The sequence below is a fragment of the Sphingomicrobium astaxanthinifaciens genome (genome assembly GCF_022865105.1).
GTDB lineage: Bacteria > Pseudomonadota > Alphaproteobacteria > Sphingomonadales > Sphingomonadaceae > Sphingomicrobium > Sphingomicrobium astaxanthinifaciens.
Genome location: NZ_JAKNYM010000002.1, coordinates 977411 through 1030930 on the forward strand (window position 1 = coordinate 977411; position 53520 = coordinate 1030930).

General features: G+C 68.5%; 61 protein-coding genes and 1 tRNA gene (2 of these 62 only partly in view). 37 read left to right on the forward strand and 25 right to left on the reverse strand.

Features of this window, described 5'->3' with window-relative positions:
* The 4 genes from L8951_RS08790 to L8951_RS08805 all read left to right on the forward strand — a co-directional run.
* A protein-coding gene (locus L8951_RS08790; RefSeq protein WP_244382634.1) for a metallophosphoesterase family protein crosses the window boundary here: on the forward strand, positions 1 to 444 show its 3' portion. It extends 441 nt beyond the left edge of the window; only the last 444 of its 885 coding nucleotides appear in the window; the start codon falls outside the window, past its left edge; the stop codon is at positions 442 to 444.
* A 31-nt stretch (positions 445 to 475) separates the two neighbouring features.
* The gene (gene nadC, locus L8951_RS08795) at positions 476 to 1327 is read left to right on the forward strand and encodes a carboxylating nicotinate-nucleotide diphosphorylase (RefSeq protein ID WP_244382636.1); all 852 of its coding nucleotides are present in this window, start codon (positions 476 to 478) and stop codon (positions 1325 to 1327) included.
* Between the two features lie 100 nt (positions 1328 to 1427).
* Complete coding sequence (locus tag L8951_RS08800; protein ID WP_244382637.1) at positions 1428 to 2834, forward strand: NAD(P)H-dependent flavin oxidoreductase; 1407 nt, start codon at positions 1428 to 1430, stop codon at positions 2832 to 2834.
* Complete coding sequence (locus tag L8951_RS08805) at positions 2834 to 3328, forward strand: SH3 domain-containing protein (RefSeq protein ID WP_244382638.1); 495 nt, start codon at positions 2834 to 2836, stop codon at positions 3326 to 3328. Before L8951_RS08800 ends, L8951_RS08805 begins: the two co-directional genes overlap by 1 nt.
* Before the next feature lie 57 nt (positions 3329 to 3385).
* Here L8951_RS08805 and L8951_RS08810 read toward each other — a convergent pair whose 3' ends face one another.
* The gene (locus tag L8951_RS08810) at positions 3386 to 3820 is read right to left on the reverse strand and encodes a hypothetical protein (protein WP_244382639.1); all 435 of its coding nucleotides are present in this window, start codon (positions 3818 to 3820) and stop codon (positions 3386 to 3388) included.
* A 115-nt stretch (positions 3821 to 3935) separates the two neighbouring features.
* Between L8951_RS08810 and L8951_RS08815 the strand changes: the two genes are divergently transcribed.
* Positions 3936 to 4541, forward strand: coding sequence for a hypothetical protein (locus L8951_RS08815; protein ID WP_244382640.1), 606 nt, complete (start codon positions 3936 to 3938; stop codon positions 4539 to 4541).
* A 13-nt stretch (positions 4542 to 4554) separates the two neighbouring features.
* On the opposite strand, the gene L8951_RS08820 is transcribed toward L8951_RS08815, so the two are convergent.
* From L8951_RS08820 to L8951_RS08830, 3 genes are all read right to left on the reverse strand, one after another.
* Positions 4555 to 5016, reverse strand: a complete 462-nt coding sequence (locus tag L8951_RS08820; protein WP_244382641.1) for a hypothetical protein — start codon at positions 5014 to 5016, stop codon at positions 4555 to 4557.
* Between the two features lie 172 nt (positions 5017 to 5188).
* On the reverse strand, positions 5189 to 5941 hold the full coding sequence (locus L8951_RS08825) for a MauE/DoxX family redox-associated membrane protein (RefSeq protein ID WP_244382642.1): 753 nt from the start codon (positions 5939 to 5941) through the stop codon (positions 5189 to 5191).
* A 113-nt stretch (positions 5942 to 6054) separates the two neighbouring features.
* Positions 6055 to 7233 (reverse strand): thiolase family protein, encoded by a 1179-nt coding sequence (locus L8951_RS08830; RefSeq protein ID WP_244382643.1) that lies wholly within the window; start codon positions 7231 to 7233, stop codon positions 6055 to 6057.
* A gap of 151 nt (positions 7234 to 7384) precedes the next feature.
* Between L8951_RS08830 and L8951_RS08835 the strand changes: the two genes are divergently transcribed.
* From L8951_RS08835 to L8951_RS08845, 3 genes are all read left to right on the forward strand, one after another.
* Positions 7385 to 7648: a hypothetical protein gene (locus L8951_RS08835; protein ID WP_244382644.1), complete on the forward strand. Its 264-nt coding sequence runs from the start codon at positions 7385 to 7387 to the stop codon at positions 7646 to 7648.
* Positions 7649 to 7726: 78 nt separating this feature from the next.
* The gene (locus L8951_RS08840) at positions 7727 to 8887 is read left to right on the forward strand and encodes an isovaleryl-CoA dehydrogenase (RefSeq protein ID WP_244382646.1); all 1161 of its coding nucleotides are present in this window, start codon (positions 7727 to 7729) and stop codon (positions 8885 to 8887) included.
* Positions 8888 to 8963: 76 nt separating this feature from the next.
* Positions 8964 to 9785, forward strand: coding sequence for a cytochrome c (locus L8951_RS08845; protein ID WP_244382647.1), 822 nt, complete (start codon positions 8964 to 8966; stop codon positions 9783 to 9785).
* Here the strand turns inward: L8951_RS08845 and L8951_RS08850 are convergent, their stop codons facing one another.
* The 3 genes from L8951_RS08850 to L8951_RS08860 form a co-directional block, all read right to left on the reverse strand.
* Complete coding sequence (locus L8951_RS08850; RefSeq protein ID WP_244382648.1) at positions 9786 to 10559, reverse strand: DUF2182 domain-containing protein; 774 nt, start codon at positions 10557 to 10559, stop codon at positions 9786 to 9788.
* A complete protein-coding gene (locus tag L8951_RS08855; RefSeq protein WP_244382649.1) occupies positions 10560 to 11192 on the reverse strand; it encodes a DUF1326 domain-containing protein in 633 nt (210 codons plus the stop codon).
* A gap of 196 nt (positions 11193 to 11388) precedes the next feature.
* A complete protein-coding gene (locus L8951_RS08860) occupies positions 11389 to 12060 on the reverse strand; it encodes a hypothetical protein (RefSeq protein ID WP_244382650.1) in 672 nt (223 codons plus the stop codon).
* A 103-nt stretch (positions 12061 to 12163) separates the two neighbouring features.
* Here L8951_RS08860 and L8951_RS08865 point away from each other — a divergent pair, with 103 nt between their 5' ends.
* From L8951_RS08865 to L8951_RS08875, 3 genes are read left to right on the forward strand one after another with little or no spacing between them, the layout of a single operon-like run.
* Positions 12164 to 13768 carry a carboxyl transferase domain-containing protein gene (locus L8951_RS08865; protein WP_244382651.1) on the forward strand — a complete coding sequence of 535 codons (1605 nt, stop codon included), beginning with the start codon at positions 12164 to 12166 and terminating at the stop codon, positions 13766 to 13768.
* Between the two features lie 10 nt (positions 13769 to 13778).
* Positions 13779 to 14255, forward strand: coding sequence for a Cif family virulence factor (locus L8951_RS08870; RefSeq protein WP_244382652.1), 477 nt, complete (start codon positions 13779 to 13781; stop codon positions 14253 to 14255).
* A complete protein-coding gene (locus L8951_RS08875) occupies positions 14255 to 16138 on the forward strand; it encodes an acetyl/propionyl/methylcrotonyl-CoA carboxylase subunit alpha (RefSeq protein ID WP_244383222.1) in 1884 nt (627 codons plus the stop codon). The genes L8951_RS08870 and L8951_RS08875 overlap by 1 nt, the downstream gene beginning before the upstream one ends.
* Here L8951_RS08875 and L8951_RS08880 read toward each other — a convergent pair whose 3' ends face one another.
* The gene (locus tag L8951_RS08880; protein ID WP_244382653.1) at positions 16139 to 16792 is read right to left on the reverse strand and encodes a hypothetical protein; all 654 of its coding nucleotides are present in this window, start codon (positions 16790 to 16792) and stop codon (positions 16139 to 16141) included.
* Positions 16793 to 17004: 212 nt separating this feature from the next.
* On the opposite strand from L8951_RS08880, the gene L8951_RS08885 reads away from it, so the two are divergent.
* Positions 17005 to 17784, forward strand: coding sequence for an SDR family NAD(P)-dependent oxidoreductase (locus tag L8951_RS08885; protein WP_244382654.1), 780 nt, complete (start codon positions 17005 to 17007; stop codon positions 17782 to 17784).
* A gap of 4 nt (positions 17785 to 17788) precedes the next feature.
* On the forward strand, positions 17789 to 18601 hold the full coding sequence (gene cysQ / locus L8951_RS08890) for a 3'(2'),5'-bisphosphate nucleotidase CysQ (RefSeq protein WP_244382655.1): 813 nt from the start codon (positions 17789 to 17791) through the stop codon (positions 18599 to 18601).
* Here the strand turns inward: cysQ and L8951_RS08895 are convergent.
* A complete protein-coding gene (locus L8951_RS08895) occupies positions 18598 to 18921 on the reverse strand; it encodes a hypothetical protein (protein ID WP_244382656.1) in 324 nt (107 codons plus the stop codon). The genes cysQ and L8951_RS08895 overlap by 4 nt on opposite strands.
* A gap of 180 nt (positions 18922 to 19101) precedes the next feature.
* On the opposite strand from L8951_RS08895, the gene L8951_RS11650 reads away from it, so the two are divergent.
* The 4 genes from L8951_RS11650 to L8951_RS08915 all read left to right on the forward strand — a co-directional run bounded on the left by L8951_RS11650 (position 19102) and on the right by L8951_RS08915 (position 21367).
* The gene (locus L8951_RS11650; protein WP_244382658.1) at positions 19102 to 20019 is read left to right on the forward strand and encodes a helix-turn-helix domain-containing protein; all 918 of its coding nucleotides are present in this window, start codon (positions 19102 to 19104) and stop codon (positions 20017 to 20019) included.
* 142 nt (positions 20020 to 20161) lie between these two features.
* Complete coding sequence (locus L8951_RS08905) at positions 20162 to 20722, forward strand: DUF2165 family protein (protein WP_244382659.1); 561 nt, start codon at positions 20162 to 20164, stop codon at positions 20720 to 20722.
* Positions 20722 to 20797, forward strand: a tRNA-Val gene (locus tag L8951_RS08910). The genes L8951_RS08905 and L8951_RS08910 overlap by 1 nt, the downstream gene beginning before the upstream one ends.
* A gap of 57 nt (positions 20798 to 20854) precedes the next feature.
* Positions 20855 to 21367: a DUF421 domain-containing protein gene (locus L8951_RS08915; RefSeq protein WP_244382660.1), complete on the forward strand. Its 513-nt coding sequence runs from the start codon at positions 20855 to 20857 to the stop codon at positions 21365 to 21367.
* A gap of 21 nt (positions 21368 to 21388) precedes the next feature.
* Here L8951_RS08915 and L8951_RS08920 read toward each other — a convergent pair whose 3' ends face one another.
* Positions 21389 to 21958 (reverse strand): helix-turn-helix domain-containing protein, encoded by a 570-nt coding sequence (locus L8951_RS08920; protein ID WP_244382661.1) that lies wholly within the window; start codon positions 21956 to 21958, stop codon positions 21389 to 21391.
* A gap of 244 nt (positions 21959 to 22202) precedes the next feature.
* Here L8951_RS08920 and L8951_RS08925 point away from each other — a divergent pair, with 244 nt between their 5' ends.
* The 4 genes from L8951_RS08925 (at position 22203) to L8951_RS11655 (ending at position 24865) form a co-directional block, all read left to right on the forward strand.
* Complete coding sequence (locus tag L8951_RS08925; protein ID WP_244383223.1) at positions 22203 to 22643, forward strand: DUF6456 domain-containing protein; 441 nt, start codon at positions 22203 to 22205, stop codon at positions 22641 to 22643.
* A gap of 105 nt (positions 22644 to 22748) precedes the next feature.
* Positions 22749 to 23114, forward strand: a complete 366-nt coding sequence (locus L8951_RS08930) for a UrcA family protein (RefSeq protein WP_244382662.1) — start codon at positions 22749 to 22751, stop codon at positions 23112 to 23114.
* Positions 23115 to 23381: 267 nt separating this feature from the next.
* Positions 23382 to 23732, forward strand: coding sequence for a UrcA family protein (locus L8951_RS08935; RefSeq protein WP_244382663.1), 351 nt, complete (start codon positions 23382 to 23384; stop codon positions 23730 to 23732).
* A 353-nt stretch (positions 23733 to 24085) separates the two neighbouring features.
* Positions 24086 to 24865 carry an AfsR/SARP family transcriptional regulator gene (locus tag L8951_RS11655; protein WP_244382664.1) on the forward strand — a complete coding sequence of 260 codons (780 nt, stop codon included), beginning with the start codon at positions 24086 to 24088 and terminating at the stop codon, positions 24863 to 24865.
* A 1-nt stretch (position 24866) separates the two neighbouring features.
* On the opposite strand, the gene L8951_RS08945 is transcribed toward L8951_RS11655, so the two are convergent.
* The 5 genes from L8951_RS08945 to L8951_RS08965 form a co-directional block, all read right to left on the reverse strand.
* A complete protein-coding gene (locus tag L8951_RS08945; protein ID WP_244382665.1) occupies positions 24867 to 25034 on the reverse strand; it encodes a hypothetical protein in 168 nt (55 codons plus the stop codon).
* Between the two features lie 139 nt (positions 25035 to 25173).
* Positions 25174 to 25860 carry a 50S ribosomal protein L9 gene (gene rplI / locus L8951_RS08950; protein WP_244382667.1) on the reverse strand — a complete coding sequence of 229 codons (687 nt, stop codon included), beginning with the start codon at positions 25858 to 25860 and terminating at the stop codon, positions 25174 to 25176.
* Between the two features lie 11 nt (positions 25861 to 25871).
* Positions 25872 to 26096, reverse strand: a complete 225-nt coding sequence (rpsR, locus tag L8951_RS08955) for a 30S ribosomal protein S18 (RefSeq protein WP_244382668.1) — start codon at positions 26094 to 26096, stop codon at positions 25872 to 25874.
* On the reverse strand, positions 26096 to 26455 hold the full coding sequence (gene rpsF, locus L8951_RS08960) for a 30S ribosomal protein S6 (protein WP_244382669.1): 360 nt from the start codon (positions 26453 to 26455) through the stop codon (positions 26096 to 26098). The genes rpsR and rpsF overlap by 1 nt, the downstream gene beginning before the upstream one ends.
* A 225-nt stretch (positions 26456 to 26680) precedes the next feature.
* A complete protein-coding gene (locus tag L8951_RS08965; protein WP_244382670.1) occupies positions 26681 to 27247 on the reverse strand; it encodes an outer membrane beta-barrel protein in 567 nt (188 codons plus the stop codon).
* Between the two features lie 238 nt (positions 27248 to 27485).
* Between L8951_RS08965 and fabD the strand changes: the two genes are divergently transcribed.
* Together fabD and fabG are read left to right on the forward strand one after the other, a co-directional pair.
* Entirely contained in the window at positions 27486 to 28409 is a 924-nt protein-coding gene (fabD, locus tag L8951_RS08970; protein ID WP_244382671.1) for an ACP S-malonyltransferase, read from the forward strand.
* On the forward strand, positions 28409 to 29146 hold the full coding sequence (gene fabG / locus L8951_RS08975) for a 3-oxoacyl-[acyl-carrier-protein] reductase (protein WP_244382672.1): 738 nt from the start codon (positions 28409 to 28411) through the stop codon (positions 29144 to 29146). Before fabD ends, fabG begins: the two co-directional genes overlap by 1 nt.
* Positions 29147 to 29191: 45 nt before the next feature.
* Here fabG and L8951_RS08980 read toward each other — a convergent pair whose 3' ends face one another.
* The gene (locus L8951_RS08980) at positions 29192 to 29479 is read right to left on the reverse strand and encodes a cold shock domain-containing protein (RefSeq protein ID WP_244382673.1); all 288 of its coding nucleotides are present in this window, start codon (positions 29477 to 29479) and stop codon (positions 29192 to 29194) included.
* A gap of 261 nt (positions 29480 to 29740) precedes the next feature.
* On the opposite strand from L8951_RS08980, the gene dnaK reads away from it, so the two are divergent.
* From dnaK to L8951_RS08995, 3 genes are all read left to right on the forward strand, one after another.
* Positions 29741 to 31681 carry a molecular chaperone DnaK gene (gene dnaK, locus L8951_RS08985; protein WP_244382674.1) on the forward strand — a complete coding sequence of 647 codons (1941 nt, stop codon included), beginning with the start codon at positions 29741 to 29743 and terminating at the stop codon, positions 31679 to 31681.
* 62 nt (positions 31682 to 31743) lie between these two features.
* On the forward strand, positions 31744 to 32877 hold the full coding sequence (dnaJ, locus tag L8951_RS08990) for a molecular chaperone DnaJ (RefSeq protein ID WP_407696412.1): 1134 nt from the start codon (positions 31744 to 31746) through the stop codon (positions 32875 to 32877).
* A 90-nt stretch (positions 32878 to 32967) separates the two neighbouring features.
* On the forward strand, positions 32968 to 33867 hold the full coding sequence (locus L8951_RS08995) for an MBL fold metallo-hydrolase (RefSeq protein WP_244382677.1): 900 nt from the start codon (positions 32968 to 32970) through the stop codon (positions 33865 to 33867).
* 26 nt (positions 33868 to 33893) lie between these two features.
* On the opposite strand, the gene L8951_RS09000 is transcribed toward L8951_RS08995, so the two are convergent.
* From L8951_RS09000 to radC, 4 genes are all read right to left on the reverse strand, one after another.
* On the reverse strand, positions 33894 to 36494 hold the full coding sequence (locus L8951_RS09000; protein WP_244382678.1) for an HWE histidine kinase domain-containing protein: 2601 nt from the start codon (positions 36492 to 36494) through the stop codon (positions 33894 to 33896).
* Positions 36491 to 37027 carry a biliverdin-producing heme oxygenase gene (locus tag L8951_RS09005; protein ID WP_244382679.1) on the reverse strand — a complete coding sequence of 179 codons (537 nt, stop codon included), beginning with the start codon at positions 37025 to 37027 and terminating at the stop codon, positions 36491 to 36493. Before L8951_RS09005 ends, L8951_RS09000 begins: the two co-directional genes overlap by 4 nt.
* On the reverse strand, positions 37024 to 38343 hold the full coding sequence (purB, locus tag L8951_RS09010) for an adenylosuccinate lyase (RefSeq protein WP_244382680.1): 1320 nt from the start codon (positions 38341 to 38343) through the stop codon (positions 37024 to 37026). Before purB ends, L8951_RS09005 begins: the two co-directional genes overlap by 4 nt.
* Positions 38344 to 38408: 65 nt before the next feature.
* Positions 38409 to 39095, reverse strand: a complete 687-nt coding sequence (radC, locus tag L8951_RS09015) for a RadC family protein (RefSeq protein ID WP_244382681.1) — start codon at positions 39093 to 39095, stop codon at positions 38409 to 38411.
* 296 nt (positions 39096 to 39391) lie between these two features.
* Here radC and L8951_RS09020 point away from each other — a divergent pair, with 296 nt between their 5' ends.
* Genes L8951_RS09020 through L8951_RS09040 form a run of 5 tightly spaced genes read left to right on the forward strand, consistent with a single transcriptional unit; the run spans position 39392 to position 41836 of the window.
* Positions 39392 to 39733: an AtpZ/AtpI family protein gene (locus tag L8951_RS09020; RefSeq protein WP_244382682.1), complete on the forward strand. Its 342-nt coding sequence runs from the start codon at positions 39392 to 39394 to the stop codon at positions 39731 to 39733.
* Positions 39734 to 39764: 31 nt separating this feature from the next.
* Complete coding sequence (locus tag L8951_RS09025; RefSeq protein ID WP_244383224.1) at positions 39765 to 40520, forward strand: F0F1 ATP synthase subunit A; 756 nt, start codon at positions 39765 to 39767, stop codon at positions 40518 to 40520.
* A 29-nt stretch (positions 40521 to 40549) separates the two neighbouring features.
* Positions 40550 to 40777, forward strand: a complete 228-nt coding sequence (locus tag L8951_RS09030) for a F0F1 ATP synthase subunit C (protein WP_085217225.1) — start codon at positions 40550 to 40552, stop codon at positions 40775 to 40777.
* Between the two features lie 29 nt (positions 40778 to 40806).
* Positions 40807 to 41301 carry a F0F1 ATP synthase subunit B family protein gene (locus tag L8951_RS09035; protein ID WP_244382683.1) on the forward strand — a complete coding sequence of 165 codons (495 nt, stop codon included), beginning with the start codon at positions 40807 to 40809 and terminating at the stop codon, positions 41299 to 41301.
* On the forward strand, positions 41294 to 41836 hold the full coding sequence (locus L8951_RS09040) for a F0F1 ATP synthase subunit B family protein (RefSeq protein ID WP_244382684.1): 543 nt from the start codon (positions 41294 to 41296) through the stop codon (positions 41834 to 41836). The genes L8951_RS09035 and L8951_RS09040 overlap by 8 nt, the downstream gene beginning before the upstream one ends.
* Before the next feature lie 154 nt (positions 41837 to 41990).
* On the opposite strand, the gene L8951_RS09045 is transcribed toward L8951_RS09040, so the two are convergent.
* The 5 genes from L8951_RS09045 to L8951_RS09065 form a co-directional block, all read right to left on the reverse strand.
* On the reverse strand, positions 41991 to 42422 hold the full coding sequence (locus L8951_RS09045) for a CBS domain-containing protein (RefSeq protein ID WP_244382686.1): 432 nt from the start codon (positions 42420 to 42422) through the stop codon (positions 41991 to 41993).
* 68 nt (positions 42423 to 42490) lie between these two features.
* Positions 42491 to 44512 (reverse strand): phenylacetic acid degradation bifunctional protein PaaZ, encoded by a 2022-nt coding sequence (paaZ, locus tag L8951_RS09050; RefSeq protein ID WP_244382687.1) that lies wholly within the window; start codon positions 44510 to 44512, stop codon positions 42491 to 42493.
* A gap of 641 nt (positions 44513 to 45153) precedes the next feature.
* A complete protein-coding gene (gene paaG, locus L8951_RS09055) occupies positions 45154 to 45933 on the reverse strand; it encodes a 2-(1,2-epoxy-1,2-dihydrophenyl)acetyl-CoA isomerase PaaG (protein WP_244382688.1) in 780 nt (259 codons plus the stop codon).
* Positions 45934 to 46085: 152 nt separating this feature from the next.
* On the reverse strand, positions 46086 to 46298 hold the full coding sequence (locus L8951_RS09060) for a hypothetical protein (protein ID WP_244382689.1): 213 nt from the start codon (positions 46296 to 46298) through the stop codon (positions 46086 to 46088).
* Between the two features lie 23 nt (positions 46299 to 46321).
* Positions 46322 to 47419 carry a GAF domain-containing protein gene (locus L8951_RS09065; protein ID WP_244382690.1) on the reverse strand — a complete coding sequence of 366 codons (1098 nt, stop codon included), beginning with the start codon at positions 47417 to 47419 and terminating at the stop codon, positions 46322 to 46324.
* 98 nt (positions 47420 to 47517) lie between these two features.
* On the opposite strand from L8951_RS09065, the gene paaA reads away from it, so the two are divergent.
* The 6 genes from paaA to L8951_RS09095 all read left to right on the forward strand — a co-directional run.
* A complete protein-coding gene (paaA, locus tag L8951_RS09070) occupies positions 47518 to 48525 on the forward strand; it encodes a 1,2-phenylacetyl-CoA epoxidase subunit PaaA (protein ID WP_244382691.1) in 1008 nt (335 codons plus the stop codon).
* Between the two features lie 127 nt (positions 48526 to 48652).
* On the forward strand, positions 48653 to 48934 hold the full coding sequence (gene paaB / locus L8951_RS09075) for a 1,2-phenylacetyl-CoA epoxidase subunit PaaB (protein WP_244382692.1): 282 nt from the start codon (positions 48653 to 48655) through the stop codon (positions 48932 to 48934).
* Complete coding sequence (gene paaC, locus L8951_RS09080; protein ID WP_244382693.1) at positions 48934 to 49788, forward strand: 1,2-phenylacetyl-CoA epoxidase subunit PaaC; 855 nt, start codon at positions 48934 to 48936, stop codon at positions 49786 to 49788. The genes paaB and paaC overlap by 1 nt, the downstream gene beginning before the upstream one ends.
* A 4-nt stretch (positions 49789 to 49792) precedes the next feature.
* The gene (locus L8951_RS09085; RefSeq protein ID WP_244382695.1) at positions 49793 to 50872 is read left to right on the forward strand and encodes a ferredoxin--NADP reductase; all 1080 of its coding nucleotides are present in this window, start codon (positions 49793 to 49795) and stop codon (positions 50870 to 50872) included.
* Positions 50873 to 50914: 42 nt separating this feature from the next.
* Positions 50915 to 52093 carry an amino acid aminotransferase gene (locus tag L8951_RS09090; protein WP_265535980.1) on the forward strand — a complete coding sequence of 393 codons (1179 nt, stop codon included), beginning with the start codon at positions 50915 to 50917 and terminating at the stop codon, positions 52091 to 52093.
* A protein-coding gene (locus L8951_RS09095) for an alpha-ketoacid dehydrogenase subunit alpha/beta (protein ID WP_244382697.1) crosses the window boundary here: on the forward strand, positions 52086 to 53520 show its 5' portion. The gene runs 611 nt beyond the window's last position; only the first 1435 of its 2046 coding nucleotides appear in the window; the start codon lies at positions 52086 to 52088; the stop codon falls past the right edge of the window. The genes L8951_RS09090 and L8951_RS09095 overlap by 8 nt, the downstream gene beginning before the upstream one ends.

A 53520-nucleotide genomic window follows, 5' to 3' on the forward strand; every position in this document is an offset into this window, starting at 1 on the left:
GATGACCTGCGCATCCTCACGCTGCACCACCCGATGTGGAAGCTGCCGCGCGGCGAGAAGCTCTCGGACCCGATCCAGAACCAGGTGGCGGCGGTCAACGCGACCGACGATGTCGGCATCGACCTCATCCTCTCGGGGCACAACCACACCAGCTCGGTGCATCGCACGGTCGACCTGCCCAAGGGCGATGGCTCGGCGCTGGTGATCCAGGCAGGCACCGCTTTCTCGACGCGGATCAAGATCGAGCCCGCCAGCTTCAACTACATCACCGCCGACCGGCACAATTGCATCGTCAAGGTGATCGGCTGGGACGGCGACAATTACGTCGAGCGACGCCAGCATCGGTACAGCCGCGAGCACGACGAGGCGCATTGGCAGCCCTCCGACGCCAATGCGATGGGGCTGGTCGCCGAAGTCGCGCGCGCCGCCGAAGGCAGGACTTGAGGCGAAGCGCCAACCCGTGCAGGGCTGGGGCATGAGCCAGCTTCCCGACCATTTCGATCTCGACGACTATGTCACCGCCGTGCTGGCCGAGGATCTCGGCCACGGCGGCGATGTCACCTCGGCCAACACCATCGCCGAGGGCGCGCGCTTCGTCGCGGTGATGGACACGCGGCAGGACATCGCGGTCGCGGGGCTGGCGGTGGCCGAAGCCTTCTTCCGGCGGCTCGACCATAGGGTCGAGATCGAGCGGCTGGTCGAGGATGGCGACGTGGTGCCCGCGGGCACCGACCTGATGCGCATCGTCGGCGACGCGCGCGCCATGCTCGCCGCCGAACGCTCGGCGCTCAACTCGTTGCAGGTCCTGTGCGGCATCGCGACGCAGGCGCGCGCCTTCGCGCAGGCGATCGAAGGGACCGGGGCCAAGGTGCTCGATACGCGCAAGACCATCCCCGGAATGCGCGCGCTGAGCAAATATGCCAGCCGCATGGGCGGCGCGCACAACCATCGCATGCGGATGGACGACGGATTGCTCATCAAGGACAATCATATCGCGGTGAACGGCGGCGATATCGCGCTCACCGTGGCGCGCGCCAAGGCGGGCCGGCACGGGCTCGAGGTGCAGGTCGAGGTCGACCGGATCGACCAGATCGAACCCGCGCTGGAGGCGGGGGCCGACCGCCTGCTGCTCGACAACATGCCGCCCGCGACGCTGCGCGAGGCGGTGGCGCTGGTCGATGGAAGGGTGCCGCTGGAAGCCTCGGGCGGGATCGACCTCGACACCATCCGCGCGGTGGCCGAGACGGGGGTCGACTATATCTCGACCAGCAAGATCACGATGGGCGCGCCCGCGGTCGATATCGGGCTCGATTACGCGCTGTGCTGAGGGCTACGCGCGCGGCGACGCGACGAAGCGAAATGAAGGCGGGATTGTGGCGGGGGCTTTGCGCTCCTATAGCACGGCCCAAATCCCACAGGAGAGTGACGTGAGTTTCAAGGGTCTCAAGGAGATCGAGTATAACGGCAAGTCGGTCTGGCCGCTGATCGAGGGCGGCAAGGGCGTGTCGGCCACCAACCACGCTTCCTCGGGCGCCTGGGCGGCGGCGGGGGGCATCGGGACGGTGAGCGCGGTCAACGCCGACAGCTACGACCCCGAGGGCCGCATCGTGCCGCAGGTCTACGAATCGATGACCCGGCGCGGGCGCCACGAGGAGCTCATCCAATATGCCATCGACGGGGCGACCGCGCAGGTCACCAAGGCGCACGAGATGGCGGGCGGCAAGGGCGCGATCAACGTCAACGTGCTGTGGGAAATGGGCGGCGCCGAGCGCGTGCTCGAGGGGCTCCTCGACAATTGCGCCGACATCGTCGACGGGGTGACCTGCGGCGCGGGCATGCCCTATCGGTTGAGCGAGATCGCGCGCCATTATGGCGTGAAGTATCTTCCCATCATTTCCTCGGGGCGCGCTTTCCGCGCGCTGTGGAAGCGCGCCTATTCGAAGCATCCCGAGGGGCTGGGCGCGGTGGTCTACGAGGATCCGTGGCTGGCGGGCGGGCACAACGGCCTGTCCAATGCCGAGGACCCGCAGAAGCCGCAGGACCCCTATCCGCGCGTCGCCGAGCTGCGCAAGATGATGCGCGACAATGGCGCGCCCGAGGTCCCGATCGTGATGGCGGGCGGGGTGTGGCGCCTCGATGAATGGAACGACTGGATCGACAATGACGAACTGGGGCCGATCGCCTTCCAGTTCGGCACGCGCCCGCTGCTCACGCAGGAAAGCCCGATCCCGGCGGAATGGAAGGCGCGGCTGATGACGCTGGAGGAGGGCGATGTCCTGCTCCACAAGTTCAGCCCGACCGGTTTCTATTCGTCGGCGGTGCGCAATCCTTTCCTGCGCAACCTCGAGGCGCGCAGCGAACGGCAGATCGCCTTCACCAAGGACAAGGAAGGCGACCACGCGTTCGAACTCGATGTCGGGGTGAAGGGGCGCAAGACCTATTGGGTCACCAAGGCCGATCTCAACAAGGCGCGCGAATGGCATGGGGCGGGGTTCACCGAGGCGATGAAGACGCCCGCCGACACGCTCGTCTTCGTCACCCCCGAGGAGTTCGCCGAAATCCGCAAGGACCAGGCCGACTGCATGGGCTGCCTGTCGCAGTGCAGCTTCTCGAGCTGGGCCGACAACGAGAAGAACACCACCGGACGGCTCGCCGACCCGCGCTCCTTCTGCATCCAGAAGACGCTGCAGGACATCGCGCACGGCGGCCCGGTCGAGGAGAACCTCATGTTCGCGGGCCATGCGGCCTATCGCTTCAAGACCGACCCCTTCTACTCGAACGGCTTCGTGCCGACGGTGAAGCAGCTGGTCGACCGGATCCTGACGGGGGCGTGATGCGACGAATGCTGGTGGCAGTGATGGCGATCGCGGGGCTGGCCGGCGCGGCCGGCGCGCAGGACGAGCGCGAGGTGCCCTATTGGGCCTCGATCGCGAGCGGCGAGGCGATGCTGCGCTCGGGGCCGGGGCGTACCTATCCCGGACAATGGCTCTACCAGCGCCGCGACCTGCCGGTGAAGATCACCCAGCGCTACGACAATTGGCGCAAGATCGAGGATCCCGACGGGACCACCGGCTGGATGGCGGTGGCGCTGCTCTCGGAGCGGCGCACCGGCATCGTGACCGAGGGCGCGCCTGCCGAGATGCGGCTCGACGCCGCGCCCGGCAGCCCGGTCCGCTACCGCGCCGAGGCGGGGGTGGTCGGGCGGCTCGAGCGCTGCGACGGGCGCTTCTGCCTGTTCACCGTGCAGGTCGGGCGCAAGCAGCAGTCGAGCGGGTGGATCGCGCAGGACCGCCTGTGGGGCGTCGATTCGGGCGAGACCTTCGAATGACCTGAAAAGGGCGGCGCCTCGCGGCACCGCCCTTTCCCCTGTCGGCGCGGTCGGGCGCTAGCCGACATTTTCGTCGACATAGGCGGGACCCTGCTCGGGGTCGTCGCTGGTCCAGACGACGCGGCCGTCCTCGCCCGCCTCGCCGCGGGTCCAGCAATTTTCCTCCCCGGGCATGTCCGCGCCTTCCTCGGTCCACTTGATGCACATCTTGCCGTCGCGATTCTCCCACATGCCGGTGCCGGCCGCAGGCGTGCCCTCGGCATCGGTCCAGCTGTAGGTGCCGTCAGCCATGTTGGTCGCGGTGCCCTGGAGTTCGCCTTCGGCATTGTAGATCGTGTAGGTGCCGGGCATGCCGGGCCCGTCGGCGGCGGCATTTTCCTCGACCACCATGTCGGCGTCGGCGCTGTCGGTCTCGTCCGGATTGCCGGTCGAGGCATCGCAGGCGGCGAGCGTCATCGCGCCAGCCATCAGCATCAATGTCTTCGTGATCATTTTCCCCCTTGGTCGTGGAGCCGACAGTTCAACGGGATTTGGCAACATAGGTCAAGGGTGCGGGGGCGGGCGTCGTGGCAAGTCATTCTTGACGATCTGCTGCTAAGCGGGCGCCATGGACTTCGATCTCAAGCATGCGCTCGCACGGGGCGGCAGGACGGTGGCGCTGAGCTGGGCGCTGGCGATGGTGCCGTGCCTGCTGTTCGCCATCGTCGTGGCCGACGATCTGGCGACCTTCTCCGCTATCCTCGGCGGGCTCGCCCTCGCGGCGTTCAAGCTCGCGCTGCGCATGCAGGCCGCCGGCGCGGTACAGGCGGTGGTGGCGCCGCTAGCCCCGCAACCGAAGGCCGGGCGGGTGCGCGACGTCCTTTTTTACGAGGATCCGCAGGGGCGCGATCCGATGCGCCTGCTCGAGCCCTTCGGCGCGCTCCTGCGCGAGGGCGGGGCGCATGTCCGATCCTTCGGCGACCTGCAGGTGCGGATGGGCGATGCGTACCATGTCGTCACCCCCGCGCCGCACGCGAAAGAAATGAGTGTCGACACCGACCATGCCGACGCGAGCGCGCGCGCCGCCTTCCTCGACGGTCTGACGGCGCACCTGCGCTCGTTGGGGGTGGCGGCCGGCGCGACGGCCCGCCCCGACCCGGAGCCGACGCACCGGCGGAGGGCGGGGCTCGGCACCCCGCAGGCGTTCGTCGGTTTCGGGCGACGCGGGCGCTAGCGCTCCCGCCCGATCAGGTGCCGGGCGCCTCGACCACCGGCGTGCGATGGGCGACCCGGGTCACCTCGATGTCCTCGCCGTCCTCGTTGCTCGTCACGAAGCGCTCGCCTTCGGCCACCGGTCCGGGCGGCCCCGACCAGCAGGCATCGCCGGCATCGTCGATGCGGCTGTCGAGGCAGACCTTGCCGTCGGTCCAGCTCCAGCTGCCCTGGTCGCGCACCTCGCCCCCTCCGGCGACGACGAACGACCCGTCGGCGTTGAAGCTGCTGGTCATCACCGTACCGTCGGTGGCGGTCCACTCCCAGCTGGTATCGGCATAGGGCGTATCGGCGACGCTCGAGACCTGGTCGCCGAGCGCGACGTCGCCTTCGGGGGCGACCGTCATGTCGACATTGTCGGCCTCGTCGACCTCGTCATTGCCGCCGCAGGCGACGAGACCGAGCGCGGTCGTGGCGATGAGAAACGTGCGAATCATATGCAAGACTCCCCTGGTTTTTACTGGCGCTCCAACGCATCGGGGATGGAAAGGCTGCGCCTATTCGCCGGGCTCGACCGCCTCGGTCTCGACGACGGGGGTGTCGACCTTCTGCGTGCAGACGGCGCGGGGGAGGGCGGCGGCGAGGAGCAAGCGCCGCATCAGCGCGATCTTACCAGAGATAGCGGCTGCCCATCCACAGCCCCATGCCGACCATCATGAGGTTCTCGGTCAGGCTGATGAAGCCGAGCGGGACATTGTTGTTGCCGCCCACGCAGGCGCATTTGAGGTCGCGCTTGTCGACATAGACCGCCTTGAACACCGAGGCGGCGCCGATGGTACCGATGAACAGCGCGATCGGGACGCTGAGCCAGGGCAGCAGCTTGCCCAGCATGAGCACGCCCGCGGCCGCCTCGAGGAAGGGGTAGAGGCTGGCATAGGGCACCCAGCGGCGCGCCAGCAGGTCGTAGCCGAGGAACATCGTCGCGAAGCTGCGCACGTCCTGCAGCTTGAGCAGCGCGAGCAGGCACATGGCGATGGGCACGAAGAGCATGGTCCAGCGCTCGAGGAAGGGCGCGCCGGTGACCAGTTGCGTGAGCGCGACCGCCATCAGCGCGGCCAGCGCGAAGAGCGCGGCGACCGGGCGGTAGGTCTTGTTGTCCGGGTCGGGGTTCTTGAGCCCCAGGTGCGCGCGCAGGTCGGTGTAGCCGCCGATCCGCTGCTCGCCGATCCAGATCTGCGGGGTGGTCTTGACCCCATGCTCGGCCTTGAACGCCTCGGTCTCCTCGGCGCTGCGCAAGCGATGATCCTCGACGACATAACCGCGCGACTTGAGGAGGTGCAGCGCCTGCAGCCCGTAGGGGCAGACATGCTTGTCCTTGACCATGCGGTAAAGGCGGGCGGTCCGGGGTGTCTGATCGAGCATGCGCGCAATGTGGGGAAGCGCGCGGCAAGTCGCAACCTCGCCCCCCCACCCGCGGCCATCGACCGGCAGGCAGGGGCCCGGGGAGCGACCTTCGCGCCCGTGGTGGCGGAAGGTTACGCCATCTCGACCGCGATGGCGGTGGCCTCGCCGCCGCCGATGCACAGCGAGGCGACGCCCTTCTTGAGCCCGCGCTTCTTCAGCGCATTAAGGAGCGTGACGAGGATACGGGTGCCGCTGGCGCCGATCGGGTGGCCCAGGGCGGTGCCGCCGCCGTTGACGTTGATCTTGTCGTGGGGGATGCCGAGATCCTTCATCGCGAACATGGCGACGCAGGCGAAGGCCTCGTTGACTTCCCACAGGTCGACGTCGTCGACGCTCCAGCCGGCCTTGTCGAGCACCTTCTCGATCGCGCCGATGGGGGCGATGGTGAATTCGCTCGGCTCGCGCGCATGCGCGGCGGTGGCGACGATGGTCGCGATCGGCGCCTTGCCCGCGGCCTCGGCGGCTTCCTTGGAGGTGACGACGACGGCGGCGGCGCCGTCCGAGATCGACGAGCTGGTCGCGGCGGTGATGGTGCCGTCCTTGCGGAAGGCGGGACGCAGCGAGGGGATCTTGTCGGGACGGCCGCGCGAGGGCGCCTCGTCGGTGTCGACGGTGACCTCGCCCTTGCGGGTCGCGATGGTCACGGGGACGACCTCGCCCTCGAAATGCCCCTCGGCGATGGCGCGCTGGGCGCGCGCGAGGCTCTCGATCGAATAGTCGTCCATGCTCTCACGGGTAAGCTGGTATTCGTCGGCGGTTTCCTGCGCGAAGGCGCCCATCGCCTTGCCTTCCTCATAGGCATCCTCGAGCCCGTCGAGGAACATGTGGTCATAGGCGGTGTCATGGCCGAGGCGCGCGCCCGAGCGGTGCTTCTTGAGGAGGTAGGGAGCGTTGGTCATCGACTCCATGCCGCCGGCGACGATCGTGGTGGCGTTGCCCGCGCGGATCGCCTCGTCGGCCTGGATGACGGTCTGCATGCCCGAGCCGCAGACCTTGTTGACGGTGGTCGCCTGGACCGACTTGGGCAGCCCCGCCTTCAGCGCGGCTTGCCGCGCGGGGGCCTGGCCGAGCCCGGCGGGCAGGACGCAGCCCATGTAGATGCGGTCGATGTCGGCGCCCTCGACCCCGGCGCGCTCGACCGCCGCCTTGACCGCGGTGGCGCCAAGGTCGGTGGCGCTGGCATCGGACAGCGCGCCCTGCATCGAGCCCATCGGCGTGCGGGCGTAGGAAAGGATCACGGTCTGGCTCATGGAAGTCTCCGATCGAATTGGTTTTCGTCCTGCGACATAAGGTCGCGCGCGTCGCGTATCAATCGCCCGTTCAGCTTGGTTGCCTAAACCTCTTGGGCGATCGGGTCCGATGGCGCGATCGCGGGGTGGGGACGACAAGAGGGGAATGAGCATGCGTGCCTCGATTGGCCTCGCGGCATTGGCCGTCCTTTCCGCCCCGGTGGCGGCGAGCGGCCTCGACTGCAACAAGGCTTGTGACCAGCGCGCGGACGCGCCCGACCCGGCGGAACGCGCGGAAAAGCGCGTCGAACGGCGTGAGCGCGACCGCGAGCGCGCGCGCGAGCGCGAGACGCCCGGGCGCGCCAAGCTCGACTGTCGCCGCGATCCGCTGACGCAGGCCTGCAGCATCGGCGCAAGCCCGTTCGCGGGCTTCTGAGCGCGGCGCGGCGATCGGACCGCTTGAACCGCGCGCTTCTCTCCTGCTAGGCGGCTGCCGAACAGGAGAGACATGCCCATGAGCAACGAACCCGGCCTCGATTTCGGCCTTCCCGAAATGGCGGAGACGATCCGCGACACCACGCAGCGCTTCGCGCTCGACAAGATCGAGCCGATCGCCGCGAGCATAGACGAGGAAGACCGCTTTCCGATCGAGCTGTGGCCGCAGATCGGCGAACTCGGGCTGCACGGCATCACGGTGAGCGAGGATGATGGCGGGCTCGGGCTCGGCTACCTCGAACATGTGATCGCGCAGGAAGAGATCGCGCGCGCTTCGGCGAGCGTGGGCCTGTCCTATGGTGCGCACACCAACCTGTGCATCAACCAGATCGTCAAATGGGCGAACCCCGAGCAGAAGGAGAAATATCTCCCCAAGCTCATCTCGGGCGAGCATGTCGGCGCGCTGGCGATGAGCGAGGCGGGCGCGGGCTCGGACGTGGTCGGCATGAAGCTCAAGGCCGACCGGGTCGACGGCGGCTATCGCCTCAACGGCACCAAGTTCTGGATCACCAACGGCGCCTATGCCGACACGCTGGTGGTCTATGCCAAGACGGGCGAGGGGTCGCGCGGCATCACCACCTTCCTCATCGAGAAGGACGACGAGGGGTTCGGCATCGGCCAGAAGCTCGACAAGATGGGGATGCGCGGCAGCCCCACCGCCGAGCTCGTCTTCAACGACTGCTTCGTCCCCGACGAGCGGGTGATGGGGCCCGAGAATGGCGGCGTCGCGGTGCTGATGAGCGGGCTCGACTATGAGCGCACGGTGCTCTCGGGCATCCAGCTCGGCATCATGCAGGCCTGTCTCGACGTGGTCCTGCCCTATGTGCGCGAGCGCAAGCAGTTCGGCCAGCCGATCGGCAATTTCCAGCTGATGCAGGCCAAGGTCGCCGACATGTATGTCGCGCTGCAGTCGGCGCGCGCCTATGTCTATACGGTCGCGAGGAATTGCGACGCGGGCAAGACGACGCGCTTCGACGCGGCGGGCGCGATCCTGCTGGCGAGCGAAAGCGCCTTCAAGGTCGCGGGCGAGGCGGTACAGGCGCTGGGCGGCGCGGGCTATACCAAGGACTGGCCGGTCGAGCGCTTCCTGCGCGATGCCAAGCTGCTCGACATCGGCGCGGGGACCAACGAGATCCGCCGCATGCTGATCGGGCGCGAGCTGGTGGGCGCGGGGGGCTGAACGCCCGCCGGACTTGACCGCGATCAAGGACAGGCGTTTCCTCGGAGCCCATCATGGGGGTCGAAGGAGGTGCGTCATGACGACGGCGGTTCGACTGGTGTTGATGGCAGGGGTGGCGACGCTGGTCGCCGCCTGCATGGCCGCGCCGCCCGAGGGCAGCGAGGCGCGCCCCGTCGCGTTCGAGGGGGCCTATGCGCAAGGCGCGGCGCAAGTCGCCCACGGGGCGCGGCTCACCGACGTGCTCGGCTGCACCTCCTGCCACGGCGTCGCACTCACCGGGGGCAGTTATGCCGACGATCCCGATGGCGAGCTGGTATTCGCGAGCAACCTGACGCGGGTGCTCGCCGGCTATACGGATGCCCAGATCGAGGCGCTGCTGCGCACCGGCACGCACCCGCGGCGCGACGCGCTCTACTACATGCCCGCCAAGTCGCTGCAGCGGTTGAGCGATGCCGACATGGGCGCGCTGATCGCCTATCTGCGCAGCCTCGAGCCGCAGGGGCGCGACTGGCCCGGCCCGCGCGAAGGCGAGGGGACGCAGGCGCTGGTCGCGATGGGAATCCTCTCGACCAGCGGCGATGCGGTCGAGGCCTATCGTCTCAACCCCGCGCCGGGGATGGGCGAGCAGTTCGCGCTCGGGCGCTATGTCGCCTCGGTCACCTGCGCCGAATGCCACGGCCCCGACCTGTCGGGGGTCGATCCGGGGGCGCCGGGGTTGCAGCATATGGACGGCTATAGCGCCGCCGAGCTCGACCGGCTGCTCGCCGACGGGGTGACGCGGGGCGGCGATGCGCACGGGATGATGGCGCTGGTGGCGCGGCGCGAACTGTCGGCGCTGACCGATGCCGAGCGCGCGGCGGTGATCGCCTATGTCGAGGCGCTGGCGGCGGCGAAATGATCAGGCGAGGAGGCTCGCCAGCCCCCAAAGGATGAGGAGCGCCCCGCCGACCCGCGCGATGGCGCGCCCGGCGGGAAGCAGTTTCTCGGCGGCGACCAGCAGCGTCAGCAGCGCGATCCACGCGATGTTCATCACCCCAAGCACGAACAGGAGTGCCATCAGCGCCCAGCAGCAGCCCGCGCAATAGGTGCCGTGAAGGAGGCCGAGCCGGAGCACGCCCCATGCGCCGGGGCGCTGGTGGCGGGCGATGAAGACGGCCGGGTGGCGACACAGCGCGAGGCAGCGGTCCTTCACGGGGCTGAACTGGTAGAGGCCGGCGGCGATCAGCAGCCCGCCCGACAGCCAGCGGCTCGCCGAGGCCATCGCCATGCCGGTTACCAGCGCCTCGCGCTGGAGCATGAGCTGGAGCGCGGCGGCAAGCGCGGAGAAAAGGCCCCAGACGAGGAGATAGCCGAGGAGGAAGCGGGTGACGGCAGGGCGCGCTATCCCGCCGTGGCGCGCGGCGCGGGCGTAGAGGAGGATGGTGGGGGCGGCCGCGGGCAGCATCATCGCCACCATCATCACCCACCACATGGCGAAGAGCAGCGGGAAACCGACCGCCATCGCCATCGTCGGCGCCTCGCGATGGGGGAAGGGGGCGAGGCTGGCGCTGATCCCCATGCCCATCCCCGCGCCTGCCAGGAGCCAGCCCCAGGCGAGCAGCGCGATGAGCCCAAGCGCGGCGATGGTCAGCGATCGGTGGCGCGCGAGCAGCGCCTCGGTCGGGGCGCGCATCTAGCCGTGCACGACGCCGTGGCTGTCGAGATGGAGGTGGCAGAACTGGCCGTAGCTGTCGGTCAGCTCGATCGGCACCGGGCCCTCGCCGCGGCTCGAGCCCGAACCGATGTCGGCATATTCATATTCGAAGCCGTCGGGGATGTGGATGCGGGCGCGCACCGGCTCGCCCGTCGCCGGGCTGCGGATCGGTTCGCCGCGCATCTCGACATGGCCGGGCACGCGAAGGTGACCGGTCCGACCCTCGACATCGACATCGAAGTCGATCGCGACGACCTGCGGCTCGTGCATTGTCTCGACGGTCGAGGCGAAGACTGCGAAATGGGTCGCCATGGGGTCGGTATCCTGCCCGGCCATGATCTTGAGCATCGCCTCGCGCTGTTCGGGGGTGGCGGCCTCGTCGATGAAGGCGATCGCCTCGCCATGGCCCTCGTGGATCGCGCCCGGCCATTTGAAGATCGCGCCCGCCTTGACCCCCGCCAGGTCGACCTCGCCATGGCGGCCCGCGTCGATGACGAGGCCCACGACCGCCTCGCAGCGGCCCTTGTCGGGCAGCCCCCCGAACTGGCAGTTGCAGCCATAGTCGCAGTTGCAATTGGCGAATTGCCGCGCCTCGATCGTCCAATAGGTCATGACCGCCTCCTTCGACGAGACGTCGCGATGCGCCGGCGTCCGGTGAGCAGGGCTGCGTTTTAGCATATTTGCGCGTCCGGCGGCAGGGCGCCGGGCGGAACGACTGATCCGGGTCACCCGGCTGGAACAGCGGGAGAGGCGGGATGCGGGGCGTTTCTGCTCGTGCGGGCAGGGGCATGGGGGCGGCAAGGCCGGACTAGCGCTCGTCGGGGCTGCGGATCAGGCGCTGGTCCGCCATCCAGCCGCGGGTTTCCTCGCGCGTGAGCGGCGTGGCGGGAAAGGCGAAATGCTCGTCGGGCAGGTCGATCGACTCAAAGCTGGCGAGTTCGAGCCCCTCCTTGCGCAGCACCGTGCCCGTCTCGAGCAGCGCGATCAGCGGGGCATAGGCGTCCACGATCCCCGGGAAGGGGCTCGTGGTCACCGAGAGGAGCAGGCTTTCGCGCATCGCCCGGCCGAGCGGGGCCAGCGCGGGATCGGTCGAGAGGACGATCTCGTCCGCATCGAGCGCGCCCTCGATGCGATAGGCGATCCCCTCGAAGCGGCCCACGGTGGCAGGGCCGATCTCGACCATCTCCACGGTGGGGAGTTCGATATCGCCCGCCATCGCCTCGAACCAGGACCCCGCCTCCTCCGCCATGATGGCGTTGAGGAGGGCGACATCGACCAGCGTGGTGCGGTCCTCCTCCTCGCGCCACCGATAGTGGCGACCGTCCTTCACGAAGACATGCTCGCCGTCCTCCGGCGCGCGCGCGACGACGGTGCCTTCGGCGTCGATGTCGATGGTCAGCGCGAGTTCGCCATTGTCGAGCAGCCGGGCGCGATGGTCGGTGGGCTGGGCAAGAACGAGCGCGGCGAGCGCGAGAAGCATGGCGATTTCCTGCGGACAATCGGGGCGAGGGGGTTCCTCGCATAGCCGCCCAATCTTGCCAAACCCTTTGCTTTCGCGCCGACGCGGGCTAGGCGTTCGCCCCATGAGTGCACCGACGCTGGACAGCAAGATCGATCTCGACAGCCCCGAGGCCAAGGCCCGGGCGACCCACAACCGCGCGCTGGTCGAGCGGCTGCGCGAGGATGTCGCGACGGCCGCGAGGGGCGGGGCCGAGCGCCACCGCGAACGCCATCTCGCGCGCGGCAAGCTGCTGCCGCGCGACCGCGTCGAGCGGCTCCTCGATCCGGGCTCGCCCTTCCTCGAGATCGGGCAGCTGGCGGCCTGCGACATGTATGGCGGCGAGGTGCCGGGCGCGGGGATGATCGCGGGGATCGGGCGTGTCGCCGGGCGGCAGGCGATGATCGTGTGCAACGATGCCACCGTGAAAGGCGGCACCTATTATCCGATGACGGTGAAGAAGCACCTGCGCGCGCAGGAGATCGCGGAGGCCAACCGGCTGCCGTGCATCTACCTTGTCGATTCGGGCGGCGCGAACCTGCCGCACCAGGCCGAGGTGTTTCCCGACCGCGACCATTTCGGGCGGATCTTCTTCAACCAGGCGAACATGAGCGCCAAGGGCATCGCGCAGGTCGCCTGCGTGATGGGCAGCTGCACCGCGGGCGGGGCCTATGTCCCGGCGATGAGCGATGAAAGCGTCATCGTGAAGGAACAGGGCACCATCTTCCTCGCCGGGCCGCCGCTGGTGAAGGCGGCGACGGGCGAGGAGATCAGCGCCGAGGACCTCGGCGGGGGCGACCTGCACGCGCGCAAGTCGGGGGTGGTCGACCATCTCGCCGACAATGACGAACATGCGCTGACGATCGTGCGCGACATTCTCTCGACCGTGCCGATGGGCGCCGAGAATGCCGACCTCAACTATCGCGAGCCGATCGCGCCCAAATACGACCCCGAGGAGCTCTATTCGATCATCCCCGAGGACGTGCGCGCGCCCTATGACGTGCACGAGGTGATCGCGCGGATTGTCGATGCGTCCGAATTCCACGAGTTCAAGCCGCTCTATGGCTCGAGCCTCGTGTGCGGCTTCGCGCATATCCACGGGCTGCCGGTCGCGATCCTCGCCAACAATGGCGTGCTGTTCAGCGAGAGCGCGCGCAAGGGCGCGCATTTCATCGAGCTCGCCGCCGAGCGCAAGGTGCCGCTCCTGTTCCTCCAGAACATCTCGGGCTTCATGGTCGGGGGCAAGTACGAGGCCGAGGGCATCGCCAAGCATGGCGCCAAGCTGGTCACCGCGGTGGCGACCGCGCAGGTGCCCAAGGTCACTGTGCTCATCGGGGGCAGCTTCGGCGCGGGCAACTACGGGATGGCGGGGCGCGCCTACAGCCCTAACTTCCTCTTCACCTGGCCCAACTCGCGCATCAGCGTGATGGGGGGCGAGCAGGCCGCCAGCGTGCTCGCTACCGTCCACCGCGACGCCGACAAGTGGAGCGAGGAAGAGGCGGAAGAATTCAAGGCGCCGATCCGCCAGAAATATGAGGACGAGGGCAATCCGTGGCACGCCACCGCGCGGCTGTGGGACGACGGGATCATCGATCCCGCGCAGACCCGCGACGTCCTCGGGCTCGCCTTTGCCGCCTGCCTCAACGCCCCCGTCGAAGACGAGCCGAAATTCGGCGTGTTCAGGATGTAGGAGCGTGGTGATGCTTTCCCTTCTCGCCGCCGCCATGGCTGTCCCGCCGCCCCCGCCGGGCGATGATCGCAGCGCGATCCTCGCGACGGTCACCGAGGTGCTCGATGCGCTGATGGTCGGCGATGCGGAGACGGCGCGCGCCCATTTCGCGCCCGAGGCGATCTTTCCTGTCGTCGATGCGCGTGGGGCTGAAACGCGCGTTCGCCTCCTCGATCTCGACCAGGTCCTGAATTTCGAGCGCGAGGGGTTGCATCAGGAGCCGCTCGGTATACCGACCGTGCTCCAGGATGGCGCGCTCGCGCAGATGTGGGTGCCTTACAGCTTCTGGATCGATGGCGTGAAACAGCATTGCGGCATCGACAATGCCACGCTCGTCCAGCAGGATGGGGAATGGAAAATCACCCAAATGGCCTTCACCATGACCTCGCTCGACCGCTGCGATGAACTCGGCGCGCCGACGCTCGCCGATCCCGACAAGGACGAATGATGTTCGACAAGCTTCTCATTGCCAATCGCGGCGAAATCGCCTGTCGGGTCATGCGCACCGCGCAGGCCATGGGGATCCACTGCGTCGCGGTCCATTCGGAAGCCGACGCCAGGGCGCTGCACGTGCGGATGGCCGACGAGGCGGTGTGCATCGGGCCCGCGGCGAGCGCGGAAAGCTACCTCGTGGGCGAGCGGATCATCGAGGCGGCCAAGGAGACCGGCGCCGAGGCGATCCATCCGGGCTATGGCTTCCTCAGCGAGAACGCCGATTTCGCCGAAGCGGTGATCGCCGCCGGGCTGGTCTGGGTCGGGCCCAAGCCCGAAAGCATCCGCGCGATGGGGCTCAAGGATGCGGCCAAGAAGCTGATGGCTGACGCCGAGGTGCCGGTGACGCCGGGCTACATGGGCGAGGACCAGTCGGCCGAGGCGCTCGAGGCCGAGGCAGGCAAGATCGGCTATCCGGTGCTGATCAAGGCGGTCGCGGGGGGCGGCGGCAAGGGCATGCGCAAGGTCGATGATGCGAAGGATTTCGCCGATGCGCTCGCCAGCGTGAAGCGCGAGGCGAAGGCGTCGTTCGGCAACGACGTGGTCATCCTCGAGAAATGGATCGAGAGCCCGCGGCATATCGAGGTGCAGCTGTTCGGCGACAGCCATGGCAATGTCCTCCACCTGTTCGAGCGCGACTGTTCGCTGCAGCGGCGTCACCAGAAGGTGATCGAGGAAGCGCCCGCGCCGGGGATGGACGCGGCGACGCGCGAGGCGGTCTGCGCGGCGGCGGTGCGCGCCGGGCAGGCGGTCGATTACGAAGGCGCGGGCACGGTCGAATTCATCGCCGATGCGAGCGAGGGGCTGCGCGCCGACCGCATCTGGTTCATGGAAATGAACACCCGCCTGCAGGTCGAGCATCCGGTGACCGAGGAAATCACCGGGGTCGACCTCGTCGAGTGGCAGTTGCTCGTCGCGGCGGGCGAGCCGGTGCCGGTGGCGCAGGACGAGCTTTCCATCAACGGCCATGCGATCGAGGCGCGGCTCTATGCCGAGGACCCCGCGTCGGGCTTCCTGCCCTCGACCGGGCGGCTCGAGCATTTCGACCTCGGGCGCGAGCAATGGCGCGGGCGGCGGCGGCGGCGAATCGAGACCGGGGTCGAGGAGGGCGACATGATCAGCCCGCATTACGACCCGATGATCGCCAAGCTGGTCAGCCATGCGCCGGATCGTGAGGGCGCGATCGAGACGCTGGCGCGGCAGCTGGCGGGGCTCGAGATCTGGCCGGTCAGGACCAATGCTGCCTTCCTCTTGCGCGCGCTGACACACGAGGAGTTCGTCGCGGCCAAGCTCGATACCGGGTTCATCGCGCGGCATGACGCGGCGCTGATCCCGTCGGGCGAACCGGTCGAGGTGGAATGGCGCACCGCGGCGGCGATCGCGCTTGCCGAGGAGGAGCCCAACCCGCTTGCGGGGTTCCGGCTCAACGCCGATCCGCGCCTTGCGGTGGCGCTCGGCTTCAAGGGCGAGACGCGCACCATCGACCTCGCCGACGAGGGCGACACGGTCGCCGCCTCGGGCTTTCGCGACGAGGAGCGCGTCGTGCTCTTCTCGTCGGGCGAGGCGTTCGAATTTTCGCTGACCACGCGCCCCGGCGCGGGCGGGGCGGCGGCGAGCGACGGCGCGCTGCTCAGCCCGATGCCCGGCAAGGTGACCAGCGTCGCGGTCGAGCAGGGGCAGGCGGTGGCCAAGGGCGAGCGGCTGCTCACGCTCGAGGCGATGAAGATGGAGCATGCGATGACCGCCCCGTTCGACGGGGTGGTGGCCGAGCTCAACGTCGCGCCGGGCCAGCAGGTCGCGGTCGAGGCGCTCCTCGCCCGGGTCGACGCCGCCGACTAGTCAGGGTATCTGGCGTCCCAGCAGCACATGTTCGCGGGCGCGATAGCTGTAGACGATCTTGTCGTAATAGAAGGCGAGCTCCTCGGTCGGTCGGTCATCGGCAGCGCCGCCGCGCCGCGCGCCCTTGCGGCAGGCCACGATCGTGACGTCCTCGAGCCGGTAGGCGGTGTCGCCGTGCCGGACACCCAGCGCCGGATGGCGGGTGCCGAGCGCGCAGCGCGCGAACCTGCCGTCGACGACCAGCAACCGCGTGCCGGCGGGCAGGTCGCGTTTGGCCGTCGCTTCGCGGTTGGCCTCGGGCGGGCGCATGCCGCCGGGCTTGCCGACCTCCTTGACGACGACGCGGTGCGCGCGCTCCCCGCTCGCACGCTCATGGTCGCGGTCGTGATGCGCCCCGGGGACCAGCTCCTCGAACCAGAATTCGCCATCGGCGCTAGTGGTCGCCCAGCGCAGGCTCGACAGTTCGATCCAGGCCCCTTGCGCCTCGGTGCCACCGGCGCGCTCGTGCTCGCGCTCGCCCGCGATGTCGCCGATCTTGAGATAGGATTGGGCGGTCTGCGCGGGCGGGGCGAGCGCGCGCTGCGGCGCTGGCGAGGGCGCGGCGAGGGCGAGGCTGGCGGCGGTGGTGGCGAGCAGGGTCTCGAGCGTGACCATGGCTTTCCTCCTCACGTTTTTTCTCGACGAGGGCGACAAGGCGCCCCGCGAGCTGAATGTCGGCTTGACGACCGGCGCGCTCGTTTCGCGGTGGCAACGAGTTGGCGCTAAGGGGGGCCACGGCCCCGCTTGTCGAAGCGCGTCGGCTTCTCTACGTCGACGAGCAAGATGAACGTCCGTGGCCCCCGGGGCCGGCGAAAGGGAGAAGAAGCATGAACGTCGATGGTGTTGCAGCAGTGGTCACGGGTGGCGCGTCGGGTCTTGGCGAGGCGACCGCGCGCAAGCTCGCGAGCATGGGCGCCAAGGTCGCCATTTTCGATCGCAACGAGGAGGCGGGCGAGAAGGTCGCCAAGGACATCGGCGGCGTCTATTGCAACGTCGACGTGACCAGCGACGACGCGGTCAAGGCGGGGTTCGAGAAAGCGCGCGCGGCGCACGGGCAGGAGCGCATCCTCGTCAATTGCGCGGGCGTCGCCAACGCCGCCAAGACGGTGGGGACCAACAAGGAGACGGGCGAGCGGCTGCTCTACCCGATGATCCAGTTCGAACTGGCGATCAACATCAACCTCGTCGGCAGCTTCCGCTGCATCGCGCATAGCGCGCAGGGCATGGTCGGATTGGACCCGCTCGAGGATGGCGAGCGCGGCTGCATCATCAACACCGCCTCGGTCGCGGCCGAGGACGGGCAGATCGGGCAGGCAGCCTATTCGGCCTCGAAGGGCGGGGTGCTGGCGATAGCGCTGCCGATCGCGCGCGACCTGATGAACGACGGGGTGCGCGTCAACACCATCCTGCCGGGGGTGTTCAAGACGCCGATGGTGGCGATGATGCCCGAGAAGGTGCAGGACGCGCTGGGCGCGCAGGTGCCCTTCCCCAAGCGGCTCGGCAAGGCCGAGGAATATGCCGAGCTCGCGGCGTTCATCGCGCAGACCCCCTATCTCAACGCCGAGAGCATCCGGCTCGACGGCGGTATCCGCATGGCGCCGCGCTGAGGCCATGACGCTCGCCACGCCCCAGTTGCTCGACGCGCTCGGCGAGACCGCGCGCGAGGCGGGCGAGGCGATTCTCGCCATCGTGCGGCAAGGCTTCGATGTCGAGCGCAAGAGCGACGCCTCGCCGGTGACGGTCGCCGACCGCGCCGCCGAGGCGGTGATCCTCGAGGCGCTGCGCATGCAGGCCCCGGGCGTGCCGGTCATCGCCGAGGAGGAGGTGGCAGCGGGGCGCATCCCCGCGCACGACGACACCTTCTTCCTCGTCGATCCGCTCGACGGGACCAGGGAATTCATCCGCGGGGGTGAGGATTACACCGTCAATATTGGGCTGGTCGAGGACGGGCAGCCGATCCTCGGGGTCGTCTACTCGCCCGCGAGCCGCCACCTCCACCTCGGGCTGGCGGGGCGCGGGGCGTGGCTCGAGGCGGGCGGGCCGCGGCGCGCGATCCGCTGCCGTGAGCTGGGCGAGGAGCGGGTGGCAGTGGCCTCCAAGTCGCACCTCACGCAGGCCACCGTCGACTATCTCGAACAGGCCTTCGGGGGGCACCGGCCCGCCCGCATCTCGGTCGGCTCGAGCCTGAAATTCTGCATCCTCGCGGAGGGGCATGCCGACGTCTATCCGCGGCTCTCGCCGACCAGCGAGTGGGACACGGCGGCGGGGCACGCGGTGCTGCTCGGCGCGGGCGGGCGGGTCGATGGCCCCGACGGCGAAACGCTCGGCTATGGCAAGCCTGCCTTCTTTAACCCGGGGTTCGTCGCCACCGCCGGCTGGAAAGCCCCCGCGATCGGCCCCTACATGCCGATCGACGTCGGCTAGCGCCCCGCGCCGCGGGGGCCGGGGTCGGTCTTGCCGCAGGGTACCGCATCGGCGCGCGGTGCGGTGCGCAATTCTCCCTCGAGCGCCTGCTGCATCGCGGGGTCGGCGGCGGCGGGCGGTGCCTCGACCCCGCGCAAGCGGTCGATCTCGGCCTGCGCGCGCCCGATCCGCCGGGCCGAGTCGTGCGCCGTCTCGCTGTCGTCGGGCAGGCTGCGGATGAGGGTGCGGCAATCGGCGAGCACGTCCTCGAGATGGATAAGACGGCGGATGCGGCTTACGCTGGCATCGCGCGATCGATGGTGAGTGGGTATCGCAATCATGCCTAACGCCCTGCCATCGCGAGGCTCTCGCTAGCCTTGCCAGTTCCTCCGAAGCGGCGCGGTTTTTAGGGGATGGCGCGCGCGCATCGGCTTCGTTAGGGTTGCTCCCGCTCGGTACCATGAGGACGCGAGGCGGTGAGGCGATCATCGTCTCGTGCCGCTGCCTTCTGGGGGCCTGTCGTGACCGAGTTTTACTCGATTTTCCATGAACCCGCCGCGCCCGGTGCGGGCACCGTCGATCTCGTCGCCTCGGGGCCCGACGCCGCCGCGCGCGGACGCGCCGCGATCGAGGCGTGCGGGTTCGAGGTGGGGGCGTGCCACGACGTTGGCGCGACCGGGGTCGACCAGCTCAGCACGCATCCGGTCTGGATCGAACTCGACCGCGACCAGGGGCATGTGCTCGATCACTGGCTGATGGCCTTCGATGCGCATAGCGAGCACAGCCGCCTGCCCGCCACAGTGGCGATGGACGCGGCGCTGCTCGACCCCGTCGCCGCGCTGGTCGGGCCGCATGTCGAGCTGCTCGTCGCGCCCGACGCGGCGGCGCGCGCGGCGGCGCTGGGGCTGATGGTGGCGCGCGAGGGCGCGGGACGGGTCGGCGATGCGCGCGGCTCCGACCCCGCCGCGCTGCGGCGCCTGTCGGAGGAGGTGCAACGCATCGCCGCGACCTTGTCGAAGATGAGCGACGGCGGGCTGGGCGAGCAGGGAGCGGCGCTCGCCGCGACCGCCCCCGCCCCGGAGGGCGAGTCGACCGCCGAACTGAGCGCCGAGACAGTGCGCTCGGTCATTCGCGCGCGGCGGCTGCGCGAGGACTATTTTCCGGCCGACCTGTTCCATGACCCGGCGTGGGACATGATGCTCGACCTGCTCGCCGCCGAGATCCAGCAGATCCGGGTCCCGGTCTCGTCGCTGTGCATGGCCGCGGCGGTGCCCGCCACCACGGCGCTGCGCTGGATCAAGACGCTGACCGCGAAAAAGCTGTTCGTGCGGCGCGCCGATCCGCACGACGGGCGCCGCGTGTTCGTCGAACTGTCGCCCGACGCGAGCCGTGCGATGCGAGGCTATTTCGCCAAGCTGGGGCCGCGGTTCGCGATCTGACCGGGGCGGGGTGAGGGCGGGGCGGCGGACGGCGGCGCGCCGCCGCGCGTGCACCGGGCCCGGCCGGCGCCCCCTTGACCTTGCGACAGATTAAACCTTTGGTGGTCGCGGTTGACGCGTCGAACGGGGGAAGGGGGATGCGATGACGATACGTTTCATCAAGCTCATGCTGGTGATCGGGGCCGGGCTGCAGGCGCTGCTCTACGCGCTGCAGAACATGGTCAATTACGACGCCGGGCGCGCCGCGGTGGCCTATGTCTTCTCGCGCGCCGACCATGTCGTCTATCCCGACAGCGTGGTGCCGGTGATCGACAGCCCGGCGCTGGTCTCGCTCGCTTATGCCGTCATCATCGGCTTTGAACTGGTCGGCGGCCTCGCGGTACTGGCGGGCGCGGTGCGGATGGCGCAGTCGTTGCGCGGCACGCGACGCGCGTTCAGCGCCTCCAAGTGGCTCGCGCTGGCCGGGCTGGGGCTGCTCGTCTTCACCTGGCTGGGGCTGTTCATGGCGATCGGCGGCGCCGGGTTCCAGATGTGGCAGACCGAATTGGGGGCCGGCTCGCTCGAAGGCGCCTTCTTCTACGCCATCAGCTCGGGGCTGGTGATGGCGCTGGTCGCGCAGGACGAACCGTGCTGGGCCGATCGGGTGGAAAAGGTTGATCATCGCGATACGGGCTGGCAGGAGCCGGACGCTCCGCAAGGATAGGGCGCTTAGCTCAGTTGGTAGAGCGGCTCGTTTACACCGAGTAGGTCGGCGGTTCGAACCCGTCAGCGCCCACCAGCGCCCGCCCGCGGCGGCGCGCGTGCATCCTTCGCGCCGCGCGCGGGTTGGTGGCGCATGTGGATCGACGACCCCCACGCGCTGTGGCGCGCCCTCGCGCTCGGCAGCATCGCCTATTTCCTGCTCATCCTGTTTCTGCGCGTGGGCGGCAAGCGCACGCTGGCCAAGCTCAACGCCTTCGATTTCGTCGTCACCGTCGCGATCGGCTCGATCCTCGCCAACATCCTGACCAGCACCAGCCTGTCGCTCGCGCAGGGCGTGCTGGCGCTCGCGGCGCTGGTGGGGCTGCAGGCGCTGATCAGCTGGCTGAGCGTGCGGTCAGGCCGCTTCCAGCAGGCGATCCGCGCGCGCCCGCGCTTCCTCGTGCGCAACGGCGAGATCGACGATGCCGCGCTGGCCGACGAGCGGGTGACGCGCGGCGACCTGCTCCAGGTCATCCGCACCGGCGGTTTTGCCCGGATCGAGGATGTCGGCGCGGTGGTGCTCGAGGCCGACGGGCACTTCAACGTGCTGTCGAGCGAGGCCTGTGCCCGCCAGCCGTTGACCGCGCTCGAGGATGTCGCGCGCTGACCACGCGCGCCGCGCATGTGGCTAGAGCGCGCGCACGAGCGTTTCGGCGACCGCGAGCCAGGCGGGGTCCTTGACCACCTGCTGACGCGCCCCGGGGCCCGGCGGCAGGATCAGCAGCTGGCCGCCCTCGCGCTGGATCAGCCGTCCGTAGAGGTAGCGCCCGGCGGGCCGCGGGACGAGCACGTCGCGGTTGAGCGCGCGGTCGAACTCGGCGGGCGCAAGGTGGCGGCACCAGACCACGTCGCCGCTGCGATAGTCGCCGACCCCGGCGGTCACGCGCACCCCGCTCAACCCCGCGCCCGGGGTCGGGGGCAGCGCGATGGTCGGCTGGCGCGGAGCCTGCGCATGGCCGTTGCCGTCAAGAATCGCGGCCACCTCGAGGGTGGGTCGATCCTCGCCGTGGCGAACCAGTTCGGCACTGTCGACCCCGAGCGCGGCGGCGATCCGGTTGACCCAGTCGAGCGACAGCGTGCGCGTCCCCGTCTCGAGCCGACCGATCGTCTGCGCGGTGGTGGGGGGACGGCAGGCGGCGGCGACGTCGGCGAGCGTCATGCCCTTGGCCTTGCGGACTTCCCGGATACGCGACTGCATGGCTATTTTCCCCAGTTGAACCAAATTGGTTTTATCCTGTCCTACAGTTGTGCCGCCGTGGCAAGTCCTGTCGTGCCGAATCGACGCGAGGGAGACAGGCATGGCGGGCAGGAAGAAGAAGGCGAAGGCGGCGCGGGGGCGCGGCGGGACGGCGAGCGCGGCCTCGGACACCGGCCCGGGCCCGAGATCGGGTGACGGCGCGGGAGGCGCGGCGACCGCGCCGCGGCGACTCGAGGAAGTCGCGATCGAGGGCGAGGTCGTGGGCGGACGCCCGCGTCGGCGCAGCGTCACCGTCAACCGGCTCGAGAGCCCGCTGGGGTGGCTGCGCGCGCGCGGGCACCTCGACGCGCGGCAATATGATGCGGGCGAACAGCTGCGGCGCGACTATGAGCGCGCGCAGCTCGGCGCGCGCGTCACCATGTCGTGGGACGCCAGCCCGGTCGCCAGCGGGCGCGGCAGCGCGGCGGGCCCGCCCGATCGCTCGGCCAGCGCGCTCGATGCCCAGGCGCGCTTCGACGCCGCGGTCGCCGCGGCGGGCAGCGGGCTCGGCGATATCCTGTGGCGCGTGTGCGCGGGCGAAGGGATGCGCGAGGTCGAACGGGCGCTGGGTTGGCCCGCGCGCGCGGGCAAGCTGGTGCTCGTGATGGCGCTCGACGGGGTCGCCGATTTCTATCGCATCCGCTGAACGGCTCGGCGCATCGATGCGGCGCTGACGCACGCTTGGCGGTGCGGCTACGTCGGCTTTGCGGCGATGGCTTATGCCGTGCTGGCACCTTGAAGGAGAAAGGCAATGGTCAAGTTTCTTCCCTTGCTCGCCGCAACCGGGCTGGCGGCCTCGCTGCTGGGCGCCGCGGCGCTCGCCGAGAAGCCCGTGACGATTATCGCCGAGGCCGATGCGCCGCGCGCCACCGTCTATATCGGCGATCTCGAACCGAGCAGCGATGCCGGACGCGACGCGATCCGGGCACGGGTCCGATCCGCCGCCAGGGACCTTTGCGGCCCGCACGGGCGCCAGTCGATCGAGATCTGGTCCGACCGCCGCCGCTGCTATGCGACGGCGCGTAACGACGGCTATCGGCAGGCCGACGCGCTGCACGAGCTGCGGCGCGGGTCGGTCATCGTCGAGGCGATGACGATCGTCGGTCGCATCCGCTGAGCCGGTCCCCGGGACCGGCACGCGGCCGCCTCGATGGTGGCCCGCGGGCAACGCGGGTCACCAGCGCCTTCGAGCAGGGGACGGTCGCGCCCGCCCCCCGCTCTTTTTTGTGCGTTCTCGCCGGATGGCGGGCCAAATCACGCGCTTTTGACGCAAGTTTCGCGGCGCAACGACGCGGCACCGACAGTCCATCGACGGCGCGCGCCTAAAGTCACTTCACTTGGCGCGATTGACCGCGCCGAGCCGGACAAGAGAAGGGGAATACCAATGAAACGGACGCTTATTGCGCTTGCTGGTGCCACGCTGCTGGCTGCTCCGGCGCTCGCCGGGGAACCGATCGAAGTCATCGCCAATGACGGTGAAGCGGTCCAGGCGTCGATCTATCACGGCGACCTCGACCTGCAGAGCCTGGCGGGCAACGAGGCGCTCAAGGGCCGCGTGACCAAGGCGGCGCGCGCGATGTGCATGTCGCCGGGGTTCGTCCCGGTCCGCACGTGGTCGAACGAGAAACGCTGCTTCTCGACCGCGCAGGCCGATGGCTATGCGCAGGCCGACGCGCTCTTCGCCTCGCCGCGTGGGCAGGTGATCGTCGAAACGATCCTGATCACCGCCCGCTAGCGCCGCCAACCGGTTGCGGCTGCGGTCGTAACCCCTGACGAGCGAGGCGCGAGAGGACCGCCATCTGACGATCCGATCGCCGCCTCGCTCGCCCCGGCTCTCACGAGAGCCCAGTCGTCCCCGCCGCCTTCGTCGCGGCAAGGCCTTCGTCGGCGCCCCTCGCTTTCATGAGCGCACCGACGATGTCCGGCGGGCGGGAGGAGTCCGCTCCTCCTCCCGCCTGCCGTTCGCCTATCCGAACCCGCCATTCGTCGATTGCGAGTGGCGGGTTCTTTGATGCATGTTTATAAAAATTGTGGTAGTTCATCGCTTCGTCCCAGGTGCGTCGTCCAAGACGGAACAGGAGCTCGGCTGTGGCGGATGCCTCGACATCAGGTCCCAAGCGTATTCGGTGGCAGGTCAATCTGATCGGCTCCTTCCGCGTCATCGACCTCGCCAACGACCGCGACTGCACCCCTTCGAGCCGCAAGGCGTGCGGGCTGCTCGCCTATCTCGTCGGTCGCGGCGGGCGCGCGGTGCCGCGCGAACGACTCGCAGGCCTCTTGTGGGGGCGCTCGGCGGAGGAGCAGGCGCGGGCCAGCCTGCGGCAGGCCCTGTGCGACATCCGCGCCGCTACCGACCGCGACGAGCCCCCGGTGGTGGCCGACCGGCACCATCTGTGGCTGGTCGCCGAACGCGTGCGAGGCGGCGGGTTGACCCATGTGCGCGAGGAAGACGGCGACTGGCGCCCGTTCGAGGATCTCGACGGGCTCAGCCCCGAGTTCGACGACTGGCTCGCGATGGAGCGCGGGCGCATCACCGAGATGATCGTGGCCGAGACCGCCAACTGGGTGAAGCGCAGCCTCGCGCACGGGCAGGGGGCCAAGCTGGTCCCGTTGATCCGCCGCCTGCAGCGGATCGACCCGCTCAACGAAGATTTCGTCGAATATGCGATGCTCGCCGAATATCAGGCGGGGCATGTCGGCGGCGTGCGCCAACGCTATCTCGAGTTCGTCGAGCGCGCGCGGCACGACCTGGGGGTCGAGCCGACCAAGGGGATGACCGCGCTCGAGGAACAGCTGATCGATCGCCTCACGCAGGACGATGCGCCCGCCGCGGCGCCGGTTCCCGAGCGCGACGGCGTGCTAAAATAGGCTATTCTTCCTCGTCGGCGGCGAGCCCCGCGCGGGGACCGCCCTGCCCGGATTTCTGGTAGGTCGGCGCGTCGAAATTCTCGCTGTCCATCGCCTCGATCCGATCCTCGTCGCTGAGCGCGGCGGCGCGTTCGTTCGACAGGCGTTCCTGCTCCTTGTCCTTGGCCATCGTCATTCTCCTTTCGCAAGGGTCAACGAGGCGCGACGAAGCCGCGTTCCGGCGGGCGGGCGGTGGCCATGAAAAAGGGCCGCCCGGTCACCCGGACGGCCCTGTTTCCCTTGCCCGAAGGCGAGCGGAAGGAAGAGACTTACTCTTCTTCGCTCTTGTCTTCGTCGGCAGTCGCTTCCTCGGCGGCCGCAGGCGCGGCGGCGTCGGCGGCTTCGCCTTCGGCGGGCTCGATCGAACCGTCTTCGGCGACGACCTCGCCCGGCTCGAGGGCGATGTCGTCCTCGCTGTCGGGCTGGAGCGCGTTGCCGGCCAGTTCGGCCTGCTCGTCTTCATACATCTGCTGGATGATGTCGACGCCCTGCGCCTGCAGCTCGGCCTCTTCGGGCGAACGGGCGACATTGGCCTTGACGGTCACGCTGACCTCGGGGTGGAGGACGACGGTGACGTCGTGCATGCCGATGGTCTTGATCGGGCGCAGGAGCTGGACCTGGCTCTTCTCGATCTTGTGGCCTTCCTCTTCCATCCCGGCGACGATGTCGCGGGTGGCGACCGAACCGTAGAGCTGGCCGGTGTTCGAGGCCTGGCGGATCAGCACCAGCGTGGTGCCGTCCATCTTCTTGGCTTCGGTTTCGGCCACGCCGCGCTTCTCGGCGTTTTCTTTCTCGATCTTCTCGCGGTTGGCTTCGAAGACGGCCTTGTTCGCGGCATTGGCGCGCAGGGCCTTCTTGTTGGGAAGCAGGTAGTTGCGCGCATAACCGTTCTTGACCGTCACGACGTCGCCGATGCCGCCGAGCTTCTCGACGCGTTCAAGCAGGATCACGTCCATGGGTGTTCTCCTTACTTAACGACGTAGGGCAGCAGGCCGATGTGACGCGCGCGCTTGATCGCCTTGGCGAGTTCGCGCTGCTTCTTGGCCGACACTGCGGTGATGCGGGAGGGCACGATCTTGCCACGCTCGGAGATGAACCCCTGGAGCAGGCGCGTGTCCTTGTAGTCGATGACGGGCGCGTCGTTGCCCGAGAAGGGGCACGACTTGCGGCGGCGGAAGAACGGACGGGCCATTAGTTGCGCTCCTTCTTGCCGCGACGACCGTCGCGTTCGTTCTTGCGCAGCTGGACCGAGGGGCCGTCTTCGTGCGCGTCGACGCGGATGGTCATGTAACGGACCACGTCTTCGTTGATGCGGGTCTGGCGTTCCAGTTCCTCGACCGCCGCGGGGGGCGTGTCGAGCCGCAGCATCACGAAGTGCGCCTTGCGGTTCTTCTGGATCTTGTAGGCGAGGCTCTTGAGGCCCCAGTTTTCGGTCTCGATGACCTTGCCGCCATTGTCGGCGATGATCTTCCCGGCGTCTTCGGTCAGGGTGTCCACCTGCGCTTGCGCAAGGTCCTGACGCGCGAGGAAGATATGCTCGTACAGAGCCATATCGTCTTCTCTCTCATTTGGCCGATCGCTGACGGGCGCCCCATGCGCACCGCCCCTCCGGCTGTCGTCGGTATTCAATGTGCAGTGTCCGGGCGGAATCGCTCCCGTCCGGTGCCGCGGGGGCGCCTATGACGAAAAGCACGGACAAATGCAAGTCGGGCGCGCTGGCGAAGACGGGCCGGGCGGCACTTGCCACCCGACCCGCCAACAGTCCCGGGAAGGGGGCTAGAAGCGCAGCCCCACCCCGCCGGTCACCTTGACCGTGTCGAACTCGACGGTGTCGATATTGGCGCGCACGAACGCGGCATCGCCGATGCCGAAGTCCGCGCCGAGCCCAAGCAGGAAGCCGTCGCCAACATCCTCGCCGTCGACCCCGGCTTCGACCGCCTCGACGAACAGCGCGCGCTCGCCCCCCGACAGGCCGAGGTCGTCGGCGGCCTCGTCGGCGATCTTCTCGACGTCGAGATCGACCCACTGATAACCGCCGCGCGCGTAGACCCGGCTGTTCGCGCCGACCCGCATACCGATGATGCCGCTCATGCCATATTCCTGGTCGATCGCGTCGCTTCCAAGGAGGAAATTGCCCTCGATCCCGAGCACCATATTGCCTTCGGTGGGCAGCGTGACGCCCGCGAAGCCGCCGTAGGCGGGGCTGTCGATGTCGGTCGTCGCCGCGAAGCCGACCTCGTTGAAATCGATCTCGTCGAGGTGATGATAGCCTGCCTGCACGCCCGCATAGACGTTGGGCGCGCCGTCCTGCGCCAGCGCGGGGGACGCGATAAGGGCGGCCATTGCCGTGGTAGCGCAAAGAGCAAACTTAAGCATAGTTATCAATCCTTTACTGGCAAAGGCCCAGCCCCGGCGAGGGCGCCGGCGCGGGCCGTTCGCGATTGCAGAGCGGGTGAAATGGCGAACATGGCGCGAGGTTCCGGCGGTTATCGATGAGTTGCAGCAAAAAACGGGTCCGGCCGACGGGCTTGCGCGGGGCGGGCGGGCGATTTAGGCGACGGCGCGACAGGAGGGACTTTCGATGTACGCTTTCATTTTTCCCGGGCAGGGGAGCCAGAAGGTCGGCATGGGCGCCGAACTGGCCGCCGCGAGCCGCGCCGCGCGCGATACCTTCGACGAGGTCGACGAGGCGCTGTCGCAGCACCTGTTCAAGCTGATGACCGACGGCCCCGCCGACGATCTCACCATGACCGCCAACGCGCAGCCCGCGATCATGGCGCATTCGATCGCGGTCCTGCGCGCGAGCGGCATCGACCTTGCCGACAAGGCCGCTTTCGTGGCCGGGCACAGCCTCGGCGAATATTCGGCGCTGTGCGGCGCGGGCAGCTTCGCGCTCGCCGAGACCGCCAGCCTGCTGCGCGTCCGTGGTAATGCCATGCAGGACGCAGTGCCCGTGGGCGTCGGCGCAATGGCCGCGCTGCTGGGTGTCGATATCGCCAAGGCGCAGGAAATCGCGCAAGGCTGCGCCGAGGGGCAGGTGTGCGAGGTCGCCAATGATAATGATCCGGGGCAGGTGGTGCTGTCGGGCCATGCCGAGGCGATCGACCGCGTCGTCGAGCGCGCCAAGGAGATGGGGGCCAAGCGCGCGATCAAGCTGCCCGTGTCGGCGCCCTTCCATTGTTCGCTGATGCGCCCGGCCGCCGACCGAATGGCGGTGGCGCTGGCCGAGCACAAGCCGGTGGCGCCCTCGGTGCCGCTGGTCGCCAACGTGACTGCCGAGGCCTCGTCGGAGGCGCCCGCGATCCTCAGCCAGCTGGTCGAGCAGGTGACGGGCCGCGTGCGCTGGCGCGAGAGCATCCAATATAAGGCGGACAAGGGCGTGACCCATTTCGTCGAGGTCGGCGGCAAGGTTGTCGGCCCGATGGTCAAGAAGATCGTGCCCGACGCGACGGCGACCAGCCTCGTGACGATGGCCGACCTCGAAGCATTTGCGAAGGAAGTCTGATGTTTTCACTCCAAGGAAAAACCGCGCTGCTGACCGGCGCATCGGGCGGCCTCGGGTCGGCGATCGCCAAGGCGCTTCATGCACAGGGCGCGCGGATCGCGCTGTCGGGCTCGAACGAGGCCAAGCTCAAGGCCTTCGCCGACGAGCTCGGCGGCGATCACGTCACGCTGGTCGCGAACCTCTCGGATGCCGACGCGGTCGACGGGCTGGTGCCCGCCGCGGTCGACAAGCTCGGCAAGCTCGACATCCTCGTCAACAATGCCGGCATCACCCGCGACAACCTCGCGATGCGGATGAAGGATGACGAGTGGGACGACGTCATCAAGGTCAACCTCGAGGCCGCCTTCCGGCTGATGCGCGCGGCGGTCAAGCCGATGATGCGCGCGCGCGGCGGGCGGATCGTCAACATCAGCTCGGTGGTTGGCCAGACGGGCAATCCCGGGCAGATGAACTATGTCGCCGCCAAGGCCGGGCTCGTGGGCATGTCGAAGAGCCTCGCGCAGGAAGTGGCGAGCCGCAACATCACGGTGAACTGCGTGGCGCCGGGCTTCATGACCTCGGCGATGACCCATGCCCTGGACGACAAGCAGAAGGACGCGATCCTGTCGAAGATCCCGATGGGCAAGATGGGGTCGGGCGAGGATATCGGCGCGGCGGTCGCCTATCTCGCCAGCGACGAGGCCGGCTACATGACCGGCCAGACGCTGCACGTGAATGGCGGGATGGCGATGGTGTAAGGCGCGGCGACGGGCCGGGTCCGGCCCGGCGCCGTCACCGCCCGGTCAGAAGATCGACTTGAAGCCCGCGTCGTGCAGGCGTTCCATCGACATGTTGGAGCGTCCCGCGACGATCTTGGGGTCCTGCAACTGGGTGATGCGCTGGGCATGGATCCGGCCTTCGGCGTCGATCGCGCGATCGAAGCTGACCCGGCAGTTGCGGGTCAGGTGATCGAGCCCCGAGGCATCGAGATCGCGCGGCTCCACGCGCAGGTCGCTGTCGTCGTCATCGCAGTGAATGACCCCGCAGCGGTGTGCTTCGTTGTAAGCGGTGACGGTTCCTTCGAGCGACATCTGATCGTCTCCTATTTTCCGAGCTCGAGAACGATCGGCCGGGCGGGGTGATGAACGGCGTCCAGTCGAGCCTTTCCTATAGCATAAAGCGCGCCGCCTGCGCACGCATTCCGTCGATTTTTCGTGTCGCTTCAACGAGATGGCGGGGAAGGCGGGGGGCGCACCTTGTCACTGCAAATGCCCTCCCTATATCGCGCTCGAAGCGAATTTTTCTCCGCCCCGACGGGGCAACAGGGGTCTAGCAGAGAGGGAAGTACATCTATGTCCAAAGTCATTGGCATCGACCTTGGCACCACCAATAGCTGTGTGGCCGTCATGGAAGGCGGCAAGCCCAAGGTGATCGAGAATAGCGAAGGCGCGCGCACCACGCCGTCGATCGTCGCCTTCACCAAGGACGGCGAGCGGCTCGTCGGCCAGCCCGCCAAGCGGCAGGCGGTCACCAACCCCGACAATACCGTATTCGCGGTCAAGCGCCTGATCGGGCGCCGGTTCGACGATCCCGTGACCAAGAAGGATACCGAGCTCGTCCCCTACGAGATCGTCAAGGGATCGAACGGCGACGCCTGGGTCAAGGCGGGCGGCAAGGATTTCTCGCCCTCGCAGATCAGCGCCTTCATCCTCCAGAAGATGAAGGAAACCGCCGAAGCCTATCTGGGCGAGACGGTCACGCAGGCGGTCATCACCGTGCCGGCCTATTTCAACGACGCGCAGCGCCAGGCGACCAAGGACGCCGGCCAGATCGCGGGGCTCGAGGTGCTGCGCATCATCAACGAGCCGACCGCGGCGGCCTTGGGCTACGGGATCGACAAGCAGGAAGGCAACAAGACCATCGCCGTTTACGACCTTGGTGGCGGGACCTTCGACATCTCGATCCTCGAGCTGGGCGACGGCGTGTTCGAGGTGAAGTCGACCAACGGCGACACCTTCCTCGGGGGTGAGGACTTCGACGCCGCGATCGTCGAATATCTCGCCGACCAGTTCAACAAGAAGGAGAATATCGACCTTCGCAAGGACCGCCTCGCGCTGCAGCGCCTCAAGGAAGCGGCCGAGAAGGCGAAGATCGAACTGTCCTCGGCGCAGACGACCGAGGTCAACCAGCCCTTCATCACCGCGCGCATGGAAGGCGGCGCCTCTACCCCGCTGCACCTCGTCGAGACGATCACCCGCGCCGACCTCGAGAAGCTCGTCGGCGACCTCATCAAGCGCACCCTCGAGCCGTGCAAGAAGGCGCTCAAGGACGCGGGGGTCGACAAGGACGCCATCGACGAGGTCGTGCTCGTCGGCGGCATGACCCGCATGCCCAAGGTGCGCGAGACGGTCGAGCAGTTCTTCGGCAAGAAGCCGCATACCGGGGTCAACCCCGACGAGGTCGTCGCCATCGGCGCGGCGATCCAGGCGGGCGTGCTGCAGGGCGACGTCAAGGACGTGCTGCTGCTCGACGTCACCCCGCTGTCGCTCGGCATCGAGACGCTGGGCGGGGTCTTCACGCGGATGATCGATCGCAACACGACGATCCCGACCAAGAAGAGCCAGACCTTCTCGACCGCCGACGACAACCAGAGCGCGGTCACCATCCGCGTCTTCCAGGGCGAGCGCGAGATGGCGACCGACAACAAGATGCTCGGCCAGTTCGACCTCGTCGGCATTCCCCCCGCGCCGCGCGGCGTGCCGCAGATCGAGGTCACCTTCGACATCGACGCCAACGGCATCGTCAACGTCTCGGCCAAGGACAAGGGCACGGGCAAGGAGCAGCAGATCCGCATCCAGGCCTCGGGCGGGCTGTCCGATGCCGACATCGAGAAGATGGTCCAGGAAGCCGAGCAGTTCGCCGAGGACGACAAGAAGCGCAAGGAACAGGCCGAGGTCCGCAACCAGGCCGACAGCCTCGTTCACTCGACCGAGAAGCAGCTCGAGGAGCATGGCGACAAGGTCGACGAGGCGACCAAGGCCGAGATCCAGGCCAAGCTGACCGAGCTCAAGGACGCGCTCGGCGGCGAGGACATGGATGCGATCAAGGCCAAGTCCGAAGCGCTCGCCGCCGAGGCGATGAAGCTCGGGCAGGCGATCTACCAGGCCGAACAGGCCGCCGGCGCCGAAGCGCAGGCGGGTGACACCGGCAGCGACGACGCGGGCTCGAAGGACGACGAGGAAGTCGTCGACGCCGAGTTCAGCGAAGTCGACGAAGACGAAAAGGCCAGTTGAGCCATGCGGGCGCCGCTCCTTGCTGAAGGGGCGGCGCCTTCGTGCGTCTGGGGTGGGACGAGATAATGGCCGATACCGACTATTACGAACTGCTGGGCGTCGCGCGCGATGCCGACGCGGGCGACATCAAGCGCGCCTATCGCAAGGCGGCGATGGACTGTCATCCCGACCGCCACAATGGCTGCGTCGACAAGGAAGCGCGCTTCAAGGCGATCAACGAGGCGTATGACGTCCTCAAGGACCCGCAGAAGCGCGCCGCTTACGACCGCTTCGGCAAGGCCGCCTTCGAGGGCGGCGGGCCGGGGGGCGGCAACCCCTTCGGCGGCGGCGGCGCGGGCGCCGATTTCTCCGATATCTTCTCCTCGATCTTCGGCGAGATGGCGGGCGGTGGTCGCGGCCGCGCGCGCCCCTCGCCGGGGCGCGGGGCGGACTTACGCTACGATCTCGACCTCACGCTCGAGGAAGCCTTCGCGGGGACCGAGAAGACGATCACGATCGAGGCGATGGCGCCGTGCGAGCCGTGCGAAGGCAATGGCTCGGCGGGCACCTCGCGACCGGTCGTGTGCGAGACCTGTGGCGGCGCGGGCAAGGTGCGCGCGCAACAGGGCTTCTTTCTCGTCGAACGCGGTTGCCCGGGGTGCAACGGCACCGGGCAGGTCGTCGCCGACCCCTGCCACCATTGCAACGGCGAGGGCCGGATGCCGCGCAAGCGCAAGCTGTCGGTCGACATCCCCGCCGGGGTCGACGACGGCAACCGCATCCGCGTGGCGGGCGAGGGCGAGGCGGGGGTGCGCGGCGCGCCGCGCGGCGATCTCTACCTCTTCGTCCACATGAAGCGGCATCCGATCTTCCGCCGCGAGGGCTCGACGCTCGTCGCCGAGGTGCCGGTCAGCTTCACCACCGCCGCGCTGGGCGGCGAGGTCGAGGTGCCGGGCGTCGACGGCCAGCCGGTCGCCTTCCGGATCAAGCCGGGGATGCAGTCGGGCGAGACACTGCAAAAGCGCGGCGCGGGCATGACGGTGGTCAACTCGGTCGGGCGCGGCGACATGATCGCGCGCATCCACGTCGAGACGCCGGTCAAGCTGTCCAAGAAGCAGAAGGAACTGCTCGAGCAGTTCCGCGAGACCGAAACAGGCGACGAATGCCCCGCCACCAAGGGCTTTTTCGGGCGCATGAAGGAAATGTTCGACGGCTAGCGTGCGCGGCGCGCGCGCGGCCGAGGCGGGCGCGGGGAACCGGCGGCTCGCGGCTGTTGTTGGGGCAACGCAACAACAGGGGACAGATCCATGCGCCATCTCGCCGCCGGCCTTCTCGCCGCCACCCTCATGGCCCCCGCGGCCGCCGCGCAGGACGACACGGTCACGAGCCAGTGCCTCGACGAGCGCGTCTGCGTGCTGTTCGGGCCGGGCGGCAATGTCGCGCTGCATCGCGGGGCCGACGGACTGATCCTCATCGACGACAAATATGAGCGCACCGGCGAGGCGCTGCTCGCCGCCATCGCGCAGTTGAGCGAGGCGCCGCTGAGCTTCGTCGTCAACACCCACTATCATGCCGACCACAGCGGCGCGAACGAGCGCATGCGGATGGCGGGCGGCAAGGTGGTCGCGCATCGCAACGCGGGGCGGCGCATCGGCGAACAGGTCGCCGCGGCGGCCGCGCGCGGCGAGGCGAGCGCCGAGGAATGGATGCGGCTGCCCGTCCTCACCTTCGACAGCGAGATCGACTTCCATCTCAACGGCGAGCGGATCCGGGTGGCGCATGCTCATCATGCGCATACCGATGGCGACAGCATCGTCTGGTTCGAGGACAGCCGCATCGTCCACATGGGCGATATCTACTTCAAGGACGTGACCTGGCCCTATCTCGACCTTGCTGCGGGCGGCTCGATCGATGGGGTGATCGCCGCAGTCCGCGGCGTGCTCGCGCAGATCGACGAGGACTGGACGGTGATCCCGGGGCATGGCCCCGTCGCCACCCATGCGGACCTGCACGCCTATCACGACATGCTGGTCTCGATCCGCAACGCGGTCGCTGCGGGGATCGCGCGCGGCGACGATCTCGCAGCGATCCAGGCGAGCGCCCCCGCCGCCGGCTATGCGGTGGGCGAGGGCTTCATCACCGCCGACAAGTTCATCGAGGCGGTCTACAAGAGCCTGCGCGGCGAGACCGATTATAGCCCCCGCTGAGCCGTGCCCCCCGGCGCCGCGCGGGGTTAGTTGCCCGCGGCCAACAGCTCCTCGAGGCGGCGGCTCACCGTGCCGATGGTATAGGGTTTCTGCAGCACCGCCCGGGCGCGGTGCCGTTCGGGCAGCGAGGCCTGTTCGCCATAGCCGGTAGCGAAGACGAAGGGGATTGCCTCGTCCTCGAGCAGGTCGGCGATGCGGAAGCTGGTGGCATCGCCGAGGTTGATATCGAGCACCGCGAAGTCGGGACGCGCGCGGTCGATCGCGGCGAGCGCGCCTTCGACCGTGGCCTCGGTGGCCACGTGCAGCGCCCCGAGCCGGTAGAGGATGTCCTCGGCATCGAGTGCGATGATGAGGCTGTCCTCGACCAGCAGCACCGTGCGCGCCTCGAGCAGCCGCTCGTTGACGCCGGCGCGGGGATCGGGGGCGGCGGCGTGGGGCGCCGTCGCCGAGCCCGCGCGGGCCTGCTGCCCCTCCTTGCCGCTGCGCAGCGTGAGGTGGCGCGGCGGGATGATGAAGCTCGCGCGCACCCCCTCGGGGAGATAGTCGAGCCGCGCCTTGCCGCCAAGGTCGTAGGGCACGCTGCGCTCGATGATGGTGGTGCCGAACCCTTGGCGACGCGGCGGCTGCACCGGCGGGCCGCCCTGTTCGGTCCAGCGGATATTGAGATGGTCGGTCTCGTCGACATGCCAGTCGAGGTGGACCGTGCCCGAGGTCGACAGGCTGCCATATTTGGCCGAGTTGGTGACGAGCTCGTGGATCACCAGCGCCATCGTCGAATAGGCCTGCGGGTTGAGCAGGATGCCCGGCCCGTCGGTCGAGACGCGGTCCTTGTGCTCGACGAGGAAGGCGGCGACCTCGGCATCGATCAGCTGCTGGAATTGCGCCGGTCCCCAATGGTCCTCGGTGATCTGGTTGTGCGCCCGCGCCAGCGCATGGATGCGCCCGTCGACCATCGTCACGAATTCCTCGATCGAGGTGTCGTCGCTCGGCTTGGACTGGCGGATCAGCCCGCGGATGAGGCTGAGGATGTTGCGCACCCGATGGTTGAGCTCGGCGATCAGCAGCTCCTGCCGGTCGTTGGCCGCCTGCCGTTCGACGCTGGCCTCGTCGGACAGCCGCAGCACCACCTCGATGAGGGTAGCGCGCAGCGTCTCGGCGATGCGCTTTTCGGTCTCGCTGAACGGGCGCGAGCGGCCCTCGACCGTTTCCTTCCACTCGGCGAAGCTCTCGCGCGGGTGGAGGCGCTTGCCGTTGGGGCCGAAACTCGCGGGCTTTTGCGGATTGCCCGCCCAGCGCACCGAGCGGACCCGCTCCTCGCGGAACAGCACGACATAATCGCGCGGGGTGCGGCTGATCGGGATCGCGAGCATGCCCGCGGCGGTGCCGCTATACGTCTCGGCGCCGTCGACCACGTCGGCGATCCGGTCGGTGGCGAAGACCCGCCCCGCGGCGGTGCCGTTGAGCGCTTGGACGATGCGCGCGAACTGCTGGGTGTCGGGGGTGCGCCCGGCAAAGGCGTAATTGCCGTTGATCCAGACCGCGACCCCGTCGGCGGGGACCACCCCGGTGACGATGTCCGAGAACCACTGCGGGTCGCGCAGCAGCGATTCGTCGGTGGCGATCGCGCCGAGCAGCTGGTTCGACATCTCGCGCGCCTGGCGCTCGAGCGCCATCAGCGCCTGCCGCTCGCGCGATTCCACGCGCATCGCGAACAGCTGGCCGAACAGTTCGGCGACCGCGCGCCGTTCGAACCCGGGGCAGCGCGGGCTGTAATGGTGGGCGACGACCATCCCCCACAGCTGGTTGTCGGTGATGATCGACAGCGTGAGGGTGGCCTGCACCCCCATGTTTTTGAGATATTCGATATGGATCGGGCTGACCGAGCGCAGCACCGAGAGCGACAGGTCGATCGGCTCGCCCTCGCCATCGGTCGCGGGCAGAACCGGCACGGGCTCGGCATCGACGTCGGTGATCACCCGCATCAGCGAGCGCAGGTAGAGCGCGCGTGCCTGCCGCGGGATGTCGCTGGCCGGATAGTGCAGCCCGAGGAAGGTGCCGATCCCGTTCTTGGCCGCTTCGGCCACGACCTCGCCCGACCCGTCGGGGTCGAACCGGTAGACCATCACCCGGTCATAACCGGTCAGCGCGCGCACCTGCCGCGCCGCCTCGCGCAGGAACCCGTCCATGTCGGGGGCGCTGTCGAGCCGGCTGACCATCGAGCGGACCATTCCGCTGGCATCGCCATATTCCTTCTCGCGGCTCGGCTCGCCCTCCATCACGATCATGCCCTGCGACATGTGCAGCGCGATGTCGTAGCGTTGCGGATCGTCGTCGTTGAGGCAGAGCCGGAACAGCCGTTCGATGGCATCGGGGCCGCGCAGCAGCGCGAGCCGGTTGCGCAGCGCGTGGATCGCCTCGCCCGAGAGGAACTCCTGCGCGCGCTTGCCGAGCGGGTCGTCCCCGACGGGCAGGAAGTCGCCGAGGTTGGCCGAATAGCGCATCACCTGCCAGTCGATCGAGAAGGCGATGAGGAACCCGACCGGCTGGATCCCGCCCAGCAGGTGGATCGGCTCGCGGTCGCAATTGGTGAGGTCGACGGGCCCTTCGAAGTCTTCGGCTTTGTTCATCGGGCTCCAACATACGCATCGGCGGCGCGCGCGAAAGCCTCGAAGACGAGGATGGCCGCCCGCTCGGCCACGGCGCGGTCAACGGGCGAGGCGAGCTTCTGTTCAAGCAGCGCGACGAAATCGCGCCACGGGGTCGGCCCGGCATGCGCGAGGAAGGCCCGCGGGGCACCTGGGGGCAGGCCACGGCGCAGCACGATCCCGCCGAGCCGCGAGCCCTCGAGCACATAGGCGGCGCCGAGGATGTCGGGGGTACCGAGCAGCGGGGCGAGGACGACGGGCGGGGGCAGGGCGTGGCCGAGGCGGTCGAGGTCGGCGAGCAGCGCGGGGCCGCGGCGATGCTCGGCCCAGCGCGGGATGACGCTCGCCGCGCCGGCATGGTCGAGCGCGGCTTCGACCGGCAGCAGCGCGGCGGCCTGCGCGCGCAGGAACCGCGCATAGTCGTCGCCCCGCGCGAGGTCGAGCGCGGCCAGGCGGCGGTCGAGCGCCTCGTGGCGCGAGGCGGTCGCGGCTTTCAGCGCGGCGCGGACGCTCAAGCGCCGAACACGCGGTCGAAGATGGTGTCGACGCGGGCGAGGTGGTGCTCGAGGTCGAACAGCGCCTCGAGCTCGTCCTCGCGCATGCGCTCGCGCACCTGCGGGTCGGCCTTGAGCAGCTCGAGCAGCTTGAGCCGCCCGTCCGATTCCCACACCCGCATCGCGTTCTTCTGGACGATCGCATAGCTGTCCTCGCGGCTGAGCCCCTTCTGGGTCAGCGCGAGGAGGACGCGCTGCGAGTGGATCAGCCCGCCCATGCGGTCGAGGTTCGCCTGCATGCGCTCGGGGTAGACGATCAGCTTGTCCATCACGCCCGTGAGCCGGGCGAGCGCAAAGTCGAGGGTGATGCAGGCGTCGGGGCCGATGAAGCGTTCGACCGAGCTGTGGCTGATATCGCGCTCGTGCCACAGCGCGACATTCTCGAGCGCCGGGAGCGCATAGGCGCGCACCATCCGCGCCAGCCCGGTAAGGTTCTCGGTCAGCACCGGGTTGCGCTTGTGCGGCATCGCGCTCGAGCCCTTCTGCCCGGGCGAGAAATATTCCTCGGCCTCGAGCACCTCGGTGCGCTGGAGGTGGCGGATCTCGACGCTGAGCCGCTCGATCGAGGAGGCGATGACCGCGAGGGTGGCGAAGAATTCGGCATGGCGGTCGCGCGGGATGACCTGCGTCGAGATCGGCTCGGGGGTGAGCCCGAGCTCAGCTGCGACATGGTCCTCGATGCGCGGGTCGATGTTGGCGAAGGTGCCGACCGCCCCCGAGATCGCGCAGGTCGCGATCTCCTCGCGCGCGCTCTTGAGCCGGGCGAGCCCGCGGTGAAACTCGGCATAGGCCTGCGCGAGCTTCAAGCCGAAGCTGGTGGGCTCGGCGTGGATGCCGTGGCTGCGGCCCATGGTCGGGGTGCGCTTGTGCTCGTGGGCGCGGCGCTTGAGCACCTCGAGGAGCGCTTCCATGCCCTCGATCAAAAGGTCGGCCGACTGCTTGAGCTGGACCGCGAGGCTGGTGTCGAGCACGTCCGAGCTGGTCATCCCCTGGTGCAGCCAGCGGCGCTCGGGGCCGAGCTTTTCGCCCGCCCAGGTAAGGAAGGCGATGACGTCATGCTTGGTCACCGCCTCGATCGCGTCGATCGCGGGCACGTCGATCTCGCCGAGCACGTCCTCGTCATAGGCGCGGCGAATGGTCTTGGCGTCCTCGGCGTCGATCATGCCGATCTTGCCCATCGCCTCGGCGGCGAACACCTCGATCGCCCACCAGATGCGGTAACGGTTCTCGGTATCCCAGATGGCGGTCATCTCGGGACGAGCGTAGCGGGGGACCATGGTGCGCTCCGAATGGCTGTCGTTTCGGCTGCGACTAGCAGGGGGGGCGGGGCTTCACAACCGCCTCACAGGTGCCCCGCCGCGCGCAGGCTGAGCGGCGCCTGCATCGCCCCGACGATGACATGGTCGTGGAGCTGGATGCGCAAGGGCCGCGCGGCCTCGGCGAGCTCGCGCGTCAGCCGGATATCGGCGCGGCTGGGGCTGGGATCACCCGAGGGGTGGTTGTGGACGAGGATCAGCGCCGAGGCGTTGAGCGCCAGCGCCCGCGCCAGCACCTCGCGTACATGCACCGCGCTTTCATCGACGGTGCCTTCGAACAATCGCTCGTTGGCGATCAGGCGGTTGCGCGTGTCGAGGAACAGGCCGCGCACCTCCTCGGTCCCGCGCCACGCCATCTTGGCATGGAGATAGTCGCACACCGCCTGCCAGCTGATCAGCGGGTCGCGCCCCTCGGTGCGCGTCTCGAGCAATCGCCTGGCGCTCGCCTGCGCGATCTTGAGCGCGCCGATCTGCGCCTCGCTCAGCCCCTCCCGGCGCAGCGTGCCGACATCGGCCTCGAGCAATTCGGCATAACCGCCGAACTGGGCGATGAGCCGCTTGGCGAGCGCCTTGGTGTCGCCGCGCCGGACCGTGACGGTGAGCAGATATTCGACCAGCTCGTGGTCGTGCAGCGCGCGCTCGCCCTCGTCGAGGAAGCGCTGGCGCAGCCGCTCGCGGTGGCCGCGCGCGTCGACCGGGGCGGGCAGGTTCATGACGGGCAGGCCGAACGGTGCATGGGCAAGCGCTCCACGAGGATTCGGCAGCGCCAAGGCTAGCGGACGCGGCGCGCGCCGCCAAGGGTCATTGCGCTGCCGTCTCGATCGCGATGCCCGCGGCGACCCGCCAATTTGCGCGCGGCGCGCGCAAAAAGGCGCCGCGGCGTGCCCGCCAGCGGTTGACACTATGGGCCGCGCTTCATAAAGGGGCGGCGCCTCTGGCGGGCTCGTTCGAAGCCCCGGGCCGTCGTGCCAGTTTCAACTCTGAAGCTGGCACTTGGTTTACGGGAGAAATGATGGCCGAGAACGAAACCGACAGGCAGGCGCCCGAAACCCCCGAGGATGCGCGGATCGATTCGCTCGAAGAGCGGCTGAGAAAAGCGCAGCAACGGGAGGCGGAGCGGACCGGTGCCCATCGCCCCAAGCCCGACGATAGCGAGGCCAAGGGCGGGCGGGTGCTGTCCTATCTTCTGGGCGGACTGTTCGGTGGCACCCTCATCGGCTGGACGGTCGACCGTCTCGCCGGCACCGGGGGTGTGGCGCTCATTATCGGCCTGGTCCTCGGGATCATCGGCGGGTTCTGGAGCATCGTGAGAATTTCTACCGGCCAGGTGCCGGGTGACAGGGACGAGTAGAGACGTGGCAGAAGGCGGCAAGATCGATCCGATGCACCAGTTCGAGGTGCAGCCCCTCTTCGGGCAGGGATGGGAAATTGCAGGGTATCAGATCCCCTTCACCAACAGCGCGGCCTGGATGGCGGCGACGCTGGTGGTCCTCGGCGTGTTCATGCTCGGCGGCATGAAGCGCGAGCTGGTGCCGGGGCGCTGGCAGATGGCGGTCGAGGGCTTCACCGGTTTCATCACCGGGATGATCGACACCAACATCGGCAAGGAAGGGCGCAAGTTCGTGCCCTATGTCTTCTCGCTGTTCATGTTCATCCTCTTCGCCAACCTGCTCGGCCTGCTGCCGACCGCGGCGGCGGGGGTCCACGCCTTCACCGTGACCAGCCACATCACCATCACCGGCGTGCTCGCGCTGGTCAGCTTCGCGCTGGTGCTGATCGTCGGCTTCGCGCGGCACGGGCTGCACTTCTTCAGCCTGTTCGTGCCGCACGGCACCCCGACCGTGATGGTCCCGCTCATCTTCCTGATCGAGCTGTTCAGCTTCATGTTCCGCCCGATCAGCCTGGGGCTGCGCCTGTTCGTCGCGATGACCGCGGGGCACATCCTGTTGAAGGTGCTGGCGGGCTTCGTGATCAACGGCTCGGCGGGGGGCATCGCCACGCTCGCGATCGTCTCGATCCCCAGCTTCATCCTGATGATCGGCATCTCAATGCTCGAGATCCTCGTGGCCGGCATCCAGGCCTATGTTTTCGCCCTGCTCACGTCGCTGTACCTCAACGACGCGATCAACCTTCACTAACCGAATTTTTTCAACACAGGAGTTTTATCATGGACGCAGAAGCCGCAAAGCTGCTCGGTGCCGGTCTCGCCGCGATCGGCGTGGGTATGGCCGCCCTTGGCGTTGGTAACGTCTTCGGCTCGTTCCTCGAGAGCGCGCTGCGCAACCCGGCCGCCGCTGACGGCCAGCAGGGTCGCCTCTTCATCGGCTTCGCCGCCGCCGAACTGCTCGGCCTGCTGGCGTTCGTCGTCGCGATGATCCTGCTCTTCGTCGCGTAACTAGACTTTAGCTTCCAAGGGGTCGGCTCATGCCGCAACTTGCACAAATTGCGGAAATCTACGCCTCGCAGCTGTTCTGGCTGACGGTCTTCTTCGGCGCCATCCTGGTCTTCATCGGCTATGGCATGGTGCCCAAGATCCAGAAGACGGTGGACCTGCGCGACGACAAGATCGCAGCCGACCTCAAGGAAGCCGAAGCGGCCCAGAAGGCCGCCGACGCGCTCGAGGAAGACTATCGTGCCGGCCTCGACGCCGCGCGCGCCGATGCGGCCAAGGCCAATGCCGAAGCCAAGGCGACCGCGGCCAAGAAGACCGAAGCGAGCCTCAAGCGCGCCGAGACCACGATCGACAAGAAGCTTGCCGCCGCCGCCGCGGAACTCGCGCAGCAGCGCGAGGCTGCCCGTGCCGAACTCGAGGCGATGGCGGCCGAGGCGACGCAGGCGATGGTCCAGAAGGTCGCTGGCCTCAGCATCGACCAGCGCACCGCGACCGCCGCGGTGAAGAAGGAACTCACCCATGGCTAACCTGCCCGGCGAGCCCGTGATCGAAACCGAGGTCGCGACCCACGCGGACGCCGACTATACCTATTTCACCGATGGCGCCGTCTGGGTCGCCTTCGCGATGATCGCCGTCATCCTCCTCATGCTGTGGAAGAAGGTGCCGAGCGCGATCGGCAAGTCGCTCGATGCCAAGATCGCGGCGATCCGCGAGCAGCTCGACGAGGCCAAGCAGCTGCGCGCCGAGGCCGAAGCGCTGCGCGCCGAATATGAGGCCAAGGCCAAGGCCGCGCAGCAGGACGCCGACGCGATCCGCGCCCGCGCCGAGGACGAGGCCGCCGCGCTGATCGACAAGGCCGCCGCCGACGCCAAGGAAATGGTGGCGCGCAAGAAGGCGATGGCCGAGGCCAAGATCGCCGCCGAGCAGCGCGCCGCGATCGCCGAATTGAAGGCGACCGCCGCGATGGCCGCGCGCGATGCCGCCACCAGCATCATTGCCGACAAGGCCGATGCGAGCACCGATGCCAAGCTGATCGACGAGGCGATCACCAAGCTCGGCTAAGAGCCTTGCGCAAGAACAGGAAAGGGCCCGGAGGCAGACGCTTCCGGGCCCTTCTTGTTTGCGCGAAAGCGAAAAGGCGAGGATGGCCATCGCCATCCTCGCTCCTGTCTCGTCTTCCGCCCCATGTTCTCCCGTGGTGCGGAAATCTCTCTCGTTACGATTGCTTGTGGAGCTCGCCGCGTTCGCTGACGCCTTCGAGGGCGATCTGCTCGGCCTCGCCATCGGTCTGGCGGGCAATGTCGCCGAGGCTCACCATCCCGACCAGCCGGTCGCTGTCGTCGATCACTGGCAGGCGGCGGACCTGGCACTCGCTCATCTTCCTGGCGGCGCTTTCGACATCCTCGCTCGAGCGGATCCTCACGGGGTCCTTGCTCATCAGCTCCGAGACCGCGCAATCGGGGTCCTTGCCTTCGGAAATGCCGCGCACCGCGACGTCGCGGTCGGTGATCATCCCGACGAGCCTGTCGCCGTCGCACACGGGGATCGAGCCGGTGTCTTCGCTGAGCATGAAGCTGGCAGCCTTCTTCACCGATTCCGACGGCGAGACGGTCTTGATGTCCTTGGTCATGACTTGATCGATCTGCATCGTTACGCTCCCACTTTTCAGTTGTGATTCAACAAATTAACGGGAGCGCAACAGCGGTCGTTCCGGGCCTAGGGCGTGTTTTCGGTGAGGAGAGTGTAGGTCGCGACGAGCTCTTCATCCTGGTTGAAGATCTCGACCGCCCACTTCACCACGCCGGTTTCCTCCGACTTGATCGACTTGGACTTGACGGTGATTTCGACGCGCATGCTGTCGCCCGGGTAGAGCGGGGTGAGGAACTTCAGATCCTCGATGCCGGTGTTGGCCAGCACGGGGCCGGGCTCGGGGTCGACGAACAGCCCGGCAGCGAAGCTCAGGATCAGATAGCCGTGGGCGACGCGACCCTCGAAGATGGGGGACGCCTTGGCGGCTTCCTCGTCCATGTGCGCGTAGAAGGTGTCGCCGGTAAAGCGGGCGAAGCGCTCGATGTCCTCGAGGTTCACCGTGCGGCTCTTGGAGAAGAAGGTCTGGCCGAGCTCCATCTCGCTCATCTTGAGGCGGAAGGGGTGGACGGGGCTCTCATGCTTGGGCGCTCCCGCGACATATTGGCCGCTGATCGCCGCGATCATCGCGGGGGTCGACTGGATGGCGGTGCGCTGCATGTAGTGATGCAGGCCGCGCACCCCGCCCATTTCCTCCGACCCACCGGCGCGGCCGGGGCCTCCGTGAACAAGGACGGGGAGCGGCGAACCGTGGCCGGTCGAGAGCTTGGCATTGTCGCGGTTGATGACGAGCATGCGGCCGTGGAAGGCGGCGGCGCCGCGCACGAAGGTGGCGGCGGCAGCCTCGTCGTGGCTGAACATCGACAGCGCGAGGCTGCCCATGCCGCGATTGGCGAGCGCGATGGCGTCATCGACGTCCTTGTAAGGCATGATGGTGGCGACGGGGCCGAAGGCCTCGACATCGTGCACCGCATCGGCGCTCCACGGATCATCGGCGCGCAGGAGGCAGGGGGTGATGAAGGCACCGCCCTCGGTGCCGACATCGGCGTCGGGATCGCCGTAGACGATGCGCGCGCCGCCTCGGGTCAGCTCGGCGATCTTGGCGCGGACGTCGTCGCGCTGCGAGCAGCTGACGAGCGCGCCTAGCTGGGTCTCCTTCTCGCGCGGATCGCCGATAGTGAGCGCGGAGAGTCTTTCGTTCATCGCCTTCTCGACGGCATCGAGCTGGGCCTCGGGCACGAGTGCCCGGCGGATGGCGGTGCACTTCTGCCCCGCCTTAACCGTCATCTCGCGTACCACCTCGTCGACGAAGAGCGTGAATTCGGGGCTGTCGGGGCCGGCATCGGGGCCGAGGACGGAGGCATTGAGGCTGTCCTGCTCGGCGACGAAGGTGACGCTCTCCTCGAGCACGGTCGGGTGGTTCTTGAGCTTGTTCGCGGTCTGCGCCGAACCGGTGAAGCTGACGACGTCCTGCCCGCCCAGATGCTCGAACAGGTCGCCCACGCCGCCGACGATGAGCTGGACCGCGCCCTCGGGCAGCACGCCCGTCTCGATCATGATGCGGAACGCGGCCTCGGCGAGATAGGCGGTCGCGGTGGCGGGCTTGACGATGCAGGGCATCCCCGCGAGCAGCGTCGGCGCGACCTTCTCGAGCATCCCCCAGACGGGGAAGTTGAAGGCGTTGATGTGGACCGCCGCGCCCTGCTTGGGGGTCATGATATGCTGGCCCACGAAGCCTGGTTCCTTGGCGAGCGGCTCCTGTTCTCCGTCGAGCAGGACATGCGCGTCGGGCAGCTTCTTGCGGCCGGTGGAGCTGTAGCTCAGCAGCGTGAGCGCGCCCCCGTCGATGTCGATCCAGCCATCCTTGCGCGTCGCGCCCGAATGCGGATTGAGCGCGTAGAGCTCTTCCTTCCGCTCCATGATGGCGAGCCCGAGCGTCTTGAGCATCCACGCGCGCTCATGGAAGGTCATCTTCCTGAGCGCGGGGCCGCCGACGTCGCGCGCATGGGCGAGCATGGCGGCGAAGTCGAGCCCGTCCGAGCCGGTGGCGGCGATGGTGCTGCCGTCGATCGCGCTGGGGATCGCGCGCAGGTCGCCGGCGCCGCGGGTCCATTCATCGCGCGCATAGTTCAAGAGCTCGGGGGTCTTCATGGATTCTTCTCTCCTTGTTGCGCGTCGGTGTAGCGGGCCGGGGGGGAGCGCGGCAACCACCCGCGACCCTCCTCCGATCCGGACCCTTTCGCGCGCGCGGCGCGGCGCCCGGCGCGGTATGAGACGGCCATGGACATGCGTCACCAATTCGACCCGGCGGACTGCCCCGCCGCCCCCGCCCGACCCCGCCGGTCGGCGTGGAAGCGCGCGCTCATCGACGTGCCGACCTATCCCCGCCGGGTCGAGGACAGTCGCTCGCTGCTGGTGCCGCGGGCCGAGGCGCTCCCCGAGGCGCGCCGCCGCGCGATCGCCCGCACGGTCCGCGAGGAACGCGCATCGCTCGGCGCGCGCGCGGGGCGACGACGGCGCGGCCGCGGGGCTGGGGCGCAAGCTCGTGGTCGCGCTGGTCGGGGTGACCTGCGGCGCCGGGCTCGCGCAGGCGCTGGTGACGGGGCTGTCGACCCTCGCGCGCTTGATCGGCTGACCCGCCGGCGCGCGCGGCGTCGATCGCGCGGGTCGGAACGCCAGGGCGGTGCGCGCCGATCGCGGGCGCGCGTCGGCGCTGACCTGGTGGTTACCACCTTCCTACTGGCAGGCGCGTTGGCGCCGGGAGACCGGGACGCGGGCGCGCGGCGGCCGGCCTATTTGCCCTTGAACACCGGCTTGCGCTTTTCGAGGAAGGCGGCGACGCCCTCGCGATAATCCTCGGTGTAGCCAAGGCGACGCATCTCGTCGCGCTCGAGGTCGAGTTCGGCCTCGAGGCTGCGCTCGCCCGTGGTGCGGATGAGTTTCTTGATCGCGGCGAGCCCGAGCGGGGGGAGGCTGGCGAGCCGGTGCGCGGTGGCGCGCACTTCCTCGGCAAGGAGATCGTCGTCGACCACCTTCCAGATCAGCCCCCATTCGGCGGCTTGCTCGGCGTCGAGCGGCTCGCCGGTGAGCGCCAGCCCGAGCGCGCGCTGCTGGCCGATGAGGCGCGGCAGGTGCCAGCTGCCCCCGCTGTCGGGCACGAGCCCGATCGCCGAGAAGCTCTGGATGAAGCGCGCCGAGCGCGCCGCGAAGGTCAGGTCGCAGGCGAGCGCGATGCTCGCCCCGGCGCCCGCGGCGACCCCGTTGACCGCGCACAGGACGGGCTGGGGCAGGGTGGCGATGGTGCGAATGAGCGGGTTCCAGCTCTCCTCGACCGTCTCGCCGAGGTCGACCGCCTCGCCCGGCGCGACCTTGCGATCGTTCAAGTCCTGTCCTGCGCAGAAGCCGCGTCCCGCCCCGGTGAGGACGAGGACTCGCGCGTCATGCACCTCGCGGATCGCGCGCTTCAGCTCGGCATGCATGTCGGCGGTGAAACTGTTCAGGCGGTCGGGACGGTTGAGGGTGAGGGTGGCGACATGATCGTCGCGCTCGATGAGGATGGTCTGCTCGGTCATGCGCCCTTCCTAGTGCGCGCTCGGCACGCGCGCCAGTGGTTGCGGGCCCCGGTCGCGCGGGCGGGACGGGTGCGGCGCGCGCGGGCCGGGCCGCCCGCCGACGGCGTGATCGCCGCGACCTTTACGCGCTGGCACCCTCAAGGGGCGGCGCCTCAGCCCTTGACATAGCTTTCGAGATAGCCGCAGCGGGTGCAGCGATAGACGGTCACGGGGGTGGTGGCGGCCTTGCTCGTCTTCAATCCCCACCAGCGCTTGTCGGGCGCGCCCGCGTGGAAGCTGGCGACCTTCTTCTCGCCATAGCCATGATCGACGACATAGCCCGCATCGATCTGGCTCGACTGGCATTTGGGGCAGCTTCGCATCATGAAGGGTCCTCTCGCGGCGGGTGTCAGCGGATCGGCACGGGGCCGATCTCGAGCCGCACCCCGGGGTCGGCATAGCCCCATCGGGCGCGATCCCCCAGCGAGGCCGCCAGCGTGTCGATCACCTTGGTGCCGATCCCGCTGGCCGAGGCGAGGCGGTCGGTCACGTCGGCGGTCGCGATGCCGTCGTCCTCGCAGCACAACATCAACCGCGCCTCGTCGAGCGCGCGGAGGCGGATGGCGATGTGCCCGTCGGCGCGCCCGTCGAACGCATGCTTGGCCGAGTTGGCGACGAATTCGTTGACCACAAGGGCGAGCGCATTGGCGCGCCCCGTGTCGATCTCGATCTCGTCGACGCGAAGGTCGAGCCCGATCGACTCGGGCAATAGCTGGCGAAGCCCCGCCTCGATCTTGCCCATCATCCCCGCAAGCCCGACCAGGTGGTCGCTGTCGGCGACGGTCATCGCCTCGTGCACCGCACCCAGCGCCGACAGCCGCGCGGCGACCGAGGCCAGCGCGCTGCGCGTTTCGGGATGGGCGGACTGACGCTGCTCCATGTGGATCAGCGCATGCATCATCGACAGCGAATTCTTGGCGCGATGGTCGATCTCGCGCTTGAGCAGACTCTCGCGCTCGAGCTGCAGGCGAAGTTCGAGTTCGCGCATGACCCGTTCGGCGAGCACGCGCACCAGCTCGCGCTGCTGCCGGTCGAGGGTGCGCGGGCGCGTGTCGAGGACGCACAGGGTGCCGAGCGGCAGCCCCTCGCTGCTCTTGAGGAGCGCGCCGGCGTAGAAGCGGAACCCGCCGTCGCCGATGCACAGCGGATTGTCCGCCATCCGCGGGTCGCTGAGCGTATCGGGGATCTCGACGAAATCGTCCTCGAGGATGACATGGCTGCACAGGCTCGTATCGAGCGGGGTCGATCGCACCCCCAATCCGGTCTCGGCCTTGAACCACTGCCGCTCGGCATCGATGAAATTGACCACCGAGACGGGCGCCTCGCAGAAGGTCGAGACCAGCGCGACGATGTCGTCGAATTCCTTCTCGCGCGGGGTGTCGAGCACCCCGTAACGCCGCAGCGCGCGCAGCCGCTGTTCTTGCTCGGGATGACAATCTGCAATCATTTCTCTGCCATAACATTCACCCGTTTCGATGCAAGCGAATGAAAGCACGTGCTTTTTGCCGGTTTGAAAAAAGGCGCGGTTGCGCCTATCTGGAGGACATGTATACGACCGAACTCGACAAGCAGAAACAGCCCCCCGAGGGCGCGAACGTCACCGCGATCGACGGCGCGGAGGATCCCGCGCTGGTCGAGGCCTTCGAGGCGCGGGTCGCCGCCGACGAGTTCATCGAGCCCAAGGACTGGATGCCCGAAGCCTATCGCAAGACGCTGGTGCGCCAGATCTCGCAGCATGCGCATTCGGAGATCGTCGGTATGCTGCCCGAGGGCAACTGGATCACCCGCGCGCCTTCGCTGCGCCGCAAGGCGATCCTGCTCGCCAAGGTGCAGGACGAGGGCGGGCACGGGCTCTACCTCTACTGCGCCGCCGAGACGCTCGGCACGAGCCGCGAGGAAATGATCGAGGCACTGCATTCGGGCAAGGCCAAGTACAGCACCATCTTCAACTACCCCACGCTGACGTGGGCCGACATCGCCGCGATCGGCTGGCTGGTCGACGGCGCGGCGATCATGAACCAGGTGCCGCTCCAGCGCGCCAGCTACGGCCCCTATGCGCGCGCGATGGTACGCGTGTGCAAGGAGGAAAGCTTCCACCAGCGGCAGGGCTATGAGGCGATGCTGGTGCTCGCGAACGGTACCCCCGAGCAGAAGCGGATGGCGCAGGATGCGATCAACCGCTGGTGGTGGCCGAGCCTCATGATGTTCGGTCCGCCCGATGACCAGTCGCCCAACACCGAGCGCTCGATGCGCTGGCGGATCAAGCGCGAGACCAATGACGAGCTGCGGCAGAAGTTCGTCGACATCACCGTCCCGCAGGCCGAGTTCGCGGGCCTCACCGTGCCCGACCCCGACCTGTCGTGGAACGAGGCCAAGGGCGGCTATGATTTCGGCGAGATCGACTGGGAGGAATTCTACGCCGTGGTGCGGGGCGAGGGCCCCGTCGCCAAGGAGCGCATGAAGGCGCGCCGCGATGCGTGGGAGGATGGCGCGTGGGTGCGCGAGGCGGCCGACGCGCACGAAGCCAAGAAGGCCGCGCGCAAGGTCGCCTAGGGACGCCCGGCCCGACACCGCCGGCTGGCGACGGTCGGCTGGACGCGACCGGGCTCGACACGGCTGGCTGGACAAGCCCGCCGCCATGCGCCTAAGCCACGCCCGTCAGGAAAAGGGGAGAGATCGCGTGTCCGATTGGCCGCTCTGGGAAGTGTTCGTCCGCGCCAAGGGAGGATTGAGCCACCGCCACGTCGGCAGCGTGCATGCGCCCGACCGCGAGATGGCGCTCAACCACGCGCGCGACACCTATACCCGTCGGCTCGAGGGGGTGTCGCTGTGGGTGGTGAAGTCGAGCGACATCGTGGCGAGCGATCCCGACCAGTCCGGTCCCACCTTCGAGCCCGCCGCCGACAAGGTCTACCGTCACCCGACCTTTTACGAGATCCCCGACGAAGTGAAGCATATCTGATGCCCAGCCTGCCGACGATCAGCGAGAAGGACGAGGCCCGCGCCGCCGCCAGCGACGCCGGCGCGCCCGAGGGCAGTTTCGATGCGCCGACCGCGAGCGCGCACGACGAGGCGACCATCGCCTATGTCACGAGCCTGGGCGATGACGCGCTGATCCTCGGCCAGCGATTGTCCGAATGGTGCGGCCATGCCCCCGCGCTCGAGGTCGATCTCAGCCTTGCCAACATGGGGCTCGACCTTATCGGCCAGGCGACCAACTGGCTCGGCCTCGCGGCGCGGCACGACGAGCGGTACGCCAATGCCGACGCGCTGGCCTTCCATCGCGACGTGCTCGATTTTCGCAACTGCCTGCTCGTCGAACAGCCCAATGGCGATTTCGCGCAGACGATGGCGCGCCAGTTGCTGTTCTCGACCTGGCAGCACCTGCTGCTCGAGCGGCTCGCGGGCGCGTCCGACGAGGCGATCGCGGGGATCGCCGCCAAGAGCGTCAAGGAAGTCGCCTATCACCGCGAGCTGAGCCACGACTGGGTCGTCCGGCTGGGCGATGGCACCGAGGAGAGCAAGCGGCGGATGGCCGCGGGGCTCGACTGGTGCTGGCGCTTCATCCCCGAACTGTTCGAGGTTACCGAGGAACTCGAGGCGCTGGTCCAGCGCGGGATCGCGGTCGACCCGCGCAGCTTCGAGGAAGAGTATCGCGCGGCGCTGGCGGCCACGCTCGAGGAGGCCACGCTCGACGCGCCGGCCGAGCAGCGTCCCATCCTCGGCGGGCGGCGCGGCCACCATTCGGAGCATCTCGGGCACCTGCTGGCGGTAATGCAATATCTGCCGCGCACCTATCCCGAGGCCAAGTGGTAGCACGATGAGCAGCGATCATTTCATCCCGCTTCGCATCGCCGCGATCACCCGCGAGACCGAGGATGCCAACTCGATCACCTTCGATGTCCCCGACGAGCACAAGCCGTTGTTCGCCTTCAAGGCGGGGCAGCACCTGACGCTCAAGGCCGAGATCGACGGCGAAGAAGTGCGGCGCAACTATTCGCTGTGCGTCGCCCCGCACGAGGGCCAACTCAAGGTCACGGTCAAGCGGATCGAGGGCGGGCGCTTTTCCAACTGGGTCGGCGATCGGCTCGAGCCGGGCGACACGCTCGAGGTGATGCCCCCGCACGGCAGCTTCACCTACCCCTTCGCCGAGGACGCGCCGCCGCGCCATTATGTCGGCTTCGCCGGCGGCTCGGGGATCACCCCGGTGATGAGCCTCATTCGCACCGCCCTGTCGGTCGAGCCCGAGGCCCGGTTCACGCTGTTCTACGGCAACCGCGACAGCGCCAGCGTCATCTTCCTCGATGCGATCTCGGACCTCAAGGACCGCTACCTGTCGCGTTTCCAGCCGTTCCATTTCCTGTCCGACGAGGAAGGCGAGGTCGAGCTGTTCAACGGCATGCTCGATCGCGCGACCTGCGATGCGGTGATCGAGCAGCTGCTCGAGGACCCCGCGACGATCGACGCCTTCTTCATCTGCGGCCCCGGGCCGATGATGGATGCTGCCGAGGCGAGCCTGCTCGAGCATGGGGTCGACAAGGAGCGGATCCATATCGAGCGCTTCACCGCCTCCACCCCCTCGGCCGCCGAGGCGCGCAAGGTCATGGCCGCCAAGCAGCAGGCCGCGGGGCACAGCTTTTGGGTCAATCTCGACGGGCGCGCGCGCAGGGTCGAGTTCAACGGCGAGAACATCCTCGATTCGGCGCGCGAGGCGGGGCTGCCCGCGCCCTTCGCTTGCAAGGCGGGGGTGTGCGCGACCTGCCGCGCGCGGGTGGTCAAGGGCAAGGTCGAGCAGGCCGCGCGCTACGGGCTGACCGACGAGGAGATCGCGGCGGGCTACGTGCTAACCTGCCAGTCAGTCCCGGTAGGTGACGAGGTGCGCGTCGATTATGACGCCTGACGCCTTTACGGCCACTGCGGTTCGGGGCTAAGCCCTCCACCCATGTCAGGACTGTTTTCAGGGCTCGAGCCCATAGAGCCGGACGCGTTGCTGCAGCTGATGGTGATGGCGCGCGCCGATGACCGGCCGCACAAGATCGATGCCGGCGTTGGGGTCTACAAGACCTCGGACGGCGCGACCCCGGTGATGCGCGCGGTCCGCGAGGCCGAGCAACGGCTCCACGATACGCAGGACAGCAAGGGCTATCTCGGCATGCGCGGCGATGCGGGCTATGCCGAGGCGGTCGGTCGGCTGTTGTTCGGGCCGCTGTGGGGCACCGACCGGCTGGTCGGGCTGCAGACCCCCGGCGGGTGCGGCGCGCTCGCGCTCGGCTTCGCGCTGGTGCGCGCCGCGCGTCCCGACGCCAAGGTCTGGGTGGGGACCCCGACCTGGCCCAATCACGAGCCGCTCATCAAGGGCGCCGGGCTGACGATCGAGGCCTATCCCTATTACGACAAGGCGAGCGCCAGCATCCAGTTCGACGCGATGGTCGCCGCGCTCGAGCGTGCCGACAAGGGCGATGTCGTGCTGCTCCACGGCTGCTGTCACAACCCGACCGGCGCCGACCTCGATGCCGGCCAGTGGGCCAAGGTGCGCAGCATCATCGCCGCGCGCGGGCTGATCCCCTTCATCGACATCGCCTATCAGGGGCTCGGCGACGGGCTCGAGGACGACGCGGCGGGTACGCGCGCGCTGGTCGAGGCGGTCGACGAGGCGATCGTGGCGCAGAGCTGCGATAAGAATTTCGGCATGTACCGCGACCGCGTCGGCACGCTGTTCGTCAAGGGCAGGGACGGCGAGGCGACCAAGCTGGCATTGGACTGGATCATGCAGCTGGCGCGCGAACTGTGGTCGATGCCGCCCGACCATGGCGCCGCGGTGGTGCGGATCGTGCTCGAGGACGAGGCGCTGCGGGCCGACTGGCGCGCCGAACTCGACGGCATGCGCGAACGCATCAACGGGCTGCGCAAGGCGATCGCGGCCAGCGATCCGCGCTTGTCCTATATCGGGCGGCAGAAGGGCATGTTCTCGATGCTGCCGGTCACGCCCGAGCAGGTGGCGCGACTGCGCGAGGAATTCGCCATCTATGTCGCGGGCTCGGGGCGGTTCAACATCTGCGGGATGGGCGATGACCAGGTCGACTATTTCTGCGACAGCGTGAAAGCAGTGATCGATGGCTAGTCTGGCTGACCCCGCTGCGCGCACCGACAAGCTGGCCTTCGCCTGGGAAGACGTCGCGCGTCTCGTCCTGACCAGCCGCGAGATGGACCGGCTCGAGGAAGAGGAGCTCGTCCCCGCGCGCAAGGTGCTCTACCAATTCAGTGCGCGCGGCCACGACATGGCGCAGGTCATGCTCGGGCTGCACCTGCGCGAGGGCGATGCGGCCTGCGGCTATTATCGCTCGCGCCCGATGCTGCTCGCGCTCGGGGTTGAACTGGCCGATGCGCTGGGCTCCAACATGGGGCGCGAGGGCGGCTATTCGGACGGGCGCGATATCGGCGTCGTCTTCAACTATCCCAACCCGGGCGGGGCGCATGCGCTGCCGATGTGCGGCGGGGTGGGGGCGCAATATACGCCCGCCGCCGGCTGGGCGCAGGCGATCACCTACAAGGCCAAGGTGCTGGGCGAGAAGGACGATGGTGCGATCGCGGTGGTGCTGGGTGGCGATGCGAGCTGCGCGACCGGCGGTTTCTGGTCGGCGCTGACCATCGCCACGACGCAGAACCTGCCCTTGCTCTTCTTTATCGAGGACAATGGCTACGGCATCTCGGTGACGAGCGATTACCAGACGCCGGGGCGCAACATCGCGGCCAACCTTTCGAGCTTCAAGAACCTCACCATCTTCGACGGTGACGGCACCGATCCCGAGTCCGCCGCCAGGCAGATCGGCGAGGCGGTGGCGCATGTCCGCAACCGCAAGGGGCCGGTGCTGTGCCGCCTCACCGTGCCCCGGCTCGAGGGGCATAGCGCGCAGGACACGCAGGCCTACAAGTCAGACGAGGAAAAGACCGCCGAATGGGCGCGCGATCCGCTGCCCAAGCTGAAGAAGCTGGCGGACAATCTCGACTGGGACATGATCGAGGCGTCGGTGGCGCGCGAGGTCGATGCGGCCCGGCAGGAAGCCGAGGCCCGCGCCGTGTCCGACCCCGAGAAGGTCACCAGCGGCGTCTTCTTCGAGGGCGAACAAGCCAAGGTCGGCGGGCAGGCGGGGCTCAGCCTCGAGGGCACGCACGAGGACCCGCGCCCCGAGGGGCAACGCATCAACATGGTCACCGCGATCCGCCGCGTGCTCGACCAGGAACTCGAGGCCAACCCGAAGATGAGTGTCTTCGGCGAGGACGTCGGCCCCAAGGGTGGCGTCCATGCGGTGACGCTCGGCCTCCAGGACAAGTATGGCAAGGAGCGCGTGTTCGACACCTCGCTCAACGAGGAAGGCATCGTCGGACGCGCGATCGGGATGGCGATGGCGGGGCTCTTGCCCGTGCCCGAGATCCAGTTCCGCAAATATGCCGAGCCCGCGACCGAGCAAATCAACGATTGCGGCACCATCCGCTGGCGCACGCACAATCGTTTCGCCGCGCCCATGGTGCTGCGCATCCCGGGCGGCT

Excerpts from the sequence above, each read along its gene's own strand:
- L8951_RS09030 (WP_085217225.1), top strand. The coding sequence starts at position 40,550 with ATGGACGCAGAAGCCGCAAAGCTGCTCGGTGCCGGTCTCGCCGCGATC.
- L8951_RS09040 (WP_244382684.1), top strand. The coding sequence starts at position 41,294 with ATGGCTAACCTGCCCGGCGAGCCCGTGATCGAAACCGAGGTCGCGACC.
- L8951_RS08880 (WP_244382653.1), bottom strand. The coding sequence starts at position 16,792 with ATGGTCACGCTCGAGACCCTGCTCGCCACCACCGCCGCCAGCCTCGCC.
- L8951_RS08805 (WP_244382638.1), top strand. The coding sequence starts at position 2,834 with ATGCGACGAATGCTGGTGGCAGTGATGGCGATCGCGGGGCTGGCCGGC.
- L8951_RS08915 (WP_244382660.1), top strand. The coding sequence starts at position 20,855 with ATGTGGATCGACGACCCCCACGCGCTGTGGCGCGCCCTCGCGCTCGGC.
- L8951_RS08945 (WP_244382665.1), bottom strand. The coding sequence starts at position 25,034 with ATGGCCAAGGACAAGGAGCAGGAACGCCTGTCGAACGAACGCGCCGCC.
- L8951_RS08905 (WP_244382659.1), top strand. The coding sequence starts at position 20,162 with ATGACGATACGTTTCATCAAGCTCATGCTGGTGATCGGGGCCGGGCTG.
- paaG (WP_244382688.1), bottom strand. The coding sequence starts at position 45,933 with ATGACCGAGCAGACCATCCTCATCGAGCGCGACGATCATGTCGCCACC.
- L8951_RS09085 (WP_244382695.1), top strand. The coding sequence starts at position 49,793 with ATGAGCAGCGATCATTTCATCCCGCTTCGCATCGCCGCGATCACCCGC.
- cysQ (WP_244382655.1), top strand. The coding sequence starts at position 17,789 with ATGACGCTCGCCACGCCCCAGTTGCTCGACGCGCTCGGCGAGACCGCG.
- L8951_RS08855 (WP_244382649.1), bottom strand. The coding sequence starts at position 11,192 with ATGACCTATTGGACGATCGAGGCGCGGCAATTCGCCAATTGCAACTGC.
- L8951_RS09020 (WP_244382682.1), top strand. The coding sequence starts at position 39,392 with ATGATGGCCGAGAACGAAACCGACAGGCAGGCGCCCGAAACCCCCGAG.
- dnaK (WP_244382674.1), top strand. The coding sequence starts at position 29,741 with ATGTCCAAAGTCATTGGCATCGACCTTGGCACCACCAATAGCTGTGTG.
- L8951_RS08995 (WP_244382677.1), top strand. The coding sequence starts at position 32,968 with ATGCGCCATCTCGCCGCCGGCCTTCTCGCCGCCACCCTCATGGCCCCC.
- L8951_RS08860 (WP_244382650.1), bottom strand. The coding sequence starts at position 12,060 with ATGCTTCTCGCGCTCGCCGCGCTCGTTCTTGCCCAGCCCACCGACCAT.
- L8951_RS08875 (WP_244383222.1), top strand. The coding sequence starts at position 14,255 with ATGTTCGACAAGCTTCTCATTGCCAATCGCGGCGAAATCGCCTGTCGG.
- L8951_RS08845 (WP_244382647.1), top strand. The coding sequence starts at position 8,964 with ATGACGACGGCGGTTCGACTGGTGTTGATGGCAGGGGTGGCGACGCTG.
- paaC (WP_244382693.1), top strand. The coding sequence starts at position 48,934 with ATGCCCAGCCTGCCGACGATCAGCGAGAAGGACGAGGCCCGCGCCGCC.
- L8951_RS08830 (WP_244382643.1), bottom strand. The coding sequence starts at position 7,233 with ATGAGCCAGACCGTGATCCTTTCCTACGCCCGCACGCCGATGGGCTCG.
- L8951_RS08840 (WP_244382646.1), top strand. The coding sequence starts at position 7,727 with ATGAGCAACGAACCCGGCCTCGATTTCGGCCTTCCCGAAATGGCGGAG.
- L8951_RS08865 (WP_244382651.1), top strand. The coding sequence starts at position 12,164 with ATGAGTGCACCGACGCTGGACAGCAAGATCGATCTCGACAGCCCCGAG.
- L8951_RS09090 (WP_265535980.1), top strand. The coding sequence starts at position 50,915 with ATGTCAGGACTGTTTTCAGGGCTCGAGCCCATAGAGCCGGACGCGTTG.
- L8951_RS08895 (WP_244382656.1), bottom strand. The coding sequence starts at position 18,921 with ATGATTGCGATACCCACTCACCATCGATCGCGCGATGCCAGCGTAAGC.
- paaA (WP_244382691.1), top strand. The coding sequence starts at position 47,518 with ATGTATACGACCGAACTCGACAAGCAGAAACAGCCCCCCGAGGGCGCG.
- L8951_RS08965 (WP_244382670.1), bottom strand. The coding sequence starts at position 27,247 with ATGGCCGCCCTTATCGCGTCCCCCGCGCTGGCGCAGGACGGCGCGCCC.
- fabD (WP_244382671.1), top strand. The coding sequence starts at position 27,486 with ATGTACGCTTTCATTTTTCCCGGGCAGGGGAGCCAGAAGGTCGGCATG.
- L8951_RS09000 (WP_244382678.1), bottom strand. The coding sequence starts at position 36,494 with ATGAACAAAGCCGAAGACTTCGAAGGGCCCGTCGACCTCACCAATTGC.
- L8951_RS08980 (WP_244382673.1), bottom strand. The coding sequence starts at position 29,479 with ATGTCGCTCGAAGGAACCGTCACCGCTTACAACGAAGCACACCGCTGC.
- L8951_RS08850 (WP_244382648.1), bottom strand. The coding sequence starts at position 10,559 with ATGCGCGCCCCGACCGAGGCGCTGCTCGCGCGCCACCGATCGCTGACC.
- rplI (WP_244382667.1), bottom strand. The coding sequence starts at position 25,860 with ATGGACGTGATCCTGCTTGAACGCGTCGAGAAGCTCGGCGGCATCGGC.
- L8951_RS09035 (WP_244382683.1), top strand. The coding sequence starts at position 40,807 with ATGCCGCAACTTGCACAAATTGCGGAAATCTACGCCTCGCAGCTGTTC.
- L8951_RS09065 (WP_244382690.1), bottom strand. The coding sequence starts at position 47,419 with ATGATTGCAGATTGTCATCCCGAGCAAGAACAGCGGCTGCGCGCGCTG.
- L8951_RS08820 (WP_244382641.1), bottom strand. The coding sequence starts at position 5,016 with ATGATTCGCACGTTTCTCATCGCCACGACCGCGCTCGGTCTCGTCGCC.
- L8951_RS08885 (WP_244382654.1), top strand. The coding sequence starts at position 17,005 with ATGAACGTCGATGGTGTTGCAGCAGTGGTCACGGGTGGCGCGTCGGGT.
- nadC (WP_244382636.1), top strand. The coding sequence starts at position 476 with ATGAGCCAGCTTCCCGACCATTTCGATCTCGACGACTATGTCACCGCC.
- fabG (WP_244382672.1), top strand. The coding sequence starts at position 28,409 with ATGTTTTCACTCCAAGGAAAAACCGCGCTGCTGACCGGCGCATCGGGC.
- purB (WP_244382680.1), bottom strand. The coding sequence starts at position 38,343 with ATGGTCCCCCGCTACGCTCGTCCCGAGATGACCGCCATCTGGGATACC.
- L8951_RS08870 (WP_244382652.1), top strand. The coding sequence starts at position 13,779 with ATGCTTTCCCTTCTCGCCGCCGCCATGGCTGTCCCGCCGCCCCCGCCG.
- L8951_RS08920 (WP_244382661.1), bottom strand. The coding sequence starts at position 21,958 with ATGCAGTCGCGTATCCGGGAAGTCCGCAAGGCCAAGGGCATGACGCTC.
- L8951_RS08815 (WP_244382640.1), top strand. The coding sequence starts at position 3,936 with ATGGACTTCGATCTCAAGCATGCGCTCGCACGGGGCGGCAGGACGGTG.
- L8951_RS09025 (WP_244383224.1), top strand. The coding sequence starts at position 39,765 with ATGCACCAGTTCGAGGTGCAGCCCCTCTTCGGGCAGGGATGGGAAATT.
- L8951_RS09045 (WP_244382686.1), bottom strand. The coding sequence starts at position 42,422 with ATGCAGATCGATCAAGTCATGACCAAGGACATCAAGACCGTCTCGCCG.
- L8951_RS08930 (WP_244382662.1), top strand. The coding sequence starts at position 22,749 with ATGGTCAAGTTTCTTCCCTTGCTCGCCGCAACCGGGCTGGCGGCCTCG.
- rpsR (WP_244382668.1), bottom strand. The coding sequence starts at position 26,096 with ATGGCCCGTCCGTTCTTCCGCCGCCGCAAGTCGTGCCCCTTCTCGGGC.
- rpsF (WP_244382669.1), bottom strand. The coding sequence starts at position 26,455 with ATGGCTCTGTACGAGCATATCTTCCTCGCGCGTCAGGACCTTGCGCAA.
- L8951_RS08810 (WP_244382639.1), bottom strand. The coding sequence starts at position 3,820 with ATGATCACGAAGACATTGATGCTGATGGCTGGCGCGATGACGCTCGCC.
- L8951_RS08835 (WP_244382644.1), top strand. The coding sequence starts at position 7,385 with ATGCGTGCCTCGATTGGCCTCGCGGCATTGGCCGTCCTTTCCGCCCCG.
- radC (WP_244382681.1), bottom strand. The coding sequence starts at position 39,095 with ATGAACCTGCCCGCCCCGGTCGACGCGCGCGGCCACCGCGAGCGGCTG.
- L8951_RS08935 (WP_244382663.1), top strand. The coding sequence starts at position 23,382 with ATGAAACGGACGCTTATTGCGCTTGCTGGTGCCACGCTGCTGGCTGCT.
- L8951_RS08825 (WP_244382642.1), bottom strand. The coding sequence starts at position 5,941 with ATGCTCGATCAGACACCCCGGACCGCCCGCCTTTACCGCATGGTCAAG.
- paaZ (WP_244382687.1), bottom strand. The coding sequence starts at position 44,512 with ATGAAGACCCCCGAGCTCTTGAACTATGCGCGCGATGAATGGACCCGC.
- L8951_RS09060 (WP_244382689.1), bottom strand. The coding sequence starts at position 46,298 with ATGATGCGAAGCTGCCCCAAATGCCAGTCGAGCCAGATCGATGCGGGC.